General features: G+C 71.9%; 53 protein-coding genes (2 of these 53 only partly in view). 26 read left to right on the forward strand and 27 right to left on the reverse strand.

Features of this window, described 5'->3' with window-relative positions; translation table 11 throughout:
* Window positions 1-65: the start of a helix-turn-helix domain-containing protein gene (locus tag ACWIHT_RS12295; protein ID WP_456167170.1), read on the reverse strand. 736 nt of this gene lie to the left of the window's left edge; 65 of the gene's 801 nt are visible here — the first part of the coding sequence; its start codon is at window positions 63-65; its stop codon lies beyond the left edge, outside the window.
* Between the two features lie 96 nt (window positions 66-161).
* Here ACWIHT_RS12295 and ACWIHT_RS12300 point away from each other — a divergent pair, with 96 nt between their 5' ends.
* A complete protein-coding gene (locus ACWIHT_RS12300; protein ID WP_456167172.1) occupies window positions 162-1,028 on the forward strand; it encodes an SDR family oxidoreductase in 867 nt (288 codons plus the stop codon).
* 20 nt (window positions 1,029-1,048) lie between these two features.
* Here ACWIHT_RS12300 and ACWIHT_RS12305 read toward each other — a convergent pair whose 3' ends face one another.
* Window positions 1,049-2,503, reverse strand: a complete 1,455-nt coding sequence (locus ACWIHT_RS12305) for an MFS transporter (RefSeq protein ID WP_456167174.1) — start codon at window positions 2,501-2,503, stop codon at window positions 1,049-1,051.
* A gap of 101 nt (window positions 2,504-2,604) precedes the next feature.
* Here ACWIHT_RS12305 and ACWIHT_RS12310 point away from each other — a divergent pair, with 101 nt between their 5' ends.
* Entirely contained in the window at window positions 2,605-3,006 is a 402-nt protein-coding gene (locus tag ACWIHT_RS12310) for a winged helix-turn-helix transcriptional regulator (protein WP_456167176.1), read from the forward strand.
* 32 nt (window positions 3,007-3,038) lie between these two features.
* On the opposite strand, the gene ACWIHT_RS12315 is transcribed toward ACWIHT_RS12310, so the two are convergent.
* The 4 genes from ACWIHT_RS12315 to ACWIHT_RS12330 are packed head-to-tail and all read right to left on the reverse strand — an operon-like array spanning window position 3,039 to window position 6,688.
* A complete protein-coding gene (locus tag ACWIHT_RS12315; protein WP_456167178.1) occupies window positions 3,039-4,283 on the reverse strand; it encodes an ABC transporter permease in 1,245 nt (414 codons plus the stop codon).
* Window positions 4,280-4,972, reverse strand: a complete 693-nt coding sequence (locus ACWIHT_RS12320) for an ABC transporter ATP-binding protein (protein WP_456167180.1) — start codon at window positions 4,970-4,972, stop codon at window positions 4,280-4,282. The genes ACWIHT_RS12315 and ACWIHT_RS12320 overlap by 4 nt, the downstream gene beginning before the upstream one ends.
* On the reverse strand, window positions 4,969-6,162 hold the full coding sequence (locus tag ACWIHT_RS12325) for an efflux RND transporter periplasmic adaptor subunit (protein ID WP_456167182.1): 1,194 nt from the start codon (window positions 6,160-6,162) through the stop codon (window positions 4,969-4,971). The genes ACWIHT_RS12320 and ACWIHT_RS12325 overlap by 4 nt, the downstream gene beginning before the upstream one ends.
* Entirely contained in the window at window positions 6,155-6,688 is a 534-nt protein-coding gene (locus ACWIHT_RS12330) for a hypothetical protein (RefSeq protein ID WP_456167184.1), read from the reverse strand. Before ACWIHT_RS12330 ends, ACWIHT_RS12325 begins: the two co-directional genes overlap by 8 nt.
* 191 nt (window positions 6,689-6,879) lie before the next feature.
* Between ACWIHT_RS12330 and ACWIHT_RS12335 the strand changes: the two genes are divergently transcribed.
* Window positions 6,880-7,536, forward strand: coding sequence for a response regulator transcription factor (locus tag ACWIHT_RS12335; protein WP_456167186.1), 657 nt, complete (start codon window positions 6,880-6,882; stop codon window positions 7,534-7,536).
* A 215-nt stretch (window positions 7,537-7,751) separates the two neighbouring features.
* Window positions 7,752-8,960 carry a sensor histidine kinase gene (locus tag ACWIHT_RS12340; protein WP_456167188.1) on the forward strand — a complete coding sequence of 403 codons (1,209 nt, stop codon included), beginning with the start codon at window positions 7,752-7,754 and terminating at the stop codon, window positions 8,958-8,960.
* 7 nt (window positions 8,961-8,967) lie between these two features.
* Here the strand turns inward: ACWIHT_RS12340 and ACWIHT_RS12345 are convergent, their stop codons facing one another.
* From ACWIHT_RS12345 to ACWIHT_RS12365, 5 genes are all read right to left on the reverse strand, one after another.
* A complete protein-coding gene (locus ACWIHT_RS12345) occupies window positions 8,968-9,390 on the reverse strand; it encodes an acyl-CoA thioesterase (protein ID WP_456167190.1) in 423 nt (140 codons plus the stop codon).
* Between the two features lie 70 nt (window positions 9,391-9,460).
* Window positions 9,461-10,090 carry a hypothetical protein gene (locus ACWIHT_RS12350; RefSeq protein WP_456167192.1) on the reverse strand — a complete coding sequence of 210 codons (630 nt, stop codon included), beginning with the start codon at window positions 10,088-10,090 and terminating at the stop codon, window positions 9,461-9,463.
* Between the two features lie 50 nt (window positions 10,091-10,140).
* Window positions 10,141-10,740 carry a histidine phosphatase family protein gene (locus ACWIHT_RS12355; RefSeq protein WP_456167194.1) on the reverse strand — a complete coding sequence of 200 codons (600 nt, stop codon included), beginning with the start codon at window positions 10,738-10,740 and terminating at the stop codon, window positions 10,141-10,143.
* A 3-nt stretch (window positions 10,741-10,743) separates the two neighbouring features.
* Window positions 10,744-11,277, reverse strand: coding sequence for an HAD domain-containing protein (locus ACWIHT_RS12360; RefSeq protein WP_456167196.1), 534 nt, complete (start codon window positions 11,275-11,277; stop codon window positions 10,744-10,746).
* 39 nt (window positions 11,278-11,316) lie between these two features.
* The gene (locus ACWIHT_RS12365; protein WP_456167198.1) at window positions 11,317-12,525 is read right to left on the reverse strand and encodes a pyridoxal phosphate-dependent aminotransferase; all 1,209 of its coding nucleotides are present in this window, start codon (window positions 12,523-12,525) and stop codon (window positions 11,317-11,319) included.
* An 88-nt stretch (window positions 12,526-12,613) separates the two neighbouring features.
* Here ACWIHT_RS12365 and ACWIHT_RS12370 point away from each other — a divergent pair, with 88 nt between their 5' ends.
* A complete protein-coding gene (locus ACWIHT_RS12370) occupies window positions 12,614-13,243 on the forward strand; it encodes a winged helix-turn-helix transcriptional regulator (protein ID WP_456167200.1) in 630 nt (209 codons plus the stop codon).
* A gap of 42 nt (window positions 13,244-13,285) precedes the next feature.
* Here ACWIHT_RS12370 and ACWIHT_RS12375 read toward each other — a convergent pair whose 3' ends face one another.
* Genes ACWIHT_RS12375 through ACWIHT_RS12385 form a run of 3 tightly spaced genes read right to left on the reverse strand, consistent with a single transcriptional unit; the run spans window position 13,286 to window position 16,944 of the window.
* Window positions 13,286-14,101, reverse strand: coding sequence for a hypothetical protein (locus ACWIHT_RS12375; RefSeq protein WP_456167202.1), 816 nt, complete (start codon window positions 14,099-14,101; stop codon window positions 13,286-13,288).
* Window positions 14,101-15,366, reverse strand: coding sequence for a VWA domain-containing protein (locus ACWIHT_RS12380; protein WP_456167203.1), 1,266 nt, complete (start codon window positions 15,364-15,366; stop codon window positions 14,101-14,103). The genes ACWIHT_RS12375 and ACWIHT_RS12380 overlap by 1 nt, the downstream gene beginning before the upstream one ends.
* A gap of 9 nt (window positions 15,367-15,375) precedes the next feature.
* Complete coding sequence (locus ACWIHT_RS12385) at window positions 15,376-16,944, reverse strand: IucA/IucC family protein (protein WP_456167205.1); 1,569 nt, start codon at window positions 16,942-16,944, stop codon at window positions 15,376-15,378.
* 37 nt (window positions 16,945-16,981) lie between these two features.
* Between ACWIHT_RS12385 and ACWIHT_RS12390 the strand changes: the two genes are divergently transcribed.
* From ACWIHT_RS12390 to ACWIHT_RS12405, 4 genes are all read left to right on the forward strand, one after another.
* Window positions 16,982-18,496, forward strand: coding sequence for an IucA/IucC family protein (locus ACWIHT_RS12390; RefSeq protein WP_456167207.1), 1,515 nt, complete (start codon window positions 16,982-16,984; stop codon window positions 18,494-18,496).
* 138 nt (window positions 18,497-18,634) lie between these two features.
* Window positions 18,635-21,109, forward strand: coding sequence for a protein kinase domain-containing protein (locus ACWIHT_RS12395; RefSeq protein ID WP_456167209.1), 2,475 nt, complete (start codon window positions 18,635-18,637; stop codon window positions 21,107-21,109).
* Between the two features lie 44 nt (window positions 21,110-21,153).
* Window positions 21,154-22,065, forward strand: coding sequence for a HipA family kinase (locus tag ACWIHT_RS12400; RefSeq protein ID WP_456167211.1), 912 nt, complete (start codon window positions 21,154-21,156; stop codon window positions 22,063-22,065).
* Between the two features lie 17 nt (window positions 22,066-22,082).
* On the forward strand, window positions 22,083-22,364 hold the full coding sequence (locus tag ACWIHT_RS12405; protein WP_456167213.1) for a SelT/SelW/SelH family protein: 282 nt from the start codon (window positions 22,083-22,085) through the stop codon (window positions 22,362-22,364).
* A gap of 4 nt (window positions 22,365-22,368) precedes the next feature.
* Here ACWIHT_RS12405 and aceB read toward each other — a convergent pair whose 3' ends face one another.
* Both aceB and ACWIHT_RS12415 read right to left on the reverse strand, forming a co-directional pair.
* Window positions 22,369-23,991 (reverse strand): malate synthase A, encoded by a 1,623-nt coding sequence (aceB, locus tag ACWIHT_RS12410; RefSeq protein ID WP_456167215.1) that lies wholly within the window; start codon window positions 23,989-23,991, stop codon window positions 22,369-22,371.
* A gap of 187 nt (window positions 23,992-24,178) precedes the next feature.
* On the reverse strand, window positions 24,179-24,778 hold the full coding sequence (locus ACWIHT_RS12415) for a nucleotidyltransferase family protein (protein ID WP_456167217.1): 600 nt from the start codon (window positions 24,776-24,778) through the stop codon (window positions 24,179-24,181).
* A gap of 188 nt (window positions 24,779-24,966) precedes the next feature.
* Between ACWIHT_RS12415 and ACWIHT_RS12420 the strand changes: the two genes are divergently transcribed.
* Window positions 24,967-25,287 (forward strand): DUF5955 family protein, encoded by a 321-nt coding sequence (locus ACWIHT_RS12420; RefSeq protein ID WP_456167219.1) that lies wholly within the window; start codon window positions 24,967-24,969, stop codon window positions 25,285-25,287.
* A gap of 7 nt (window positions 25,288-25,294) precedes the next feature.
* Here ACWIHT_RS12420 and ACWIHT_RS12425 read toward each other — a convergent pair whose 3' ends face one another.
* Together ACWIHT_RS12425 and ACWIHT_RS12430 are read right to left on the reverse strand one after the other, a co-directional pair.
* On the reverse strand, window positions 25,295-25,981 hold the full coding sequence (locus ACWIHT_RS12425; RefSeq protein WP_456167221.1) for a DUF6304 family protein: 687 nt from the start codon (window positions 25,979-25,981) through the stop codon (window positions 25,295-25,297).
* Complete coding sequence (locus ACWIHT_RS12430) at window positions 25,978-26,772, reverse strand: IclR family transcriptional regulator (protein WP_456167223.1); 795 nt, start codon at window positions 26,770-26,772, stop codon at window positions 25,978-25,980. Before ACWIHT_RS12430 ends, ACWIHT_RS12425 begins: the two co-directional genes overlap by 4 nt.
* A gap of 281 nt (window positions 26,773-27,053) precedes the next feature.
* On the opposite strand from ACWIHT_RS12430, the gene allB reads away from it, so the two are divergent.
* Both allB and alc read left to right on the forward strand, forming a co-directional pair.
* Window positions 27,054-28,391, forward strand: a complete 1,338-nt coding sequence (allB, locus tag ACWIHT_RS12435; RefSeq protein ID WP_456167225.1) for an allantoinase AllB — start codon at window positions 27,054-27,056, stop codon at window positions 28,389-28,391.
* A 44-nt stretch (window positions 28,392-28,435) separates the two neighbouring features.
* Window positions 28,436-29,551 (forward strand): allantoicase, encoded by a 1,116-nt coding sequence (gene alc / locus ACWIHT_RS12440; protein WP_456167227.1) that lies wholly within the window; start codon window positions 28,436-28,438, stop codon window positions 29,549-29,551.
* 191 nt (window positions 29,552-29,742) lie between these two features.
* On the opposite strand, the gene ACWIHT_RS12445 is transcribed toward alc, so the two are convergent.
* Window positions 29,743-30,495, reverse strand: a complete 753-nt coding sequence (locus ACWIHT_RS12445) for an SDR family oxidoreductase (RefSeq protein ID WP_456167229.1) — start codon at window positions 30,493-30,495, stop codon at window positions 29,743-29,745.
* Between the two features lie 100 nt (window positions 30,496-30,595).
* Here ACWIHT_RS12445 and ACWIHT_RS12450 point away from each other — a divergent pair, with 100 nt between their 5' ends.
* From ACWIHT_RS12450 to ACWIHT_RS12465, 4 genes are all read left to right on the forward strand, one after another.
* A complete protein-coding gene (locus ACWIHT_RS12450) occupies window positions 30,596-31,411 on the forward strand; it encodes an AIM24 family protein (protein ID WP_456167231.1) in 816 nt (271 codons plus the stop codon).
* A gap of 89 nt (window positions 31,412-31,500) precedes the next feature.
* A complete protein-coding gene (locus ACWIHT_RS12455) occupies window positions 31,501-32,127 on the forward strand; it encodes a dihydrofolate reductase family protein (protein WP_456167233.1) in 627 nt (208 codons plus the stop codon).
* 91 nt (window positions 32,128-32,218) lie between these two features.
* Window positions 32,219-33,124, forward strand: coding sequence for a DMT family transporter (locus ACWIHT_RS12460; RefSeq protein ID WP_456167235.1), 906 nt, complete (start codon window positions 32,219-32,221; stop codon window positions 33,122-33,124).
* Window positions 33,125-33,338: 214 nt separating this feature from the next.
* Window positions 33,339-35,702, forward strand: a complete 2,364-nt coding sequence (locus tag ACWIHT_RS12465) for a glycosyl hydrolase family 95 catalytic domain-containing protein (RefSeq protein ID WP_456167237.1) — start codon at window positions 33,339-33,341, stop codon at window positions 35,700-35,702.
* Between the two features lie 99 nt (window positions 35,703-35,801).
* On the opposite strand, the gene ACWIHT_RS12470 is transcribed toward ACWIHT_RS12465, so the two are convergent.
* The 6 genes from ACWIHT_RS12470 to ACWIHT_RS12495 all read right to left on the reverse strand — a co-directional run bounded on the left by ACWIHT_RS12470 (window position 35,802) and on the right by ACWIHT_RS12495 (window position 42,112).
* A complete protein-coding gene (locus ACWIHT_RS12470) occupies window positions 35,802-36,803 on the reverse strand; it encodes a CHRD domain-containing protein (protein ID WP_456167239.1) in 1,002 nt (333 codons plus the stop codon).
* 174 nt (window positions 36,804-36,977) lie between these two features.
* Window positions 36,978-37,823 (reverse strand): STM4011 family radical SAM protein, encoded by an 846-nt coding sequence (locus ACWIHT_RS12475; protein WP_456167241.1) that lies wholly within the window; start codon window positions 37,821-37,823, stop codon window positions 36,978-36,980.
* Window positions 37,824-37,832: 9 nt separating this feature from the next.
* Window positions 37,833-39,170: an STM4012 family radical SAM protein gene (locus ACWIHT_RS12480; RefSeq protein WP_456167243.1), complete on the reverse strand. Its 1,338-nt coding sequence runs from the start codon at window positions 39,168-39,170 to the stop codon at window positions 37,833-37,835.
* Window positions 39,167-39,982: an STM4013/SEN3800 family hydrolase gene (locus tag ACWIHT_RS12485; protein ID WP_456168003.1), complete on the reverse strand. Its 816-nt coding sequence runs from the start codon at window positions 39,980-39,982 to the stop codon at window positions 39,167-39,169. The genes ACWIHT_RS12480 and ACWIHT_RS12485 overlap by 4 nt, the downstream gene beginning before the upstream one ends.
* A 7-nt stretch (window positions 39,983-39,989) precedes the next feature.
* The gene (locus ACWIHT_RS12490) at window positions 39,990-41,156 is read right to left on the reverse strand and encodes an STM4014 family protein (protein WP_456167245.1); all 1,167 of its coding nucleotides are present in this window, start codon (window positions 41,154-41,156) and stop codon (window positions 39,990-39,992) included.
* Window positions 41,153-42,112 (reverse strand): STM4015 family protein, encoded by a 960-nt coding sequence (locus ACWIHT_RS12495; RefSeq protein ID WP_456167247.1) that lies wholly within the window; start codon window positions 42,110-42,112, stop codon window positions 41,153-41,155. The genes ACWIHT_RS12490 and ACWIHT_RS12495 overlap by 4 nt, the downstream gene beginning before the upstream one ends.
* A gap of 166 nt (window positions 42,113-42,278) precedes the next feature.
* Between ACWIHT_RS12495 and ACWIHT_RS12500 the strand changes: the two genes are divergently transcribed.
* Together ACWIHT_RS12500 and ACWIHT_RS12505 are read left to right on the forward strand one after the other, a co-directional pair.
* Window positions 42,279-42,605 (forward strand): hypothetical protein, encoded by a 327-nt coding sequence (locus tag ACWIHT_RS12500; RefSeq protein WP_456167249.1) that lies wholly within the window; start codon window positions 42,279-42,281, stop codon window positions 42,603-42,605.
* A gap of 46 nt (window positions 42,606-42,651) precedes the next feature.
* On the forward strand, window positions 42,652-43,794 hold the full coding sequence (locus ACWIHT_RS12505; protein WP_456167251.1) for a DUF6745 domain-containing protein: 1,143 nt from the start codon (window positions 42,652-42,654) through the stop codon (window positions 43,792-43,794).
* A 144-nt stretch (window positions 43,795-43,938) separates the two neighbouring features.
* Here ACWIHT_RS12505 and ACWIHT_RS12510 read toward each other — a convergent pair whose 3' ends face one another.
* On the reverse strand, window positions 43,939-44,328 hold the full coding sequence (locus ACWIHT_RS12510) for a ribonuclease (protein WP_456167253.1): 390 nt from the start codon (window positions 44,326-44,328) through the stop codon (window positions 43,939-43,941).
* Window positions 44,329-44,572: 244 nt separating this feature from the next.
* Here ACWIHT_RS12510 and ACWIHT_RS12515 point away from each other — a divergent pair, with 244 nt between their 5' ends.
* The 3 genes from ACWIHT_RS12515 (at window position 44,573) to ACWIHT_RS12525 (ending at window position 47,169) form a co-directional block, all read left to right on the forward strand.
* Window positions 44,573-45,829 carry a sensor histidine kinase gene (locus ACWIHT_RS12515; protein ID WP_456167255.1) on the forward strand — a complete coding sequence of 419 codons (1,257 nt, stop codon included), beginning with the start codon at window positions 44,573-44,575 and terminating at the stop codon, window positions 45,827-45,829.
* Between the two features lie 38 nt (window positions 45,830-45,867).
* The gene (locus ACWIHT_RS12520; protein WP_456167257.1) at window positions 45,868-46,554 is read left to right on the forward strand and encodes a response regulator; all 687 of its coding nucleotides are present in this window, start codon (window positions 45,868-45,870) and stop codon (window positions 46,552-46,554) included.
* 216 nt (window positions 46,555-46,770) lie between these two features.
* Window positions 46,771-47,169, forward strand: a complete 399-nt coding sequence (locus ACWIHT_RS12525; RefSeq protein WP_456168005.1) for a PaaI family thioesterase — start codon at window positions 46,771-46,773, stop codon at window positions 47,167-47,169.
* Between the two features lie 141 nt (window positions 47,170-47,310).
* On the opposite strand, the gene ACWIHT_RS12530 is transcribed toward ACWIHT_RS12525, so the two are convergent.
* A complete protein-coding gene (locus ACWIHT_RS12530) occupies window positions 47,311-48,327 on the reverse strand; it encodes a Gfo/Idh/MocA family protein (protein ID WP_456167259.1) in 1,017 nt (338 codons plus the stop codon).
* A gap of 129 nt (window positions 48,328-48,456) precedes the next feature.
* On the opposite strand from ACWIHT_RS12530, the gene ACWIHT_RS12535 reads away from it, so the two are divergent.
* The 5 genes from ACWIHT_RS12535 to ACWIHT_RS12555 all read left to right on the forward strand — a co-directional run.
* Complete coding sequence (locus tag ACWIHT_RS12535) at window positions 48,457-49,194, forward strand: GntR family transcriptional regulator (protein WP_456168007.1); 738 nt, start codon at window positions 48,457-48,459, stop codon at window positions 49,192-49,194.
* Window positions 49,195-49,416: 222 nt separating this feature from the next.
* Window positions 49,417-50,565: an ROK family glucokinase gene (locus ACWIHT_RS12540; protein WP_026178929.1), complete on the forward strand. Its 1,149-nt coding sequence runs from the start codon at window positions 49,417-49,419 to the stop codon at window positions 50,563-50,565.
* Window positions 50,562-51,143, forward strand: a complete 582-nt coding sequence (locus ACWIHT_RS12545; RefSeq protein ID WP_456167261.1) for a sugar kinase — start codon at window positions 50,562-50,564, stop codon at window positions 51,141-51,143. The genes ACWIHT_RS12540 and ACWIHT_RS12545 overlap by 4 nt, the downstream gene beginning before the upstream one ends.
* Window positions 51,144-51,241: 98 nt before the next feature.
* Complete coding sequence (locus tag ACWIHT_RS12550; protein ID WP_456167263.1) at window positions 51,242-54,076, forward strand: SNF2-related protein; 2,835 nt, start codon at window positions 51,242-51,244, stop codon at window positions 54,074-54,076.
* A gap of 428 nt (window positions 54,077-54,504) precedes the next feature.
* Window positions 54,505-56,047, forward strand: partial view of an SWIM zinc finger family protein gene (locus ACWIHT_RS12555; RefSeq protein ID WP_456167265.1) — the 5' portion only. 407 nt of this gene lie beyond the right edge of the window; the window shows 1,543 of its 1,950 coding nt (coding positions 1-1,543); its start codon is at window positions 54,505-54,507; its stop codon lies beyond the right edge, outside the window.

Here is a 56,047-nt window from a genome sequence, read left to right on the forward strand (position 1 = left end):
GAGACCCAGGGGCGCAGCTCGTCCGGCAGGGGCAACTCCCGTTCGGACACGTCGGCGTTCGTCACCCCTCCACGGTAAGCGCGCCACCGGCCCGCACCGGGCCCCCGAACGTGCCGGAATCTCCTAGAACCGAAGACCCCTCTCCGCCCACCGTGGTGGCCATGATCCTAGTGACGGGTGCCACGGGCACCATCGGCAGCGAGGTCCTACGACAGCTCGTGGCGCGCGGCGAGAAGGTGCGCGCCCTCACCCGGGACCCCGAGAAGGCCCGGATTCCCTCGGGAGTCGAGACGGTACGGGGTCTGCCCGCCGACCGGGCCTCCGTGGACGCCGCGCTGACCGGCGCTGAAGTCGCCTTCCTGGTGGGCGTGTTCGGACCGGACGACGCGGAGCACGACCGGGGACTGGTCGAGGCCGCGCGGGCGGCGGGCGTGCGCCGGATCGTGAAGCTCTCCGGCATCGGCACCGGCGACCCCGCCGTCGGACCGGTCGGCGGCTGGCACGTGGCTGGTGAACAGGCCGTGCGGGACAGCGGGTTGGAGTGGACGATCCTGCGCCCCTCCGCCTTCGCCTCGAACACACTCGGCTGGGCGGCCTCCGTGCGGGCGGGCACCCCGCTGCCGAACACGAGCGGCACCGGCGGCCAGGGCGTGGTCGACCCGCGTGACGTGGCCGAGGTGGCGGTGGCCGCGCTGCTCGACGTGGGCCACTCGGGGCGGACGTACACACTGACCGGACCCGAGGTGCTGAGCGTGCCGGACCAGGCCGCCGTACTGGCCGAGGTCCTCGGGCGCCCCGTGGAGGTGCGCGACCTGTCCTCGGCCGAGGCGCGCGAGTATCTGCGCGGTCTCGGCTACAGCGACACCTTCGTCGACGCCTCCGAGATCAGCAGGGAGTTCGTCCGCAACGGCGGCAACGAGGTCGTCACCGGGGAGGTGCGGGAGGTTCTGGGCCGACCGCCGCGCACCTATCGGGAATGGGCCCAGGACCACAGGGAGGCGTTCGGGGCGGGGCTCGGCGAGGGGTGACCCGAGCCGCTGCGGGGGCGTCAGTCGCGCCGCCCCCGCAGCACCCCCGCCGCCAGCACCAGCGCCGCCGCCGCGATCAACGCCGCGACCCGGAACGCCAGTTGGTACCCCGACGCGGTCGCCGGGATCAACTCCGCGCCCCGGGAGACCAGTTCGTCGGTCCGGCCCGCCGCAAGTGTCGACAGCACCGCGAGCCCCAGTGAACCGCCCACCACCTGCGTGGTGTTGAAGAGCCCAGAGGCCAGCCCCGCGTCCTCCTCCCGCGCCCCCGACATGGCGAGCCCGGTCAGCGCGGGCATCGCGGCGGCGAACCCGGTGGCGAGCAGGAGGAGCGGCGGCAGGACGTCGGCGACGTACGAACCGTCGGCGGGGGCGCGGCTCAGCAGGCCCATGCCCGCGACGATCAGGACCAGCCCGGCCAGCAGCACCCGGTACGCGCCGAACCGGCCGATGGTCCGTGCGGAGAGGCCGAGCATCAGCGCACCGATCGCGATCGGCGTCGGAAGGAACGCCGTGCCGGTGAGCAACTCGCTGAAGCCCAGGACCCGTTGGACGTACAACGCGCCGATGAACTGGAAGCCGAACATCGTGCCGATCATCAGGATCTGCACGGCGTTCGCCCCGGTCAGCAACCGGGAGCGGAACAGCCGCAGCCGCAGCAGCGGGCGGGCGGCCCTGGCCTGACGGACGGTGAACGCCACGAAGAGCGCCAGGGCGAGGGCGGCCAGCAGCAGCGTGGCGGTGAGGGAGCGGGCACCGGTGCCGACGATGACATACACCGTGAGCATCAGCGCGCCGGTGACCAGCGCGGCGCCCGGGTAGTCGGCGCCCCTGCCGAGTCCGACGCCCTGCTCCGGGGCCAGGACGCGGACGGCGGCGAACCAGGCCACGATCCCGATCGGCAGGTTGATCAGGAAGATCCAGTGCCAGTTCAGGGCCTGGGTCAGCGCCCCGCCCAGGAAGGTACCGAGGGCTCCGCCGCCCGCGCCGACCGCGCTGAACACCGCGATCGCGCGGGCCAGTTCACGCGGTTCGGGGCTGTGTTGGATATGCGGCTGCCGCCGCGCGGGCGCGACGAGCATCCCGAGGACGACCGCCGAGGCCATCGCCCCGCCGACGCCCTGCACGGCTCGGGCCGCGATCAGCATCCCCTGACTGTTCGCGAGCCCGCACAGCACGGAGGCCGCGGTGAACACGGCGAGCCCCGCCGTGTACATCCGCTTGCGGCCCACCAGATCGCCCAGCCGGCCGACGAGGAGCAGCAGTCCGCCGAACGGGATCATGTAGGCGTTCACGACCCAGGCGAGCCCCGGCCCCGTGAAACCGAGGTCGCGCTGGATCGCCGGCATGGCGACCGTGACGATGTTGCCGTCCAGGATCGTCATCAGCGTCCCCGCGCACAGGACGACGAGGGACGCCCAGCGGGAGTACGTTCGTTCCAGCGTGCGTGGCTGTGACTCGGACAGGGTCGACATGGCTCGTGGCCTCCATGGTTCTCCGTTGCACCCATAGGTGCACGACTTGTAACGGGGAACATCGTGAGGAACCATGGAGGTCGGCAAAAGGAGGCACTTCGATGTCCCAGGGGAACACCGGTGTTACCGCCCAGGTCGTGAACGCGCACGCCTGTCCGGTGCGCGAGGTTCTTGACAGGGTGGCCGGCAAATGGAGCGTGCAGATCCTGGTCGCGGCGGCCCACGGCCCCATCCGCTTCACCGAGTTGGAGCGCGGCATCGAGGGCATCAGCCGGCGCATGCTGACCCTGACGCTGCGCAACCTGGAGCGCGACGGACTCGTCACCCGCACCGTGCACCCGACCGTGCCACCCAAGGTCGAGTACCGACTCACCCCGGTGGCCCAGGAGTTGCACGAGACATTGCTACGGCTCACGGACTGGGCGGAACGCAACCGCGTCCACATCGCGGAGGCGCGCGCGACCTACGACGCCGAGCACCAGCCGGAGTTGCTCGACGTGTAGGCCGCCGCGGGATTGTCGGGACGTGGTCCCCGTCACGGCGTGGCGAGCGCCTCCGTGGGTGAGAGGCGTGCCGCCCGGATCGCCGGATACAGACCGGCGAGGCCGCCGATCAGCAACGTGGCCGCGATGCCGCCCGCCAGTGCCCAGGGCGGGACCACCGCGGGCCAGCCCTGGTAGACAGCGTATCCGGCCGTGACGGCCAGGCCCAGCAGGGCTCCGCCCGCCCCGCCGAGCGCCGACAGCAGCAGGGACTCCGTGAGGAACTGCGAGCGGATCTGCCCGCGCGTCGCGCCCAGCGAGCGGCGCAGTCCGATCTCGGCCCGGCGCTCCAGCACCGAGATCACCATCGTGTTCGCCACCCCCACCCCGCCGACCAGCAGCGCCACCGCGCCGAGACCGAGCAGCAGCCCGGTGAACGCCTCGCCCGCCGCGCGCTGCGCGGCCAGCGCGTCCGAGGGCCGGGACACCTGGACCTCGCTCGGCGCCTCGGGGTCGGCGGTGGGGCCCAGCCGATCACGCACCGCCTCCACCTTCGCCTCCTGCGACCGCGTGTACACCGTGGTCGGGTACCCGTCGAAGCCGAGCCGGTCCTCGGCGACCGGCCAGCCGATCAGTGCCGCGGTGTCCAACTCCGGTGCCAGGGCCGCCGGTTCGAGGATGCCCACCACGGTGAACCAGGTGCCGCCGACGAGCACCTGCGCGTCGCGGTCCGCGTGACCGACGCCGAGCCGGTCGGCCGCGGTCGCGCCGAGCACCACGGCCGGATACCGGGCCGTCGCCGCGTTCAGCCAGACACCGCTCGCCAGCCGGGCCCCGATCGCGGAGCGCAGCGAGGCGCGGACCGCGTAGGCCGCGAGCCCGTTCGTCTCCACTGCCGGGATCCGGTCGGAGCGGTACACCTTCGCGTCCGGCACCCTGCCGACCGCCGACACCGACTCCACCCCGTCGATCCGCGCCACCATCCCCTCCGCTGTGGAGGGGAGTCGGGCCTGGCCGCCGGTGAGCGTGCTGCCCGGCGACACCGTCAGGAGATTGGTGCCGAGTGCCGCGAGCGCCCGGTCCAGATCGGCCTGCGAGGACGACGAGATCCCGACGACCGCCACCATCGCGGCGATACCGATCGCGATGCCCAACGCCGACAGGAACGCCCGAAGAGGCCGGGTGCGCAGCCCCACCGCGCCGACCCTGACCACGTCGGCAGGGCGGAGCCGGGCCGGGCGCAGCACCTCCGGAGGCGGTGCCGGCGCTCCCCGAACTGCCGCCGCCTGTACGGTCATCGGGCCACCCCCGTGGTGAGCGGGCGCGCCGCCGAGTCCTCGACGACCCGTCCGTCCCGCATCCGCACCTGCCGGGGCAGGGACTCCGCGATCTCCTGGTCGTGGGTGATGATCACGACGGTGGTACCGACGGCGTTCAGCTCCCGCAGCAGGGTCATCACACCAGCCCCGGACGCCGAGTCCAGCGCGCCCGTCGGCTCGTCGGCGAGCAGCAGCGCGGGCTCCCCGGCCACCGCGCGGGCCACCGCGACCCGTTGCCGCTCGCCACCGGACAGTTCGTGCGGCTTGTGGTGCAGCCGGTGCCCGAGACCCACCCGGCGCAGCGCTTCGGCGGCCCGTGCGCGCCGCCGCGCCGGACGCAGTCCGGAGTACAGCAGCCCGTCCGCCACATTGGTCAACGCCGAGGTCCCGGAGGCCAGATGGAACTGCTGGAACACAAAGCCGATCCGCCCTGCCCGCAACGCCGAGAGCCGCGCGTCCGACAGCACGCCCGCGTCGTAGCCGTCGATCCGTACCCGGCCCTCGGTGGGCCGGTCGAGGGTGCCGAGCATGTGCAGCATCGTCGACTTGCCGGAGCCCGACGGGCCGACGACGGCGACGAGTTCGCCGCGCGCCACGGTCAGCGAGACCCCGGCCAGGGCGGTGACCCCGCCGGGGTAGACCTTGGTGACATCGGTGAGCGCGATCACGCGGGCATCCCCACCCTCGTGCCCGCGGTGATCCCGGCGCCGCTGATCTCCACCCGTCCGTCCGCGAACAGGCCGGTCTCGACCGGGACATAGGAACTTCCCGCCCTCTTGACCACCTGCACCCCGAAACCGCCCTGCGGCAGCGCCACCAGCGCGGCGACCGGCACGGTCAGCACGTCCTTGCGCTCGCCGGCCGTGAACGACACGTGCACCGACGCCAACACATAGGGTGCGGCGGCCCGTTGCGCCTTCGTCCCGTCGAGGGCGACGATCACCTTCACCTTGGTCGTGGGGTCCTGGTCCGCGCCGTTGCCGGGGATGATCTCGGTGGTGACGTCGGAGACCCGGCCGTCGACCACGGTCCCGTCCGGGAGTTCCACGGTCACCTTCGAACCCTCGCGTGCCAACCGCTGGTCGGCGGTGTCGAGTTCGACGGTGACCGCCTGCGCGGTGGCGGTGTACGACAGCACCTTCTGGCCGGGGCCGATGGCCGCGCCCTCCTCCGCGGCCAGGGCGTCCACGCGCACGGCGGACGGCGCGAACACCACGCGGCCCAGCTCCACGGCACCGGTCTCGTCCAGCCCCTGGTCCTCCTGCCACTCCTTCACCGCGTCGGCCGTGGCGTCCGTGTAGGTGTCGTCGACGGTGAAGCCGCCGTAGCCGAGTGCCTTGAGGTTGCGCTCCAACTCCCTTACGTCCGTGCCCTCGTCGCCCGTCCGCAGGGTCCGGTACGCGGGGACCGCGCCGTACATCAGCACCACCGGCCGGTCGTCCACGCGGTACAGCGCCGCACCGCGGGTGACCTGCCGACCGGACTCCGGGAGGTGAGTGACCGTACCGGGGACGCGGCCGACGACCGAGGCCGAGGTGCCGTAACCAAGTGAACCGTCCTCCGTCTGGCTGTCCTTGAGTGTTTGCCGGGTCACCGTCGCGGTGGCCGGGGGGAGTTGACTCGTCGCGCTCTCCTTCGAGCCGCGGTCGCCGAGCCCGAGCCCGGCGGCCGCGGCGCCGCCGACCGCGGCCAACACGGCGAGGGCGACGAGGAGTTGGCGGGTACGGCGGGGGCGGCGGGCGGGACGGTCGGCGGCGGTCGTGTCATCGTGGCCGGTGCCACCGCGTTCACTGTGTCCCGTGCCGACGGGATCCGCTCCGGCGGTCTCCCGCTCGTGCGCGAGCGCCGGCTCAGCCATTGCCGTCGGTGTTGTCGGACTTCTGGCCGCCGGACGGCGCGTACTTCTGGCACTTCTTGTCGGCCTTGGCGAAGTCCGGGTCGTTCGCCACGCTGCCGTCGATCTGGATGCCCTTGCCCGGCTCGGGGTCGGGGAAGTTCTCGACGCCGTTGTCCCGCATGCACTGCGACAGCTTGCGCATCTTCGCCTCGACCTCCGGGTCCGCGCTCGCCCCGCCCGACTGCCTCGGGTCGTACTTGCCGCATGCCTTCATCGCCGCGTCCACCGTGGATTTGGGGACGTTCCCGGTGATCCTGATCTGGAGTCCCTGGCCGGGCTCCGGGTCTTCCACGTCCACGCCGTGCTCGCGCAGGCACTGGGCGAACTTCACCCCTTGGTCGTCCTGCGCGCTCCTGCTCGCCGCCGCGCCCGTCACCGTGGTGGCGTCGTCGCCGGAGCCGCAGCCGCCCACCGTCAGGGCCAGCGTCGTCAGCAGCGCGGCGGGCAGCGCCGCCCGGGCACCGCCGTTGCGCATCCGTAGTCTCATGGTGTCGTCTCCTGGGTCTCGGGTACCGTCCGGCAACGAAGCGAAACCGACGGGCCGTTTCCCGGGCGTTTCCATGGCCCCACGGCACTCACTGACGGCGAGGAAACACCGGCCCGGGCACGCTGTCCCTCGCGCGGTGCTCAGTGCTCCGCCCTCGCCGGTCGCCCGGCGCCCACAGGAAGGTGTCCGGGATGCGGGTCCTGGTCGTCGAGGACGAACCGATGTTGGCCGACGCGATCGCCGAGTGGCTGCGCGGCCAGGCCCACGCCGTCGATCTCGCCCACGACGGCGCGGCGGCGCTGGAACGGGTGGACGTCGTCGACTACGACGTGATCGTCCTCGACCGAGACCTGCCGCGGGTGCACGGAGACGACGTGTGCCGCGAGATCGTCGCCGCGGAGACTTCTGTACGCGTCCTCATGCTGACGGCGGCGGCCGAGATCACCGACCGGGTCGAAGGGCTCGGTCTCGGCGCCGACGACTACCTCGTCAAGCCGTTCGCGTTCCCCGAACTCGCCGCCCGCGTCCTGGCGTTGGGCCGTCGCTCACGGCCGGCCGCACCGCCGGTGCTGTGCCGCGCGGGTCTCACCCTGGACCCGGCACGCGGCGAGGTCTTCCGGGGCAGCCGCTATGTGCCGCTGTCGAAGAAGGAGTTCGCGGTCCTCGCCGAACTGCTGCGCGCCGAGGGCGCGGCGGTCTCCGCCGAACAGCTCCTGGAGAAGGCGTGGGACGAGAACGCCGACCCCTTCACCGGCGCCGTCCGCCTGGCCGTCCTCAAACTCCGCCGCAAACTGGGCGAACCACCACTGGTGGAGACCATCACGGGAGTGGGGTACCGCATCCCGTGAAACGCCCCCACCCGACAGACCACCCGACCCGCCCGTCGGACGGCACCGCTCATGAGCCGGACCGTCCCGCCCACCCGACGGACCGCCCCGCCCGTCCCACGCCGCGCCCGGCTCCCACGACTGAACGCCCCCGTGGACTCCGTCTGTTGCCGCGCCGGATGACTCTCCGGGCTCGTCTCACCCTCACCTACGGCGGTCTCTTTCTGGTTGGTGGCATGTTGTTGCTCGCGGTTACCTATGCTCTGCTCGACCAGCAGTTGGGCCGTACCGGTGCCCAGGTGCTTTCGCGGACGGAGGCGTCCGCGCAGCCCTCGTCCGGTGGTGGGGCGACGTCGGGCAAGGGGGCCGGCGGGCCGACGCCGTCCGGCACGCCGAGCGGTTCCGCTCAGGACACCCGGACCGTCATCGGCGGGTTCACGGCGACCCCGCCGCCCGGTGCCGACCTGGAGAAGTGGATGGACGCCCAGCGCGACGGCTGGCGCCGTGAGGCCACCACCTCGCTGCTCACCCAGGGCGGTATCGCCCTGGGTGTCGTCGGCGCCGCCGCGGCCGGGTTCGGCTGGCTGGTCGCGGGCCGGGTACTGGCCCCGCTGCACCGGGTCACCGACACCGCCCGCCGGATCGCCGGTGCCCCGGCCGCCGACCGGGGCCTGCACGAACGCATCGCGCTGCGCGGGCCCGACGACGAGGTCAAGGATCTCGCCGACACCTTCGACACGATGGTCGAACGACTCGACCGCTCCTTCGACGGCCAGCGCCGCTTCGTCGCCAACGCCTCGCACGAACTGCGCACCCCGCTCACCCTGGGCCGGGCCCTGGTCGAGATCGCCATGCACCGCACGTCCGCCTCCGAGGACGTGAAGCAGCTCGGCGAGAATCTGCTGGAGATCAACGCCCGGCACGAGCGGCTGATCACCGGGCTTCTGCTGCTGGCCCGTTCGGAGAACGAGGTCGCCGAACGGCTTCCGGTGGACCTGGCCGACGTCGTGGCCCATGTGGCGGACCAGACGGCACCGGAGGCGGACCGGGCCGGCGTCACCGTCCAGGACAAGTCCGCCGAGGCCATGACGCTCGGCGACGCGCTCCTCCTGGAGCGGCTCGTCCACAACCTCGTCGAGAACGGCGTCCGCCACAACACCGGCGAGGGCGGCTGGGTCCGGGTGACCAGCGCGGTCCATGACGCGGACCGGGTGGAACTGGAGGTCACCAACACCGGCCCGCCGGTCGCGTCGTACGAACTCCCGTCCCTCTTCGAGCCGTTCCGCAGACTGGGCGCCGACCGGGTGGTCACCGGCAGGGGCGCGGGCCTCGGGCTGTCGATCGTGCGGGCGATCGCACGCGCCCACGGCGGGGAGGTCACCGCGCTGCCCCGGCCGGACGGCGGCCTGAAGGTGACGGTGACGCTGCCGCGGGCACCGGAGTAGCCCCGGCTCAGAGTCCGAACAGGCCCGGGTCCGTGGTCAACCGCTTGAAGTGCTCCCGGGGTTGGGCTGCCAGTCGGCGTTCCTTCAGGTCCAGTAGTCCGCCGACCGACGCGACCTCCGCGGAGATCGTGCCGTCGGTCTTCGTGATCGTCTGGGTGACCCGGAACGTCTTGCCCTCACCCCACTCGAAGACACAGCTCACCTCGACGTCCTCGCCCGCGCGCAGCTCCCGCAGATAGCGGATGGTCGTCTCCAGCACGACGGGTGCGATCCCCTCGGCGAGCAGCTCGGTCTGACCCACCCCTGCGGCCTGCAACAGTTCCCAGCGGGCATGCTCCGCGTATTGTAGATAGACGCTCTGATTGAGGTGCCCCAGGCTGTCGGTCTCGTATCCGCGGACGGTCACCGGGACGGAAAACGGCTCGCTCACTGCGTTCCCTTCTCATGCTGACGGAACTCGTACTGACGGACGATCTGCCGCACCGATCTTGGCATGCCCCTCAGTTTCTTCGCGGTGAGGCCAGCAGGTAACTCGCCCCCGTACGCGGCTCGTTGTGCTCGCTCACCTGCCAGCCCGCCCGCTCCAGCGTCTCCGCACAGGCGCGCAGCGCCGCCCCGTCCGGGTCGCGCACGGCGACGGCCTCGGGCTGCGGGGTCGCCCGCACCCGGTAGCCCTCCGTGTCGTCCCGCCCGGAGGGCCGGTGCCCGGCCGCCTCCAGGGCGAGCGCCGCGGCCTGCACCAGATGCGAACGCTCCCAGCCGCACGGCCGGTCCACGGAGCCGTCCCGGTTGGTCATCCGCCGCAGCTCCACCAGCCCCTGCCACGCGCTGTGGACCTCACGGATACGGGCCGGACCGGTGTCCGCCGCTTCCTCGCCGCCGATCCGCGCGGCGAACACCCCGGTGGTCGTGGGCGCCTCCACGACGGGCTCGGCGACCTCCGGGACGGACTCCCGTATGCGATGCCCCGCCGGGGTCAGGAAGTGGTCGTGCGGCGGACGCGGGTGCCGGAACGCGAGCCCCCGCCTCACCAGCGCGGCGAGCTGCGCCTCCGTACCCCGCAGCCGCCCGCTGACGGGATCGGCGGCGTCGATGACACGCCGCTGCGCGGCGGTCGGCGGTCGTGTCACGGCGTGCTCCTCCCCACCGCGTCGACGAGTGTCCGCGGCTCATTCGAAGGCTACGACGGCGGTCTGACATTCCAGGCGGCGATCACCGGCCGCCCGTGCTCCGTGCCCAGCCGGCACAGCGTCCCGGTCGCCAGCTGGAACAGCGCCCCGTCCGACGGCGGCAGCCCGAGCCGCCGCGCGGTGAGGACCCGTAGGAAGTGGCCGTGTGCCACCAGCACCACCACGCCCTCGGTGTTCGCGAGCGCCGCGTCGACCTTGGCCAGTACCCGGTCGGCGCGCTGCCCCACCTGTTCCGGGCTCTCCCCGGGATGATCCGGCGGCCCGGGCGCGACCCCGTCGGTGAACAGGAACCAGTCCGGCCGGATGCGCTGGATCTCGACGGTCGTGATCCCCTCGTAGCCGCCGTAGTCCCACTCCCGCAGATCCGGGTCGATCCGTACGTCCGTCAGACCGATCAGCTCGGCGGTCTCCCGGGCCCGCTGCAAGGGGCTGACGAACGCGGCGCCGACCCGGTGCGAGCGGATCAGCGGCACCAGGCCGCGCGCCTCCGCCCGCCCCTTCTCGGTCAGCGGGACATCGGTCCAGCCGGTGTGCCGCCCCGACCGGGACCATTCGGTCTCTCCATGCCGTACGAGGAAAAGATCGCCCATACCTCACAGGCTATGGGCCCACTGCTCCAACGTCGCGAAATCGCCCTCCCGCAGACCCTGGCGCGGGTCCACCTTGAGGAGGAGCGCCGGGCCGTCATGGTGTGCCTCGACATGCCGTACGTCCAGGTCGGTGACCAGGTCGTCGACCCAGACGAAGGGCCGTCCCGCCGCCCAGGCCACGACCTGCCGGGTCTTCCAGTAGAGGCCGTCCGGGTCCTTCGCGAACAGATTGGTGAACTCGATCACCGGCAGGTCGCCGGGGAGCCCGATCACCGGCGCGATCATCTCGTTGGCGTGGTGCATCCAGGTGGTGGCCCAGGCCGGCTCGTACGGGAGCGCCAGTATTCGCTCGCCGTGCCCCGGGTGCAGGCGCACCCGCAGTCCGCGCCGCAGCCGCCGGGAGCCCGGCGGCTGGCGGGCCGACCAGTTCGGCGGCCACATCCGACGGGTGACATAGCCGCGGTGACGCAGGAACCGGGCGCCGTACGGGTTGAGCGGGCCGTCGACGTCGAGGAGCAGCAGCGGGCGGTCTGTCATGCGGAGGAGCTACCCAGGGCGGGGCGAAGGTAACTGCCGCTACTGGCGGTACCCGCCGAGGAACCGCCCGATCCGGCCGATCGCCGCCTCCAGGTCGTCCGCGTACGGCAGCGTGAGGATGCGGAAGTGGTCCGGGGTGGGCCAGTTGAAGCCGGTGCCCTGGACCACCTGGATCTTCTCCCTCAGCAGCAGGTCCAGGACGAACTTCTCGTCGTCGTGGATCTTGTGCACCTTGGGATCGAGCCGGGGGAACGCGTACAGCGCGCCCTTCGGCTTCACGCACGACACCCCGGGGATCTCGTTGAGCTTCTCCCACACCACGTCGCGCTGTTCGTACAGCCGTCCGCCGGGGACGGTCAGGTCGCGGATGGACTGACGGCCGCCCAGCGCGGCCTGGATGGCGTACTGCGCGGGCGCGTTGGGGCACAGCCGCATGGAGGCCAGCATGGTCAGGCCCTCCAGGTAGTTCTTCGCGTGCTGCTTCGGGCCCGTCACCACCAGCCAGCCCGAGCGGAAGCCCGCCACCCGGTACGTCTTCGACAGCCCGCAGAAGGTGAGGACGACCAGGTCGGGGGCGAGCGCGGCGGCCGAGTGGTGCACAGCGTCGTCGTAGAGGATCTGGTCGTAGATCTCGTCGGCGAAGACCATCAGGCCGTGCCGGCGGGCGAGGTCGAGGATGCCCTCGACGATCTCCTTCGGGTAGACGGCTCCGGTGGGGTTGTTCGGGTTGATGATGACGACGGCCTTGGTGCGGTCGGTGATCTTCGCCGCCATGTCGTCCAAGTCCGGGTACCAGTCGGCCTGTTCGTCGCAGAGGTAGTGCACCGCCTTGCCGCCGGAGAGGGTCGTCACCGCCGTCCAGAGCGGGAAGTCCGGGGCGGGGATGAGGATTTCGTCCCCGTCCTCCAGGAGTGCCTGTACGGCCATGGAGACCAGCTCGGAGACGCCGTTGCCCAGGAACACGTCGTCCACGTCGACTTCGAGACCCAGGGTCTGGTAGCGCTGGGCGACCGCGCGGCGGGCGGAGAGGATGCCCCGCGAGTCGGTGTAGCCGTGCGCCTGGGGGAGCATCCGGATCATGTCCTGGATGATCTCCTCGGGCGCCTCGAAGCCGAAGAGCGCGGGGTTGCCGGTGTTCAGCCGCAGGACGCTGTGGCCCGCCTCCTCCAGTGCGTTGGCGTGCTCGATCACCGGACCGCGGATCTCGTAACAGACCTCGCTGAGCTTGCTCGACTGCCGGAACTCCATTGCGCCCTCGCCCCATCGGCTTCGTGTGTTGCTTGGTTTTACCAAGTGTGAGCTTGGAAAGTCCAACAACATGTCTAGACTGCGTCGCATGTCACCTCGCCGAAGCTACGACCAGTACTGTTCCGCGGCCCGGGCCCTCGACCTCGTCGGTGACCGCTGGACCCTGCTGATCGTCCGCGAACTCCTCGCAGGCCCGCGCCGCTACACGGACCTGCACGCCGATCTGCCGGGTGTCAGCACGGACGTACTCGCCTCACGGCTCAAGGACATGGAACGGGACGGGCTGACGACCCGGCGGCGACTGCCACCGCCCGGCGCGGCCTACGTCTACGAACTCACCGGACGGGGACGGGAGTTGCTGCCCGTCCTCCAGGCCCTCGGTGCCTGGGGCGCGCCCGAGCTGGGGGAGCGGCGGCCCACCGACGCGGTGCGCGCCCACTGGTTCGCGCTGCCGCTGCTGCGGGCGCTGGAAGGTGAGGGGCTCGTCGAAGTCCGGCTGGAGGAAGGGGAGTTCCACGTGTGGGTGGGAGTGGCGGGGGAGGACGCGGTCTACGGCGAAGGGCCCGCGCCCCGCGAGCCCGACGCCCGGCTCGTGCTCGGCGTCGACACCTGTACGGCCGTCGCGCAGGGGGAGTTGAGCCTCGCCGACGCGGTGCGCGCCGGGCGCGTCGACGTGAGCGGCGAGGGCACGCTCGCCAAGGCGCTGAGGGAAACCTGAGATGACAGAAGGCCCGCCAGGGGCGGGCCTTCTGATGAGACGTCACATGGCCGGTGGTACCCGGCGCGGTCGTCCCGACCCGCGCGTCAGCGCGTAGCCGCCGATGCCCGCGAGCGCGGCCAGTACACCGCCGATGCCCGTCCACACCCAGCGGTCGGACCACCAGCCCGACGACCAGCCGCCGTCGGGCTCGATGCTCGACAGCGCCGCCGACGTGGTCGACGAACTGTCCTCGTCCGACGACGACTTGACCGCGATCCCCGGCGTCAGCGGCTGAGCCAGCGAGCCGTCCACCGCCGCCGAACCGCCGATGTCCTTGGAGTCCACCCGCAGTTCGGTGCTCACCGGCTTGCCCAGGTCCGAGGACTGGAGGTCCACGACCGTCAGCCGGACGTAGTACGTGCCGGGCAGCGGGTCGTTGGCCCACTGCTCCGACCAGGCGCGGACCGTGCGCAGCGTGCACGCCAGGTCCAGGGAGGCGGTGCCCTGCGCGGCGGTGCGCGTCGCGGCCCCGTACTGGCAGGCCTGGCGGCGCCGCAGCCCGTCGTAGACATCGAGCTGCCAGGTCTCGCCCGCGTGCGTGTCCGGGAGCTTCACCGTCGCCTTGACGGTGGGCCGTTGACCGGCGTCCGCGGCGAACGACCAGTACAGGTAGTCACCCGTGGAACCGCTCGCGGTGGCCTGCTGACCCTGGTCGAGTTCCGTCGCCGTACGGAAGGAAGTGCCGGCCTGGGTCGGGGCCGAGCTGTCCTCGGAGGAGGCAGAGGCGCTCGCGGACGGTGAGGAGTCCGCCACCGCGGGGCCCGCCGCCAGCCCCGCCATCAGCAGGGCCGTGCTCAACACACGTGTGATCCGCATCAGTTGGTCCTCCAGACCGCGAGACGCCAGCGTGACAGCCAGCCCCAGAGCAGACCCGCGACGAAGCCGGTCAGCACGAGGGCGCCGAGCAGCCACCAGCCGCGGCCGAGGCCGAAGGAGGCCACGTCGCTCGCCTTGCCGGGTCCGTCCACGACGTCCACGGTGAGTTCGAGGGGCAGACCGGGCGTGGTCTTCACCCCGGAGGCCGCCGAGAAGGAGTTGGTGACCTGGAGGCACACGGTCTCCGCCGGGGCGTTGTCGTCGTCGCTCTCGGCCTTCGGGTAGCGCAGCCCGGTGGAGATGACGTCCGTACGGCCGTCGCCCGTGCCCTCGCCGCGCACGATCTCACGGCCGTGCACGGTGACCGCCCGCAGCAACACCCCATAATCCGGGTTCACTTCGCGGTCGGCGCCCACGCTGACCGAAGCGCGCAGCTCCTGGCCCGGGTCGACGTCCACGCGGTAGAAGCGCTGCTTGCCGAACTCCTCGCGGTCCGTGTACAGACCGGACTTGAGGGTCGGGGCGCTGGAACACTGGGTGGCGCCCTCGGTGGCGACCGGGGTCACCACCGGGTCGGCGGCGCGGTCCACCAACTGGCCCACGCGGTCGGAGAGTTCCTCCTTGTGCTGCACGGACGTGTAGGTGCCGCCGGTCGCGTCCGCGATGCAGCTCAGCTGGTCGCGGGTCTTGGCGTCCGGCACCAGACCCAGCGTGTCGATGGTCAGGCCGATGCCCTTGGCCGCGATCTCGCGGGCCACCTCGCACGGGTCCAACGGCTGGCAGGTGTCCTCGCCGTCGCTGATCAGGACGATACGGCGGGTGCCGTCACCGCCGTTCAGGTCGTCCGCCGCCTTCAGCAGCGCGGGCCCGATCGGCGTCCAGCCGGTGGGCTGGAGCGTCGCCACCGCGGTCTTGGCCTCGGTGCGGTCCAGGGTGCCCACCGGGTAGAGCTGCGCGGTGTCCTTGCAGCCCGTCTTGCGGTCGTTGCCGTGGTAGTTGGCGCCCAACGTGCGGATGCCGAGCTGCACTCCCTCGGGTGTCGCGTCGAGCACCTCGTTGAACGCCTGCTTCGCCGCTGCCATCCGCGAGCCGCCGTCCATGTCCTTGGCGCTCATGGAACCGCTGACGTCCAGCACGAGTTCGACCTTGGGGGAGGCCGCGGAGTCCGTCTCGTCGGCGACCGCTCCGGCCGGGAAGGCGACCCCGGCCGTGAGGGTGGCGAGCAGGGCACAGATCCCCGCCGCCAGCCGTTGTCTTGTGATCATCGCCGGATCCTATTGATCAGAGGGACCGGGCTCCAAAACGAGCGGGTTGGGCAGCCCCGTCCACTGGTCCCCTGGCAGCTCCGGCGACAGCCGCATCAGCGTCAACGCCTTGGTGGGCAGCGGCTGTTGGAGCAGCGCGAGGAGGTCGGGCGTCCGCTCCAGCTTCGGTACGACACTCGCCAGCGCCGCCCTGAGCGCCGTACCGGAACCGGCCGTGCCCGCGAGCGCGCCCGCCACCAGCGAGCCGAACAGCTTGCGGCGCAGGGTCGTTTCGTCGTCGGTGACGATCCGTCCGCTCAGCTCCGGGACCGGAATCCCGTGCCGGGCAAGGCGGTTGGGGCTGACCCGGATGTCGGCGAGATCGCGGTAGACCAGGCGGATCGGGGCACCCGTCCGTGACAGCACCACCAGCAGATTCTGACCGTGCGCCTCAAGGGCCACACCGGACTCCAGCAGGCGCAGACCGACGACGAGGGCGAGACGCGTGAACTCGGCCAGCCAGGCGGGCGATCGGGGCAGGTCGGTGGTCGCGAGGGCGGCCACCGGCAACACCCGCTCGCCCGCTTCCGTGTCCGCGTACGTCTGCGGCGACTCCCGCAACACGGCCGCCAGGTCGGGGGAGTTGGCGGTGGCCGCGCCCAGCGTGCGGGTGACGTGCAACAGGCCGTCCGAGCGCGCCGCCAGGGTCTCCCCGAACGCCGACAGGGTCGCCGACAACCCGATCGAGTAGACGGAGATGTCCCGCACCGAGGACGTCAGCCGGGCGCTCAGCGCGGTCTTGACGTGCGTACCGCCCGCCAGGGCCAGCGTGCGCAGCGACATCAGCGGATGCGCGTCCACGGGATCGTCCCCGGCGCGCTTCAGCACATGGGCCGCCTGCCACGGGTGCACCGGGATCAACAGCCGCCCCGCGTCCCGCAGTTCGTCCGGCCACGCGCCGGTCAGCAGACACTCCTCCGCCCGCACCGGCACCGACCCCAGCGCCACCACCGGCCGGTGCTCGGGCCCGTATGCGAGCTGCTCGGCCACCGAGAACCCGGGCCGGGAACGGCAGTTGGGGTGGAACGGATGCCCGTCGACGATCCGCTGCTCCCACTCCCAGTCGTGCTCCGGCCACTCCTTGGTGTGCGCGGGCTGGTTGGCCCGGGACAGCGCCAACGAGGCGACGCTGTGCCCGAGTTCGACGGCGAACGCCGTCCCGTGCGGCACCGCGAGGTCGGTCATCAGGCGCGCCGGATCGTCGTAGGCCACGCCGTCGAGATGGACGACGGTGACGTACGCGGCCGTCGCGTACGGATCGGCGGGCGGGCCGTGCAGCGTCCGGCCGCCGGAGAGCCGTAGGACCAGGCCCGGGGACCGGCCGGTGATCCACGGCAGCGGCTCGTGGGCGAGTGCCCGCCACAGCCGGGTGAGCACCGCGGCGCGGGCTCCGGGCAGCTCGGCCGCGTACCGTTGCGGGAGGTCGGGCCGTACGGCGGCGAGTTCCTCGGCGACCTCGGCCTCGGGATGCGGGGGACGGTCCACGGTCGACTCCTCGGGTGCGGACGGGGCGTCAGGGTCGGTGACGACGAGAGACATACTGATCGCGATCGCAGGACACGGACTTAGGGAACGAATGGATCGCGTCGACTTCACACCTCCGGACGCCGACACGGCGGAGCGTGCCGACGTGTACGCGGCGGCGCCCCTGCTCAACTGTCTGCTCCGGGAGGTGGCCCGGCCACTCCCGGATCCCGGGGAGCGACGGGTGTACCGGCTGCCGGCGAGCGGCCGGCTGCTGCGGGTGCGCGGCGAGCGGCGGCCCGCCGAGCCCGAGGTGTACGCGGACGGCGACTGGCACCGACTCGGCCACACCGAACTCGTCGGACTCGTCGCCGAAGAGCTGCGCCTGCACACCGGAGTGGCCAACCACGAACTGCCCGCCGAGATGACCGACAGCCGTGACGTGGTCGCCGCGCTGCTCGACGCGCGCGCAGGGGCGACGGCGCCCGACGACCCGTATCTCCGCTCCGAACAGTCCTTGATCACCGGCCATCCCTACCATCCCGCGCCCAAGGCCCGCGGCGGCGGCCCCGTCGCGGGCTGGCTGCCCTACGCCCCCGAGGCGTACGCCCGCTTCCCGCTGGTGCTGCTCGGGCTGCGCGAGGACGCGGTCGTGGAGGAGGGCGACGTATCGGCGCTGGACGCGCTCGGTGAGGCCCCGCCCGGCTACCGGCTGCTGCCCGCCCACCCCTGGCAGCTCGATCTCGTCGGCGACGCGCTGGCGGACGCCTTCGCCGACGGCCGGCTGATCCGGCTCGGCACGACCGCGACCGAGGCCTGGCCGACGGCCGCGATCCGCACGGTGTACCTGCCCGGACAGATCGCGGGCGACGACCTGTTCCTCAAGTTCAGCCTGGACGTGCGGATCACCAACGACGTGCGTCGGCTCTGGCGCCACGACCTGCTGAAACTCCGGCGCACCGACACGGCCGTCCGGGACGCCTTCGCGGCGATGGGCGGCCCGGCCGGCTGGCTGAGCGACCGCGGCTACCGCACCGCCGACTTCGCCTTCGAGGAACTCGCCGTCATGGTCCGCGACGGCCTGCGCGACCACCTCCTGCCCGGCACCACCCCACTGCTCGCCGCCGCGCTGGTGGAGGGCTTCGACGGCGACCCGCTCGACGGTACGGCGGACCCGGCGGCCTGGTGGGAGGCGTATCTGCGGCAGGTCGTACCGCCCGCGCTGGGCGCCTTCGCGGACCACGGCGTCGTACTCGAAGCGCACCTCCAGAACACGGTGGTCGCCGTCGACGCCGACGGAACGCCCGTGCAGGCGCTGTACCGGGACGCGGAGGGCGTGAAGCTGCTGTCGGACGTGGACCGGGCCGCCGGGTGGGAGCGGCTGGTGTACTGCCTGGTCGTCAACCACCTCGTGGAGGTGGCCGGGGTCCTCGCCGAGCGCCACCCGAAGCTGGACCCCTGGCCCGCCGTCCGCGCCGAACTGGCCCGCCGCCACGACCTTCCCGAGGTCGCCGGACTCCTCGCCTCGCCCACCCTGCCCGGCAAGACCAATCTGCTGCTGCGCTGGACCGGCGCGGACGGCGCCGACGCGCGCTACCTCCCCCTTCCGAACCCGCTCGCGGGGTGAAGGGAAGGGGTGAAGGGAGGCGTGAAGGGAACCGTCCCGGACCCCCTGACGTCATGAGCGGAGCACCTAGACTGATGGCTGGGATTGGGGAGCCCCGCGGCTGATTACCGTTGCTCGACGGGGCGAGATGGGGGAGTCATGAAACCGCTCGAAGCGGGTGATCCCGCCTCTGTCGGGGAGGGCAGATACCGGCTGGTCGGACGGCTCGGCCGAGGCGGAATGGGGGTCGTCTACTTCGGCCGGTCGCGGTCGGGCCGGGCGGTGGCCGTCAAGGTCGTACGGCCCGAACTGAGCACGGAACCGGGCTTCCGGCGCAGGTTCGCCGACGAGGTGGACGCGGCCCGTCGCGTCGGCGGCTTCCACACCGCGCCGGTCGTGGACGCCGACCCGCAGGGCGAGCCGGCCTGGCTGGTGACGGCCTACGTACCCGGCCCCACGCTGGAGGTCCTGCTCGACCGGGTGGGCCCGCTGCCCGCGGACACCCTCACCGTGCTGGCCGCGGGCCTCGCCGAGGCGCTGACGGCCATCCACCAGGCCGGGGTCATCCACCGCGACCTGAAGCCCGCCAACATCATCGTCGCGGAGGACGGCCCCCGGGTCATCGACTTCGGCATCGCGCGGGCCCTCGACGGTACGGGCCTGACCCAGACCGGGTTCCAGATCGGCACCCTCGGCTTCCTCTCGCCGGAGCAGCTCACCGGCGGCACGCTCACACCCGCGGTCGACATGTTCGCCCTGGGCGTGGTGCTCTGCCAGGCCGCGGGCCGCGCTCCCTTCGGGGACGGAGTGTCGGCCGCCTGGCCCTACCGCGTCGTCCACGAACAGCCCGATCTCACGGACGTGCCCGGCCAGTTGAGGCCGCTGGTCGCGGCCTGTCTGGCCAAGGACCCGCGGGACCGCCCCGCCCCGTCGGAGTTCCTCAACCGGCTCACCGTCCAGCATCCGTCGGACCTCTGGCTGCCCGCCGAGGCGACCGCGATCGTACGGAGCCAGGACCCGGCGGCTTCCGCCGCGCCGGCGGACCGCCCGCCGTCCACGTCGACCGATCCGCGCACGGCGCTGTCCGGGGCGCCGGTGGCCGGGGAGGGTCTGGTGGTGGCTGGTGAGCCGGTGGCCGGGGAGCGGTCGGTTGTCCCGGCCGACGCAAGGGCCGTGACGCCCGGCGTGCCGGGGGTCGGTGAGCGGTCGGACGTGGGTGCCGACTCCGGGCTGGTGACGCCCGGCGCGCCGGTGCTCGGTGAGCGGCCGGTCGCGGGTGCCGACCCAGGTCCCGTCGTGCCCGGCCTGCCGGTGTTCGGGGAGTGGTCGGTCGAGGGTGTCGATCCGGGGGCGGTGGTGGCTGGTGAGCCGGTGGCCGGGGAGCGCTCGAATGTTGCCGCCGACCCTCGGCCCGTGGTGACCGACGCGCCGACGGCTGACGGGTGGCCGTCGGCCGTGGGCGCACCGGCGGCGTCTGCCGGTGGGCACGGTGTGGCCTCGCATCCGCCGACCGTCCAGTCGTCGTCCGGCCCGGGCTTCGGGCCCGCGCCGGTGTTCGTACCCGCTCCTGTCCCGCGCGGCGGCGCGAGGCCGGTGGGCGGTGCCGGACCGGTGGGTGGTGCCGGACCCGTGGGTGGTGAGCGGGCGCGGCGCGGGCGCGGCAGGACGGTCGCCGTGGCGGCGTTGTTGGTCGCGGCGGTCACCGCTGGGCTGCTGGTGTGGCATCCCTGGTCCGGTTCCCGTTCCGGTTCCGGTCAGGACGACGCCGGTGCCGGCGCCAGTGCGTCCTCGTCGTCCCGGAAAACGACCCCCGCCGCGTTCCCCGACGCCCCGCTGCTGGTCCGGATGGACACGGACCCCGGGTCGTCGACGTGCCATAGCGTGATCGGCCGCCGCGACTCCACCACGGACGACCCGAAACAGCTGATCGACGGGACCTGCGACGCCCTCCCGCAGTGGTCCCCCGACCACAAGTCGTTCGCGTTCACCCGCAAGACGGCGGAGGGGTCGGCCGTCTGGACGGCGAACGCGGACGGTACCGGCCTCCGCCGGATCGCCGCCGTCGCGGGCGGCCGGGTGGCCTGGTCCCGGGACGGAAAGCGACTGGCCGTCCTGCGCCGCGCGGACGGTGTGCAGCAACTGTTCGTCGTGAACGTCTCGGACGGCTCCGCGCAGCAACTGACCACCGGCTCCGGGGCGGTGGAGGACCCCGCGTGGTCCCCCGACGGCAAGCACATCGCCGTCTGCCTTCAGAAGACGTCGGGTTGGCAGATCCATGTCGTCGATCCGTCGCGGCCGGGCGCGGAACCCCGCCAGGTGACCCACCAGTCCCGGCGCGCGCTCGACCCCGTCTGGTCCCCGGACGGCCGCTACTTCGCCTACACCGCCGGAGCACCCGGCGTGGGGACCGGGGGAGACATCCACATCGTCAAGACGGACGGCACCGACGACAGGACCCTCGTGCGGACGGACGCCCAGGAGATGGACCCGGTCTGGTCACCGGACGGCAAGTGGGTGGCGTTCGTCCGGGGCCCGTTCGACCGGCCGGTGATCTGGGCCGTCCGCGCGGACGGCACGGGCCCGCGCAGGCTCACCACCGGCAGCACACCCGAGGGCCACCCCTCCTGGCGCTGACCCGCGCCGCCGCGCCCGTCACGGCCGGTCATTATGCTCAGGTCATGAGAGAGGTCACGGCAACCCACTACGTGGAGCCCCTGCGCTCCGGCGGCTCCGTCCCCGGAGTCGTGGAGGCCGACGACCTCGGTACCTACGTCGTGAAGTTCACCGGCTCCGCGCAGGGCCGCAAGGCGCTGGTCGCCGAAGTGATCGTCGGGGAGCTGGCCCGCGCGCTCGGACTGCGCTTTCCCGAGCTGGTGCTCGTGCACTTCGATCCGGAGATCGCCGACGAGGAACCGCACCAGGAGGTCCGGGACCTGCACCGGGCGAGCGCGGGCCTGAACCTCGGCATGGACTATCTGCCGGGCGCGCGGGACTTCACCCCGGAGGTCGCCGCGCGCTGCACGGTCGACCCGCTGGAGGCCGGGAGGATCGTCTGGCTCGACGCGCTGACCGTCAACGTCGACCGCACGGTGCACAGTTCGAACCTGATGATCTGGCCCACCCTCGGCATCGCACCCCCGCGCCTGTGGCTCATCGACCACGGCGCCGCCCTCGTCTTCCACCACCGCTGGGACGGCGCCGACCCCGCGAAGGCCTACGACTTCCGCCACCACGCCCTCGGCCACTACGCCCCCGACACCCGTGCCGCCGACGCCGAGCTGGCCCCCAGGATGACCGGGGAACTGCTGCGCCGCATCGTGGCCGAGGTGCCGGACGCCTGGCTGGCCGACGAACTGGGACCCGCGACCCCCGGCGCCGTCCGGGAGGCGTACGTCGCCTACCTCCACGCGCGCGTGAAGGCATCCGCGGCCTGGCTCCCCACCGACTTCCCCAGCGGGGAGGAACGCGCCGCGGAGGAGGCTCTCCGCGCGGCGAAGACACAGCAGGGCCGCCCGAGTTGGCTCAAGCGGGTCCCCGACCTGCACGGCAAGCCGGCGGCGGAACAGGATTGGTCGGTACACCTGGGATGACGGGGAAGACGACGGGCATGACGCAGCGAGTCGAGATCGAGTACTGCACCCAGTGCCGTTGGCTGCCGCGCGCGGCCTGGCTGGCGCAGGAGCTGTTGACCACCTTCGAGACCGAGTTGACGGAACTGGCACTGAAGCCCGGCACCGGCGGAGTCTTCGTCGTCCGTGTCAACGACGAGGTCGTGTGGGACCGCCGCGAGCAGGGCTTCCCGGAGCCCACGGCCGTGAAGCAGCTCGTACGCGACCGAGTGGCCCCGGGAAGATCCCTGGGCCACTCGGACAGGCCCGCCGCCTCCTGAGGGCTCAGCCCTTGAGCTGCTCGTACGCCGGCAGGGTCAGGAAGTCCGCGTAGTCGGCGTCGAGCGCGACCTCAAGGAGCAGGTCGTGGGCCTGCTGCCAGTGGCCCGCGGCGAAGGCGTCCGCGCCGATCTCGGCACGGATGTTCGCCAGCTCCTCGGCGGCGATCCTGCGCGCCAGCTCGGGAGTCGCCTTCTCGCCGTTCTCGAACTCGACGTCCGCGTTGATCCACTGCCAGATCTGCGAACGCGAGATCTCGGCGGTGGCCGCGTCCTCCATCAGGTTGAAGATGGCGACCGCGCCGAGCCCGCGCAGCCACGCCTCGATGTAACGGATGCCCACCTGAACGGCGTTGACGAGTCCCGGGTACGTCGGCTTCGCGTGCAGCGAGTCGACGGCGATCAGGTCGGCGGCCTTGACGTCGACGTCCTCGCGCAACCGGTCCTTCTGGTTCGGCCTCTTGCCGAGCACCGCGTCGAAGGAGGCCAGGGCGATCGGCACCAGGTCCGGGTGGGCCACCCAGGACCCGTCGAAACCGTCGCCCGCCTCACGGTCCTTGTCCGCCTTGACCTTCTCGAACGCGACCTTGTTGACCGCCTCGTCACGGCGGGACGGGATGAACGCCGCCATGCCGCCGATCGCGTGCGCCCCGCGCTTGTGGCAGGTACGCACGAGGAGTTCGGTGTACGCCCGCATGAACGGGGCTGTCATCGTCACGGCGTTGCGGTCCGGGAGCACGAACTTGGGCCCGCCGTCACGGAAGTTCTTCACGATGGAGAACAGGTAGTCCCAGCGGCCCGCGTTCAACCCCGAGGCGTGGTCGCGGAGTTCGTAGAGGATCTCCTCCATCTCGTACGCCGCCGTGATCGTCTCGATCAGCACGGTCGCGCGGACGGTGCCCTGCGGGACGCCGACGTAGTCCTGTGCGAAGACGAACACGTCGTTCCACAGGCGTGCTTCGAGATGTGACTCGGTCTTCGGGAGGTAGAAGTACGGTCCCTTGCCCAGGTCCAGCAGCCTTTGCGCGTTGTGGAAGAAGTACAGCCCGAAGTCCACGAAGGCGCCCGGGACTTGCTCACCGTCCACCAGCAGGTGCCGCTCGTTGAGGTGCCAGCCGCGAGGCCGCATGACGACGGTCGCCAGCTCGGCATCGGCCTTCAAGGCGTACGACTTACCGGAGTTGGGGTCGGTGAAGTCGATCGCGCGGGTGTAGGCGTCAATCAGGTTGAGCTGGCCCGTGACGACGTTCTCCCACGTCGGCGCCGAGGCGTCCTCGAAGTCCGCGAGCCAGATCCTCGCGCCCGAGTTGAGGGCGTTGATCGTCATCTTGCGGTCGGTGGGGCCGGTGATCTCCACCCGCCGGTCGTTCAGCGCGGCGGGGGAGGGGGCCACCTTCCAGGAGTCGTCCGCGCGGATCGCGGCGGTCTCAGGGAGGAAGTCGAGCGTGGAGGTACGGGCGATCTCCGCGCGGCGCTCGGCCCGGCGGGCGAGGAGTCCGGCCCGCCGGGGCGTGAACCGGCGATGCAGCTCGGCCACGAAGGCGAGGGCCTCGGCGGTGAGGACCTCCTCCTGCCGGGGCAGCGGTTCGGCGTCGACGACGACCGGCGAGGACGGCGCTGGTGCGGACATGAACTGTCACTTCCTTCAGCGAGCGTGGCACCGGGTGCCAGATGACCCGGGTAGGACGGAGAGCACCCGAGGGGCCGCCGGGCGCTTCTGAACAGTGGATACTAGTTTCCTCATCGTGGAAGTTCAATGGTTTGTTGACGTCGAGATTCTCCGTATCGAGCCAAAGTGGCGCTCAGTGTCACCCCGTTCACTCAAGGTGGACGAGATCCGCCTCAGTGTCGATGTCGTACGGCTCGGCCGCATCCCCGCACTCGACGAGTGAGACCGCGTCCGCGTGCGCCTTGAGGTAGGCACGCGCCCCCCGGTCCCCGGTCGCGCTCTCGGCGATCCCGGCCCAGTGCGCGGCCCCGAACAGCACCGGATGCCCGCGTACCCCGTCGTAGGCGGCCGAGACGAGCGAGTCCTCGGAGCGATAGGCCGCCAGCACCCGCGCCACCGCCTCCGCACCGATCCCGGGCTGGTCCACGAGCGACACGAGCACCGCCCGCGCCCCCGTACCGGCCAGCGAATCGAGCCCGGCCCGCAGCGAGGACCCCATCCCCCGCTCCCACTCCGGGTTCTCCACGACCACACACCCGGCCAGCTCCGCCCGCTCCCGTACGGCGTCGGCGCGCGCCCCCAGGACCACGTGGACGCGGCTGAGCCCGGCCGTGCGCAGCACCCCGACCGCGTGTTCCACGAGGGGCCGCCCCCGGTGTTCCAGCAGCGCCTTGGGCCGCCCGCCGAGCCGTCGGCCGCCCCCGGCGGCGAGCAGCAGCCCGGCCACCTGGTCTTCGTTTCGCGTCATACCTCCTGCATACCTGACCGGGCGGCGACGGCACGGAATCCTCCGACTTAATTTCGGTCCGTGGAGTGGCGCAGCCCGTACCGGGTGGCGTTTACTGACCCGCGTCCCTCGGTGCCCGACCAGTGTCGCGGGGTGCGCGGCGGGATCACGAAGTTCTTGCGCACGAAGGCGTGCGAGGGGGGAGAGCTGTGTTGCGGAGCTTGGGGCAGAGGTCAGTGACCGGCAGCGACGAGGATCCGAGGGTGGCGGAACTGCGGACCGCGGTGTCCCGGTTGCGCCGCGAACTGGCCGCGCATCCGGCCGAGTTCCCCGACCGTGTCATCGCCGAGGACGAACTCGCGGCGCTGGCCGCGATGACCATCGACGGCATCCCCGAAATCCCGCGCCTGCGCCGCTCGTTGCTCCTCATCGCCGGCGCGATCGGCTCGGTGAGCGCGCTCGCGCGGGGGCTGACGGACGTACGCGACGCCGTGGATCTGTTCGGTCAACCCCGGGGCGGACAGCGCTAGTTCAACATCAAGGGCTCGACGGGAACGATCCCCGGTAGCCCGCGTCGGCGGGCCGCTGCTCGAACTCCCCGCACAGCCAGGTCTCCTGTACGAACTCGGTGAGCTTCTCCCAGGCGTCGCCGATGTTGTTCGGGCCGTACTTGCCCTCGACCAGCCGGTAGATGTCCTTGGCGCCTCGGAAGCAGGCCAGTCCGCCCATCAGCCCGTGCCCCACCGGGTGGTAGTCGGACCACGCGCACGCGACGCAGGCCCGCAGCCGCGTCCCGTCCGGCAGTCGCCGCTGGAGTTCGTTCAGAGCCTCCTCGAAGTAGCCGTCGCCGTCGTTGCGGTACTCGCGGCCGTCGAGGCGCAGGGTGGTGGTCAGCGTCTCCTCGTCGAGGCCGCCCCTGGGACCGGCCGAGCCGAGGCGCAACGCGCAGTGCAGCACCGCCGTAAGTACGCCCTGTCCCTCGATCTCGACGGGCAGCGGAACCTCCCACTCCAGGAGGCACTCGCACAGTCCCCCGTGGGAGAAGGAGAACATCTTCTCCGGCGGCTCACCGCCGAGCGCGCCCAGATCGTCCATGTCGTCGCCCTCGAAGGGGACGCCACGGATGGTGGTGCGGATCGGCCCCGCGCCGTCGTGCACGAACACGACCGCCTCGCTGCCGTGCCGGTCGGTGTACCGCCCGGGCCAGCGCTGCACGGCGCTCACGCGGGGTTCTGGCTGGCGAGCGCCTCCGACAGTTCGACGGCCACCTGCTGGAGGATCGGCACGATCTTCTCGGTCGCCGACTCGGTGACCCGGCCCGCCGGACCCGAGATCGAAATCGCGGCGGCGGTGGGGGAGTTGGGCACGGAGACCGCGAGGCAGCGGACGCCGATCTCCTGCTCGTTGTCGTCGATCGCGTAGCCGAGACGGCGCACGTCCTCCAGGGCCGCGAGGAAGCCCTCCGGCGTGGTGATCGTCTTCTCGGTCGCCGCAGGCATGCCGGTACGGGAGAGCAGCGCGCGCACCTCGTGGTTCGGGGTGTTGGCGAGCAGCGCCTTGCCGACGCCCGTGGAGTGCGGCAGCACGCGCCGGCCGACCTCGGTGAACATCCGCATCGAGTGCTTGGACGGCACCTGCGCGACGTACACGATCTCGTCGCCGTCGAGCAGTGCCATGTTCGCCGTCTCGCCGGTCTCCTCGACGAGCCGGGCGAGGTAGGGGCGGGCCCAGGTGCCGAGCAGCCGGGACGCGGACTCGCCGAGCCGGATCAGGCGCGGGCCGAGGGCGTACCGCCGGTTGGCCTGCTGGCGGACGTAACCGCAGACCACCAGCGTGCGCATCAGCCGGTGGATGGTGGGCAGCGGCAGTCCGCTGCTCGCGGAGAGCTCGCTCAGGCCGACCTCACCGCCCGCGTCGGCCATCCGCTCCAGCAGGTCGAAGGCGCGCTCAAGGGACTGGACACCACCCGTGGCGGACTTGGTGGAGTCGGTGCTGCTGGCGCTGGACGGCGGCACGGCGCGTTCCTTTCGGCACGGGCGGGAAGGGCTGAAGCCTACCCGGGGGCCGGTTGACTCCCCGCCGGTGCGTAGCTACGTTCTGCTTGCCGGAAGTCTACTTCCGCTTTGTGGAAACATCCAGAGTGTGCGCGTGCGGCACATCGCGAAGAGGTGTGCCCTTGACGGTACGGGAGCCGGAGTGAAGACTCCTTCAACAGAACGTTGAATTCCGTTACGTGGACGTAAATCCCGTTTCCCGCAAGTAACGGAGGCGACGACGGTGGCAGAGAGGGGTCCGGGTGTCCGACGCTGAACTGGTGGTGCGCTCCAGGCGAGTCATCACTCCCGAGGGAACACGCGCCGCGGCGGTCGCGGTAACCGGCGGAAAGATCACGGCAGTTCTCCCCTACGACGCCCAAGTCCCGCCCGGCGCGCGGTTCGAGGACTTCGGCGACGACGTCCTGCTGCCCGGTCTGGTCGACACCCATGTGCATGTGAACGACCCGGGCCGCACCCACTGGGAGGGCTTCTGGACCGCCACGCGCGCGGCGGCGGCCGGCGGCATCACCACCCTGATCGACATGCCGCTCAACTCCCTCCCGCCGACGACGACGGTGGACAACCTCCGCACCAAGCAGGAGGTCGCCGCGACCAAGGCCCACATCGACGTCGGCTTCTGGGGCGGCGCCCTGCCCGACAACGTCAAGGACCTGCGCCCGCTGCACGACGCCGGAGTCTTCGGCTTCAAGGCGTTCCTGTCCCCGTCCGGCGTGGACGAGTTCCCGCACCTCGACCAGGATCAACTGGCCCGCTCCCTCGCGGAGATCGCCGGTTTCGGCGGCCTGCTCATCGTGCACGCGGAGGACCCGCACCACCTGGAGGCGGCCCCGCAGCAGGGCGGCCCCAAGTACGCCGACTTCCTCGCCAGCCGCCCCCGCGACGCCGAGGACACGGCCATCGCGGGACTGATCGCCGCCGCCAAGCGCCTCGACGCGCGCGTGCACGTCCTGCACCTCTCCTCCTCCGACGCGCTGCCGCTGATCGCCGCCGCCAAGGCCGAGGGCGTCCGCATCACGGTGGAGACGTGCCCCCACTACCTGACCCTCACGGCGGAGGAAGTCCCGGACGGCGCAAGCGAGTTCAAGTGCTGCCCGCCCATCCGCGAGTCCGCCAACCAGGACCTGCTGTGGCAGGCGCTGGCCGACGGCACGATCGACTGCGTGGTCACGGACCACTCACCCTCCACGGCCGACCTCAAGACCGCCGACTTCGCCACCGCGTGGGGCGGCATCTCCGGCCTCCAACTGAGCCTCGCGGCGGTGTGGACGGAGGCGCGCAAGCGGGGCCACGGCCTTGAGGACGTGGTCCGCTGGATGTCGTCAAGGACGGCCGGGCTGGCGGGACTTGACCAGAAGGGCGCGATCGAGGCGGGCCGCGACGCCGACTTCGCGGTCCTCGCGCCCGACGAGACGTTCACTGTGGACCCGGCCGCCCTCCACCACCGCAACCGCGTGACGGCGTACGCCGGGAAGACCCTCAGCGGCGTCGTGAAGTCGACCTGGCTGCGCGGCGAACGCATCGTGCTGGACGGCGAGTTCACCGACCCGAAGGGCCAACTCCTCACTCCTACCCCCTGATTCCCCCCGCACCCGCAGCGGCCGACTCCCGAAAGGCACATTCAGTGACGGCGATTCCCCATTTCACCGGCGACGCGAACCCCTACGGAGGCGGCGACCCGTACGCGGACTACCGCACGGCCGACTTCCTCTTCACCCAGTACGCCAACCTCGCCGACCGGCAGCTCGGCGCCGGAGTCATCGCCGCCAACGACGAGTTCTTCGCCCAGCGCGAGAACCTCCTCGTGCCCGGGCCCGCCGAGTTCGACCCCGAGCACTTCGGCCACAAGGGCAAGATCATGGACGGCTGGGAGACCCGCCGCCGCCGCGGCGCCTCGGCCGAGCACCCCTGGCCGACGGCCGAGGACCACGACTGGGCACTGGTCAGGCTCGGCGCGCCCGGCGTCATCCGGGGCATCGTGGTCGACACGGCGCACTTCCGCGGCAACTACCCGCAGGCGGTATCGGTCGAGGGCACGTCGCTGCCGGGCTCCCCGTCCCCCGAGGACCTGCTCTCCGACGACGTGAAGTGGACGACCCTGATCCCGCGCACGCCGGTCGGCGGCCACGCGGCGAACGGCTTCGCCATCTCGGTCGAACAGCGCTTCACCCACCTCCGCGTCAACCAGCACCCCGACGGCGGCATCGCGCGCCTGCGGGTCCACGGCGAGGTCGTACCGGATCCCAACTGGCTGGCGGCGCTGGGCACGTTCGACGTGGTCGCCCTGGAGAACGGCGGCCGGGCCGAGGACGCCTCCAACCTCTTCTACTCACCCGCCACCAACACCATCCAGCCCGGCCGCTCCCGCAAGATGGACGACGGCTGGGAGACCCGCCGCCGCCGCGACCGGGGCAACGACTGGATCCGCTACGCCCTGGCCGCCCAGTCCCAGATCCGCGCCGTCGAGATCGACACGGCGTACCTGAAGGGCAACAGCGCGGGCTGGGCGTCGGTGTCGGTACGCGACGGCGAGTCCGGCGACTGGCACGAGATCCTCCCGCGCACCCGCCTCCAGCCCGACACGAACCACCGCTTCGTCCTCCCGACCCCGGCGATCGGGACGCACGCGCGCGTGGACATCTATCCCGACGGCGGGATATCGCGGCTGCGGTTGTTCGGTTCGCTGACGGACCAGGGGGCGGCGACGCTGGCTGCGCGGCATCAGGAGCTGGGCGGCTGAGTCAGGAGCGCCGGGCGGAGCGCCGGGCGGGGATTCTCAGCCCGCCCGGCGCTTGAGGACGAGGCCCCTTCAGGGCCGACGCGGGGTCTGGGGGCGCAGCGGGGTCCGGGGGCGCGGCGGGGTCCGGGGGCGCGGCCCCCGGGGACGCGCGCCCCAATGCACCCGCACATACCCGGCCAACCGCCGGAGGCTCACGCCGCGTGCCCGCCGTCCACCGCGAACTCCGCCCCCGTGACGTAGTCCGCATCCGCGCCCGCCAGATACGCGACCATCGACGCCACCTCGTCCGCCGTCCCGAACCGCCCCAACGCCGTCGTGGCCGCCTGGTGGGCCGCGTACGGCCCGTCCGCCGGGTTCATGTCGGTGTCCGTGGGTCCCGGGTGGACGATGTTCGCGGTGATCCCGCGTCCGCCCAGCTCACGGGCGAGTGCCTTGGTCAGGCCGATCAGCGCCGACTTGCTGGTCGCGTAGAGCGTCCCACCGGGCCCCGGCACCCGCTGCGTCATGCACGTGCCGATCGTGATGATCCGTCCCCCGGACGACATCCGCGCGGCAGCCGCCTGCGAGGTCAGGAACACCCCGCGGACGTTCACCGCGAGGACCCGGTCCACATCGGCGAGGGACAGCCCGTCCAACGGACCGAGCACACCCACCCCCACGTTGTTCACCAGCACATCGAGCCCACCCAGGGCCTCCGCCGTACGCCCCACCGCGCCCGCCGCCTCGACGGCGTCCGCGGAGTCCGCGCGCAACGCGATCGCCCGCCGTCCCAGGGCTGCGATCCGCCCTACGACGTCCTCGGCCGCCTCCTTGCCCTCCACATACGTGACGGCCACGTCCGCGCCGTCCCGTGCCAGCCGTAGCGCCGTCGCCGCGCCGATGCCGCGGCTGCCGCCGGTGACCAGGGCGACCTGGCCGTTCAAGGTTCCGTAAGTCGTTGTCATGAGCCCATCTCAGCGGTCGGCGCCCCCGCGTGCTGGCGGCGAACGGACGCCGACCTCGTGCGGCCGGAACTGATTCCGCCGCCTCCGGCGTTCTCCTCTCGTGACCCTTCAGCAAGAGATCGTCGGCAACGCCATGCAGATGGCGGTCGTCAACCTGAACCCCGGCCAGACCGTGTACTGCGAGGCCGGGAAGTTCCTCTTCAAGACGACGAACGTGACCATGGAGACCCGGCTGAGCGGTCCGCCCGGCGCCGGACAGCAGCAGGGCGGCGCCGGTTCCGGCGGTATGGGCGGCATCCTCCGGCAGGCCATGGGGACGGCCATGCAGGTCGGCCAGCGCGCGCTCGCGGGCGAGTCGCTGGCGTTCCAGTACTTCACCTCCCAGGGCGGCGAGGGCACCGTCGGCTTCGCGGGCGTACTCCCCGGAGAGATGCGCGCCCTGGAACTGGACGGCACGCGCGCGTGGTTCGCGGAGAAGGACGCCTTCGTGGCGGCCGAGTCCACCGTCCAGTTCGGCATCGCCTTCCAGGGCGGCCGCACCGGCATGAGCGGCGGCGAGGGCTTCGTCCTGGAGAAGTTCACCGGGCACGGCACGGTGATCATCGCCGGCGCGGGCAACTTCATCGACCTGAACCCGGCCGACTTCGGCGGCCGCATCGAGGTCGACACCGGCTGCCTCGTCGCCTTCGAGGAGGGCATCCAGTACGGCGTCCAGCGCATCGGCGGCCTCAACCGCCAGGGCCTGATGAACGCGGTGTTCGGCGGCGAGGGCCTCTCCCTGGCCACCCTGGAGGGCAACGGCCGCGTCATCCTCCAGTCCCTCACCATCGAGAGCCTCGCCAACGCCCTGAAGAAGGCCCAGGGCGGCGACAAGCAGGGCCCGACCGGCGGCATGTTCTCGACCCACGCCGGGTGAGACGTCGTAGCGGCGACCGATGAGTTGCGGGGGCGGGCCGGGTCTGAGCTGATGACACCAACCCCCGCAGCAGGAAGCAGGCACCCGACATGGGCAAGCTCGTCTCCACCATCTTCGTCACCCTCGACGGCGTCTACCAGGCCCCCGGCGGCCCCGAAGAGGACACCCGCGACGGCTTCGAGCACGGCGGCTGGAGCTTCGTGTACGGCGACGACGACTTCGGCAGCTTCGTGGTCGACGTCTTCGACCGCTCCGGCGCCTATCTGCTCGGCCGCCGGACCTACGACATCTTCGCCTCGTACTGGCCGAACATGACCGACCCCGCCGACCCGATCGCGTCCAAGCTGAACGCCCTCCCGAAATACGTCGCCTCGGCCACCCTCACCGATCCCTCCTGGGCCGGCACCACCGTCCTCGGCGGCGACCTCGCCAAGGAGGTCACCGCCCTCAAGGAGCGCACCGAGGGCGAGCTCCAGGTGCACGGCAGCGGCGCCCTCGTCCGGTCCCTCCTCGAACTCGACCTCCTCGACACCGTCCACCTGGTGACCTTCCCGGTCGTACTCGGCACCGGCCTTCGCCTGTTCCCCGAGGGCACCACCCCCAAGGCCTTCAAGCGCACAGGTGGGACCGTCACCAGCACCGGGGTCTCCATCCAGTCGTACGACCTGGCGGGGCGCCCCGCGTACGGCTCGTACGCCGACCCGGAAAACGCCTAGTCAGCCGGGGTCCGCGCGGGTACGGTGATCGTTCCGTGTGGCAGCCGCCGATGTCTCCACCCCTACGCCGGAGACCGGGAGAGCCGCCCCCATGTCCTCGATCGCCGTACCGCGCGCCGTCGCGCCCCGCCGCACCTGGTCGACCGACCTGCCCGTCCTGCTGGTCGCCGTGGTCTGGGGCGCCAGCTATCTCGCCGCCAAGGACATCACCACCGCCCGTACGGTCCTCGCCGTCCTGGTCCTGCGCTTCGCCCTCGTCCTGCCGGTCCTGGTGGTCGTCGGCCACCGCTCGCTGCGCGCCCTGACGGCCGCCCAGTGGCGCGGCGCCGGGCTGCTCGGGCTGATCCTCGCCGGGATCTTCCTCCTGGAGACCTACGGCGTCGTCCACACCTCGGCGACCAACGCGGGTCTCATCATCAGCCTCACCATGATCTTCACCCCGCTCGCGGAGGCCGCGGTGACCCGCACCCGGCCCTCTCGCGCCTTCCTCGGGGCCGCCGCCCTCTCCGTGCTCGGCGTACTGCTGCTGACCCAGGGCGCGGGCTTCAGCCGTCCCTCCCTCGGCGACCTCCTCATGCTCCTCGCGGCCCTCGCCCGCACCCTGCACGTCCTGGCCATGTCCCGCGTGAAGTCCGTGCGGGGCGCCGACGCGCTGCCCCTGACGACCGTCCAACTCGGCGCCGCCGTAGGGGTGTTCGCGCTGCTGTCGGCCGGTGCCGACACCACACCGTGGGCGACGGCGGCGGACTTCGGGCCGCGCGAGTGGGCCGGGCTGCTGTTCCTGTCCGTGTTCTGCACCTTGTTCGCCTTCTTCGTCCAGATGTGGGCCGTACGCCGGACCTCGCCCTCCCGGGTCAGCCTGCTGCTCGGCACCGAGCCCCTGTGGGCCGCCGCGGCCGGCATCGCGCTCGGCGGGGAACGGCTCGGCGCGTTCGGGCTGGCGGGCGGTGTACTCGTCCTGGTGGGGACGGCGTGGGGACGCGGCGCCGCACGCTGACTCGGGAAAACGCACCGGACAACTCAACGGCATCGGTTATTCATCCGATAAATAGTCCCGGTACGTTCGACAATCACCTCTTTGGTGCCGAGTGGGCGCCCTAGAGGTCGGATCTTTTGGCTGCACGACCATTGCTTGTTCCTCGGCGTCTCACTAATTTACGTCTCACTAATTTACGAATTAATCCCGACCGTCTCGCCCGAGGAGATCCGCCGTGCCCTCTTCCTCCCGTCGTGACTTCCTTCGTCTGACCGGTGTCGCCGGTGGTGGTCTCGCCGCCTTCGGTGGCCTGCCCCCGTTCGTGGCGCATGCCGCCCCCGAGCGTCCCGCGCACGCGGACATCGTTCCCGAGGCCGAGGCCACCATCCTCTGGTACCGGCAGCCGGCGGACGAGTCGCGCGTCATCCAGGAGGCGCTTCCCGTGGGCAACGGCAGGCTGGGCGCCCTGGTCGGCTGTGACCCCGCGGACGACTTCGTGTACCTCACGGACGGTTCGTTCTGGACGGGCGGACGCAACGACACCCCCACCAGCGACGGTCAACTTCCGTACGGAGCAGATGACTTCGGCAGTTTCGGACTGCTGGCCAAACTCCGCGTCACGTTGCCGGGCCACACCGCGCAGGAGATCAGCGGCTACCGGCGCGGCCTCGACCTGAGCAACGGTGTCGTGTCCGCGACCTATCAGCACCGCGGCGCCCGTTTCCGCCGGGAGATCTACGCCAGCCACCCGGACGACGTGGTCGTGGTCCGGCTCACCGGGGGCGGCGGCCACACCGGTGCGATCTCGCTGGAGGGCACGCATGGCGAGACCACGTCGGCGGACGGGAAGCAGCTCTCGTTCGCCGCGACCCTGAAGAACGGCCTGCGGTACGCGGCCTCCGTGGCCGCCGTGAGCGGCACCGGAACGATCAGGGCCGAGGACGGCAAGCTGTCCTTCTCCGGCTGCCGCGAACTGCTGATCGTGGTCTGCGCGGGTACCGACTACGCACCCGACGCCGACAAGGACTTCCGCGACCCGTCCCTGGTCCCGCTCACGGTGGCCCGCGCCAAGACCGCCGCCGCGGCGAAGGTCTCCGGTGCCGCGCTGCTCGCCACCCATGTGGCCGACTACCGGCGCCTCTACGACCGCTTCTCGATCGATCTCGGCAGATCCTCGACGGTGCAGCGGTCGCTGGACTCGTGGTCGCGCATCGCCGTCAGACACACCGACGCGTCCACCCCGGACCCGGAGTTGGAGGCCGCCTACGTCCAGTACGGCCGCTACCTGACCATCACCGGGTCCAGGGACTGGCTGCCCATGAACCTCCAGGGGCTGTGGATCCACAACAACACCCCTGACTGGTACGCCGATTACCACACCGACATCAACGTGCAGATGAACTACTGGCTGGCCGACCCCGCCGGACTGGGCGACAACGCGGAGGCGCTCGCCCGCTACTGCCGGTCCCAGCTGCCGGTCTGGACCGATGTCACGAGACGGCTCTTCAACAGCCCCGACAACCGTTTCCGCAACAGCTCGGGAAACGTGGCCGGTTGGGCCATCGCCTTCTCCACCAACATCTACGGCGGCAGCGGCTGGGCCTGGCACCCCTCGGGCAACGCCTGGCTCTGCGCCACCCTGTGGCGCCACTACGAGTACTCCCAGGACCGCGCGTACCTGGAGACGATCTACCCGGTCCTCAAGGGGGCCGCCGAGTTCTGGAAGGCACGGCTGATCACCACCCAAGTCACCGACGCGGACGGTTCGTCCCGCGAGGTCCTGGTGGACGACACCTCCTGGTCGCCCGAACACGGACCGGACGGCAAGGGAAACACCTACGGGCAGGAGCTTGCGTGGGAACTCTTCCGGGAGTTCGCCGTCGCGGCCCGCACGCTGCGCCTCGACGCCGACCTCGCCACCGAACTGGATGCGATGCGGGCCCGGCTCCACCTCCCGCGCGTCAGCCCGAAGACCGGCTGGCTTGAGGAGTGGATGAGCCCCGACAACCTCGGCGAGACGACACACCGTCATCTGTCACCGCTCATCGGATTCTTCCCCGGCGACCGGATCTCCGTCGACACCAGTCCGCGCGAACTCGTGGACGGCGTACGCGCGTTGCTCACCGCCAGGGGAATGGACAGCTTCGGCTGGGCCTGCGCCTGGCGATCACTGTGCTGGTCGCGGCTCAAGGACGCCGAGAAGGCCTACCAGCTCTATCTCACCGTGCTGCGCCCCTCGATGAACAATGGCAACGGCACCTCGGCGAACTGGTTCGACATGTACAGCCAGGGCAGCTACACGATCTTCCAGATCGACGCCAACCTCGGCGGCCCCGCAGCCGCGCTGGAGATGATCCTGTACTCAAGGCCGGGAGTCCTCGAACTGCTCCCGGCACTGCCGAAGGCCTGGTCGGCGAAGGGTTCCGTCACCGGGATCGGCGCCCGCGGCGGATTCACGCTCGACTTCTCCTGGCGCGACGGCAGGGCGACCACGGTCACGGTCCGAAGCGTCGGCGGAACGGAGACGGAACTCCGCGCCGGGAAGGTCCGCAGGAAGATCTCCCTCAAGCCGGGGGCGTCGGTGAAGATCGACCTTTAGTGGGGCGTGAAGCGTCTGTTGTCGGAACCACGCGGCGATGCGAGTCCGCGCGGGACTCGCATCGCCTGGTGGTGTTCGGGCCGGACGGCCAGGTAGGGATTACTTCGTGGCGAGGAACAAGTAGTCGGCCGTGTAGGGGACGCGGGCCGTGGGCTGCTTGGTCGGGTTGCAGGTGCCGGACGGGGCCACGCCGCCGACGGTGTTGAGCCGCAGGACCGAGGTGGTCTTGGACAGGAGGCCCTTGCTCTTGCCGGTCTGCTGGGCGCGGAGCAGGAGTTGGGGGATGTTGCCCTTGCCGTTGTCGAACTTGTTGACGACGGTCCCGGTCACCGAGGAGCCGTCCGGGGCGATCCACTGCGGCGGGCCGGCCGGGCCGTGCTTGGCGAAGCTGTGCTGGATGCCGCCCTGGAGAGTGGCGTCGACGTTGTCCTGCGTGAAGGCGTAGGAACCGTCCTCCTGCTTGGTGCAGGCGTAGATCTGCGCCCCCTTGACCACGCCGGCCAGCGACGAGTGGCGGATGGCGTCGGGCAGCGAGACCGCGCCCGGCAGTGCGACGGCCTGTCCGCGGACCGCGCCGCCGGGGAACTCGGCGGTGTGCAGGTTGAAGTAGAACCGGTCGGGATGCGCCTCGACGCTCCGCAGCAGGTCGGCGTCCTTGACCTTCACCGTGCCGAACACGAACGGCGTGCCGCCCTTGAGCTTCTCCATGAAGAACGGGATCTTCACGTCGCCGTTGGTGCCCCGCGCACCCTGGTGGAGGTGGGCCATGGTCGGGGTGCCGATGCCCGTCCACGCGAACGCGAAGGACACCTCGTCGCCCTGGATCCGCATGAGGGCCACCGCGCTGCCGTCCTTGTCGCCCACCGCCGGCTTGCCCTTGACGGGCACCTCGTTGTCACCGGTGAGGATCGTGGTGAAGTACCGCGCCCCCGGCGCGTTCTGGGAGTAGCGGCCGATGGCACCCGCCGCCTGCGTCGCCCCCGCCGCCGCCGGATGGGACACGGTGGCGTCGGCCGCACCGTCCACGCCGTTGCAGGCGGTCAGGAGCAGGGTGCCGGTGATCGCGGTCGCGGCGATGGTCCCGAATCGCTTGAACATCATGTGTCTCGTTCTCCCCGTGATTGCCGATCCGCGGTTGCCCCGCGGTCGTTCTCCCTCCATCACGGGGCCCCCGGGATGATCCCTCAGCCGATGACAGTCCTGAGACACGCCTGAGAAGGGACGGCATCACTGAGGACACGATCTTGACATTACGACGCACATCGACCCGTCGGCTCAGGGGAGGGCGGACGGCACCCGCTCCAGGACGCCGCCCGCGAAGACGTCGTACAACGGCAGGGATTCCAGGTGGACATAGCCGATGTGACAGTCGCAGACGGCCAGTGGACACGCGCGCGGGCGCAGCGCCGCCCGGTACGAGCCGTCGTACAGATTCCCCAGCTCGTCGCGGACGAAGTGGCAGCGGCGGACCGTGCCGGTGCCGTCGACCGAGATCACGGACTCGCCGGTACGGCACGGGAGTCCGGCACTGCGGTGCGGGTGCCTGCTGTACGGGAAGAGGGGGTCGAGCGCGGTCCAGTCGGCGGCCTCGGTGTCGCCGTAGGTGTGTCCCTCGGCCGCGTTGATCCAGAGGTAGACGTGCGGAGGCAGGTCGGCGCGGAGCCGGCGGGCCGCCGCCAGATGGCCGGGCAGGCCGACCACGCCGACGCTGAACCGCGCCCCGCGGTCGGCCAGTTCACGGCACTTGGCGAGGAAACGGTCGTACGGGGTCTGGCCCGGGTGGTACGTGCACCACAGCGCGAGCGTGTCCAGGTCGGCCTCGGCGAGCCAGCCGGTGCGGCAGCTCAGGTTGGTCTGGATGGCGACCCGGCGCACGTGCGGCAGTCGGGACAGTTCGGTGAGGGTGCGCCGGTACCAGGAGCGGACCAGCCCCTCGCCCCACGGGGTGAACAGGAGCGACAACTCGTCCTCGTTGTCCGCCGCCCAGCGTGCGAAGCGCTCCAACGCGTCGCGGTCCGCGCGGAGTTGGGCGGTCGAGTCGCGCCGCTTGGCGAACGGGCAGTAGGGACAGTCGTAGTCGCAGGACGCGAGCGGGCCCCGGTAGAGGACGGTGAGATCCATGACGGTCCGTCACTTCCGTTCGTAGGCGGCCATGGTGGACCGCACCTCGGGGGAGAACAGCTCAGGACCCACGGCGTCGGAGTGCGCCAGGCCCTCCGGGGTGAGGACGAGCAGGCCGTCCGCCGTACCGGTCAGCCAGCCGCGTCCGGCCAGCCGGTCGAGCTCCGTGCCGAAGTCGTCGTCGGGTGAACTCCCGAAGCGGGCGCGGTAGTCGGCGACGGACAGCCCCTCGGCCTGGAGGAGGGACTGGAGGAGATGGCGGCGGCGCGCCTCGTGTCCGTCGACGCGGTAGCCGACCTCCGCCCGCGTGAAGTCGGCCGTCGTGACGTAGTCGTCGATGATGCCGCGGATCTCGTGCATGCCGACCGCGTAGTCGAAGGAGTAGTGCAGCGCCGACGTGTACGAGCGGGCCCCGCAGCCGAGCCCGATCATGCCGTCCGTCTGGCAGGCGTAGTCGTCAGCGCCCTGGGGCGGGGCGTCGGCCCGGCGGAACATCCGCATCGACTGCTGGACATAGCCGCGTGCGAGGAGGTGGTCGCGTCCGGCCCGGTACAGGCGCAGCCGCTGCTCGTCCCATGCCGGGTCGGCTCCGGCGTCCCGCTGGTGGCGGCCGAGACCGGTCAACGGCCGTACGTAGAGCGGGTACAGGTACAGCTCCTCGGGCCGCCACGCCAGGGCCGCGTCCAGCGAGGCGCGCCAGGTCCGCTCGGTCTGGCCGTCGATGCCGTAGATCAGGTCGATGTTGAGGACGGGGACGCCGGCGTCCCGGATCCGGCCGAGCGCGGCCTCCACGTCGGCGCGCCGCTGCGGGCGTACGGCGGCCCTGGCCTCGGAGTCGACGAAGCTCTGGACGCCCAGGCTGAGGCGGGTCGCGCCGCGGTCCGCGAGGACGGTGAGCCGGTCCGCGGTGGCCGTGGCGGGCGAGGCCTCCACGGAGAGCGGGACCGCGCGCAGGTCGGCGCCCATGCGCCGCTCGGCGATGTCGCACAGGCGCTCCAGCTCGGCCGCGGTGAGGAAGGTCGGGGTGCCGCCGCCGAACGCCGCCGTGGCGAAACGCGGTGGTTCCGCGTCGCCCAGCGCCGCCCGGACGGCGTCCGCCTGCCGCTCCAGGGCGTCCAGATAGGCGCCGGTCAGACCGTCCGGGGCGCCGATGCGGGTGAAGAGGTTGCAGAACCCGCACCGGACCTCGCAGAACGGTATGTGCATGTAGAGCGAGAGCGCGCCGCGGTCCTCCGCCGCCCACAACTCCCGCAGCGCGGGCCGGTCTTGGAGGCGGCGGTACGCCGTCTTGTGCGGATAGGCGTACACGTAGTGCTGGTAGGGGCTGGTCTGCTGCGCGGTGGTCATCGGACGGCCTCCGCGCGGTCGAGGAAGAAGTGGGCGTACGGCACGGTCCACACGGACTCGTGGCCCAGGCGGTGGCCGGTGTAGCCGTCGTCGCCGTAGGCGGTGCCGTGGTCGGAGCAGACGATGACGAAGCACGGGCGCCGGGAACTCGCGGCGGCGAACAGCCGCCCGATGTGCCGGTCGACGTACTCCAGCGCGGCGGCGTGCGTCTCCCGGGTGTCACCCGCCTCGCGGGTCGCGCCGGGCAGGTGGAACCAGTTGGGCTGGTGCAGTGCCGACACGTTCACGAAGAGGAACAGGCGCTGTTCGGCGGGCAGTTGGCCCACCACCTGTTCCACGCGGGCGACCTGGTTCTCGAAGGAGTGCGGCGAGGTGACGCCGAACTCCTCATCCCAGTGCGCCTCTTGGAACAGGCCGGGCAGTACGGAGCCCAGCGGACCGCGCCGGTTGAAGAAGCCCACGCCCCCGACGCAGACGGTGCGGTAGCCGGCCGCCGCCAGTCCGGACACCAGGTCGGGGGTGTCGTAGACGAAGGTGCCCTCGGCGGTCGTCTCGCTGCCCGCGAAGCTCGCCGCGAACAGCCTTGGATGCGGGCCTGGTTGGGCCGGAGTGGGCAGGAACCCGGCGAAGATCGCCTGGTGCGAGGCGTACGTGAAACTGCCCGGAGCGTGTCGCATCTCCCAGTGTCCGCCGGGGAGTTGGCGGGCCAGGTGCGGGATGCGCCCCTCGGCCGCCAACTCGGCGGCCACGTCGTACCGCAGGGTGTCGAGGGTGACCAGCAGGATGTCGTGGTCCCCGACGACCGCGTTCATGTCGGGCTCAGGCATGGGCTGTTCCTGTTCTGTACGGGTGACGCGGGCCGCTCGTGGCCGGTGCGCGCAGGACGGCCGCCACCTGCGCGCCGTAGGTGTCCAGACCCTCCGCGCCGCTGCCGGGAAGTCCGGTGAGCCGGGGCAGCAGGTCGCCGAAGGCGTTGACCTCGCCGACGAAGGAGCGCCGCCAGTCCACCGCCGGCAGCAGGTCGACCCCCACGCACAGCGTGCGCGGGAAGCAGGACGCGGCGCGCTCGCACACGTCCAGCACGTCGGACCAGCGGGCGCCCGCGGCGGTGACGGCCCGCCGGACGCCGTCCAAGTCGCCGCGGCGGCCGCCCAGATGAAGGTTCGTCAGCGGCCCGCGACTGGTGCGCACCACCGCGTGGGTGGCCCGGCCGGCCACGACGACCACCCGGAGATCCGCGGCCCGGCCCGCCTGGGAGGCCTTCGGCACCCAGCGTTCGAGATGCAGCCCGTCCGGCGCCAGCGCGTCCACGACGCGGGCGACGTCCCGCTCGTCGTGATACCTGCGCACCCGCAGGGAGTTGTGCAGCGCGCCGTCCGGACCGGTCTCCACGGACGTGGTCGCCCTGATCCGACCCCCGCCCGCCGTCTCCACCGCGAGGACACCCGACGCCGACGACCCGTGCGCGGGCTTGACGAACAACCGGGGCATCCGGTGCTCGCGCATCAGCGCCCGTACGTCGTCCCAGCCCTGCACGCGCGCGCCGAGCGGACCCGACGTCGGGGAGTACGGGACGGGCACACCGGCCGCGTCCAGCACGGCGTGACACGTCCGCTTGTCGAACAGCACCGCCAGGTCGTCCGGGTCGGCGAGGGGGATACCGCCGCGCAGCGTGCGCAGCGCGGCGGTGAACCGCGCGTACCAGCGGGCCGAACCCTCCACCCGGGTCGGCTCCGTGGCGCCCCGCAGCAGCCGGTCGACCTCGGGGTTCTCACCGGGGGAGTCGACCCGGACGAACTCGTCGGCGGCGAAATCAGCGCCCCGCGCGCGCAGGACGTCGGCCCAGGCGACGACACGGGGTGCGGGCAGCCCGGCCGCGCGCACGGCGTCCTCGAAGAGGGACACCCTGCGGTTCTCGGGATTGCCGACCACCGCGAAACGGGGGCTGATGTCGGCGGCCGGTCCGGCCGCGGTGGACGCGGTCACTCCCCGACGGCGACGTAGCGCCAGACCGTGCCGTCGTCCTCCGTGTCCTCGTCGGCGTCGTCACGGTCCAGGTCGACCTCCACCCCCGCGGCCACCAGCGTCTGCCGAATCCGCTCCGCGACGTCCTCGCTGAGGTAGTTGTGGTGCAGGTCCAGCTTCTTGAGATGCGTCAGCGGCTGCCCGCTCAGCAGCGCGACCGCGCCCTCGTCGGTCAGCACGCCCATCGACAGGTCCAGTACCTCCAGGCGCTCCACCACCGGGGCGGCGGCGACCGCGGCGGCCACCGCGTCCTGCATCTCGCTGTTCCGCAGGGCCAGATGACGCAGGCGCGGCAGCCGGGCACCGGACAGGATCGGCTCCAGATCGGCGGCCTCGCTGTCGCCGCCGTAGTCCGGCGTACCGAGCCACAGGTCCAGGTGCTCCAGCGCGGGCAGGTCACTCGCGCCGATGCCGCGCACCACCTCGACGGGCAGGCCGCCCGTCTCGACCACCAGTCGGCGCAGCGCACCGTGCCGCAGCGCGGTGAACTCCAGGCCGCTGCCGCCGCGCACCCCGAACTCCTCAAGCGCCGGATAGGCGTTGAGCAGTGGGGTGACGTCGGTCTGGTGGATCCAGGAGATCTCGCACTCCTCCATCACCAGGTCGCCGAGGAACAGCGCGCGCAGTGCGGGGAAGGCGTCCCGGGCCGCCACGAGCGCCTCGACGATCGGCGTGGGCGCGCTGTCGTAGGCGTCCTCCCAGCCACCGATGATCAGGGCCCGGACCCGGGCCGTGTCGACGTCGGCACGGAAGCGGGCGAACGTGTCGGTCCACGCCTCGTCGGTGTCGTACACGTTGGCGCCGATGCGCCAGGCCACCGCCTCCGGCTCGGGCAGGCGGTCGGCCGGGGCGTCCGGCCCGGGAAAGGTGAACGACGGCAGTTGGTACAGCGCGTCGAGGTGCTCACCGATGGTCATGCGGCCGCTCCTGGGAAGAAGAGTGCGTGGTGTGTGATGCGCATTTCTACCAACCGGCACTGACAGTGCCCATCGGCGGGGCGTGGCCCGGGCGTTGTCAGTGGTGGCGCCTAACGTCGTGGTCATGAGGCCGGTGCGCGAAGCACCCGGCGGTGAGGGGACAGCCATGTACCGACAGGGAGACGTGCTGATCGTGCCCGTCGCGCAGGAAGCGGTGCCCGCCCACGCGGAACACGCCCCGCGCGAGCGGCGCGACGGACGCGGGCGGCTCGTGCTGGCGCTGGGGGAGGTGACCGGCCACGCCCACGCGGTCGTCGGGCCGGGGGAGTTGGTGCGCGAGCCGGGTCCCTACGGTCCGTTGCTGCTGCATCTGCCCCAGGGCGGGCGGGTGGTGCACGAGGAGCACGCGGCGATCGCGCTGCCCAAGGGGTGGTTCCGGGTCGTCAGACAGCGGGAGTACGTGCCCGGGTCGGTACGGATCGTGGCCGACTGAGGGACGGACCGGGGAAAGCGCCGGGCAGGGAGTGAAGGAGGGGCACATGGGCGGGACGGACGTGGGAGTGGACGGGACGATGGACCGGAAGTCGGGCGGGGCGGCGGGGAGTGCGACGGCGGTCGAGGAGCCAGGTGCCGACAGGCCCCAACTCGGCGATGGGGGAAGGCCGTTCGGGCCATCTCCCGACCTCGCGCAGTGGCGGTCGTGGGCGTCGGCGACCGGCCCCGCTGACCGGGCGGGCGCCGAGGAGGGCGTCCGGCGGGCCTACCGGCTGGCGGGACTCGCGGAACCGGAGCGTGTGGTCTGGGCGGGTTCACCGCGCGCGGCGGTCGCGCTCGTCCGGGAGCTGACGGACCGGGGCCCGAGCGTACGGGACGCGGTGCGCAGCGCGCCGTGGGCGGCCGCGAGGCGGCTGCTGCACACCGAGTTGGGGCCCGCCGGATGGTCGGCGCACTGGGCGGCGACCGGCGGACGGCTGTGGCCGTCGACCCAGGCCCTGGTGGACCGGATCCGTACCGGCGTGATCGAGGACCTGGCCGGGAGCGACACCGGCAAGGAGGCCGCGGAGATCCGGCTGCTCCTCCTGGACGCCGTCCTCGGGCAACACGACGCGCCGTGGCTCGCGGCGTTCCCCGCCGACGACGGCCCGATCGACGCGCTGTCCGCGGTGTGCCGCGGCGCCGGCTGGTGGTGGCCGTTCGCCCGGGTCGCGGTGGTGTCGGAGCGCCCCTCGGCCCTCCACCGCGACGAGGCCGGACGACTCGACCACGGGGACGGCCCGGCGCTCGCGTACCCGGACGGCTTCGCCCTGCACGCCTGGCGCGGCATGCCGGTCCCGGCCGCCTTCCTGGCCGAACTGCCCGCGCTGACCCCCGAACGCGTCCGCGCCGAGGAGAACGCCGAGCTGCGCCGCGTGATGCTGGAGTACTACGGCTACGACCGGTACCTCGCTGATTCGGGCGCCCGCCCCCTGCACCGGGACGAGACGGGCACACTGTGGCGGATCGACCTGGCCGACGACGAGCCCGTGGTCATGGTGGAGGTCCTCAACTCCACACCGGAGCCCGACGGCACCCACCGCACGTACTGGCTACGGGTCCCCCCGTCGACGCGCACGGCCAGAGAGGGAGTGGCCTGGACCTTCGGCCTGGACGCGACGGCGTACGCACCCGAGCGGGAGACCTGACAGTCCCGTACGCCCGGCGGCAGGACGTGCCTCGCCCCGCGGCCCGTGAACGTGGGGGGGAGCCGCGGGGCGAGGGGTGAGCGATGGTGCAGCCGGTGGGAGCCGGACGCCCGGGTGACTACGGAACGGACCTGACCGACCGGCTCAGCAGCCGAAGTTGATCAGGTTGAACGTGACGTAGTGGTCCGAGGTGTAGTAGTCCTCCTGGGTCTTCTTCCCGGTGACGATCCGGCGCGCTCCGCGCGTGGACGAGCCGGGAGTCTTGACCGTGTACTCGTGGTAGTAGCCGGAGGCCTGGCTGGGGAGGACGCCTTCCTGGTTGCGGAAGACGACGCCGTCCTGCGAGTACGGGAAGGGCCCGTTCGTCGCGATCAGGTCGAGCGTGTCGTACGCCTGCGAAGGCAGTTTGCTGTAGCAGATGCTGCCGACCGCGGCGGCTGCCGGGGTGGCGGTGGCGACGGTGCCGCCGATGAGGAGAGTGGACAGGACGGCGGCCGCTGCGCCGATGCCGGTGATCCGTGGGGGGAATCTCATGGCTTCATGATGACGCGCGTAGATAGTGGCATGTCAATGACAACCGCAGAGATTTTCCCGTCAAGTCCGATGAGTTTTCGGGAAGTTAACTTGGCGCGCGCCATCTCCACGCGGTCCCCGCACAGGCCGGGAACACCTCCGTGGGCCGCGGGGGCGAGGCATGTCCGCCGAAAGTCTGTGATGCCGCGACTTTGGTCGCCGATCCCCGTCGGGGTGGGGTGACCCGGCCCGGCCCTGCGTAGATTTGTCGACCGTGACCGATGACAGGACCGCGCAGGTACCGTCGGCGTTCGCGGGGCGCCGCTGGCTGCTGCCGTCCGCCGTGGCGGACGAACTCGACCCCGACGTCGAACGGCCCGGACGGCCCCGCCGTACCGCACGCGACTGGGTCGTCGACACCTCCTGCTTCCTGCTGGCCGTGATCATCGCGCTGATCGCCGCGCAGAGCCTCAGGGACGACACCGGGACCTCGCACGCCCTGGCCGTCGTGGACCAGCTGATCGGAGTCCTCGCCTGCTTCACCGTGTGGCTGCGCCGCCGCTGGCCGGTCGGGCTGGCGATCGCCATGATCCCCGTCGGCATCGTCTCCACCACGGCGGGCGGCGCCGGTCTGGTCGCCCTCTTCACCCTCGCCGTGCACCGCCCCTTCCGGTACGTGGCCTGGATCGGCGGCGTCCAACTCGCCCTCACCCCCGTCTTCTTCTGGCTGCGCCCCGACCCCGACCTGCCGTACGCCGGAGCGGTCGCGTTCACCGAACTGTTGACCCTCACCGTCATCGGCTGGGGCATGTTCGTCCGCTCCAAGCGGCAGCTCATGCTCAGCCTGCGCGACCGCGCCCGGCGCGCCGAGACCGAGGCGGAACTCCGCGCCGAGCAGGCCCAGCGGCTCGCCCGGGAGGCCATCGCCCGCGAGATGCACGACGTGCTCGCCCACCGGCTGACCCTGCTCAGCGTGCACGCCGGGGCGCTGGAGTTCCGGCCGGACGCGCCCCGCGAGGAGGTCGCACGGGCGGCCGGCGTCATCCGGGAGAGCGCCCACGAGGCGCTCCAGGACCTGCGCGAGATCATCGGCGTCCTGCGCGCGGGCGAACCCGACGACACCGGCCGCCCGCAGCCCACGCTCGGCGCCCTGGACGCACTGGTCGCCGAGTCCCGCGAGGCCGGCATGAAGGTCACCCTCGACAACCGGGTCACCGACCCCGCCGCGGTCCCCGCCTCGATCGGCCGCACCGCCTACCGCATCGCCCAGGAGGCCCTCACCAACGCCCGCAAACACGCCCCCGGCACCGAGGTCGCGGTGACGGTCCTCGGCCGGACCGGTCACGGCCTGGAGATCGTCGTGACCAACCCGCCCCCGGAGGGAGAGGTCCCGCACGTCCCCGGCTCCGGGCAGGGCCTGATCGGCCTGACCGAGCGGGCGACGCTGGCGGGCGGACGGCTGGAGCACGGCCCGCTGGAGGGCGGGGGCTTCCGGGTGGACGCCTGGCTGCCCTGGGGGTGACCCGGCGCTCGCTCGCGGGGCCGTGGTTACGTAGCCCCATGACCGCGATCAGAGTGCTCCTCGTCGACGACGATCCGCTGGTGCGGGCCGGACTGTCCCTCATGCTGGGCGGCGCCGCCGACATCGAGATCGTCGGCGAGGCCGCCGACGGCGGCGAGGTCCAGGAACTCGTCGACCGCGTCCACCCCGACGTCGTCCTCATGGACATCCGCATGCCCTCGGTCGACGGACTGACCGCCACGGAACGGCTGCGCTCCCGCGGCGACGCGCCGCAGATCGTCGTCCTCACCACCTTCCACGCCGACGAACAGGTGTTGCGGGCCCTGCGCGCGGGAGCCGCCGGTTTCGTCCTCAAGGACACCCCGCCCGCCGAGATCCTCGATGCGGTGCGCCGGGTCGCGGCCGGCGATCCCGTCCTGTCGCCCGCGGTCACCCGCCAGCTGATGGCACACGCGGCCGGTACGGCCACCGGTACCGACACCCGTCGTGCACGCGCGCGTGCCCGACTCGCGGTCCTGGGAGACCGCGAACGCGAGGTCGCCGTCTCCGTCGGGCAGGGCCTCGCCAACGCCGAGATCGCCACCGGCCTCTACATGAGCGTCGCCACCGTCAAGACCCACGTCTCCCGCATCCTGGCCAAGCTCGACCTCAACAACCGTGTGCAGATCGCCCTGTTGGCGTACGACGCGGGCCTCCTCGAAGAGGACGGCGACGCCGGGCACTAGCCTCTGCCGCCGCGCGTTCCCACGGCATTGGGAGATCTCCGGGGATCGTCCGGGTAGAACGGCCGCACCGGAACGTCGTAGCAGCCGTAGCAGCCGTAGCAGCCGTAGCAGCGGTCGAAGGCGCGATGAATCGCGATGAAAGCCGTAGATGAGAGCCGTAGTGGAAGCCCCAGGAGGCCCGTTCTCGTGACCGCACTCGTGGAGTTCGACCTGGCCATGGCCAGGAAGGCGCTGGAGAGCCAGCCCTTCAGCAGGCTGATCGGCGCGCGGCTGAGTGCCTTCGGGGACGGCGGTGCCACGTTGGAGATCGACATCAGGGAGGACCTCCACCAGCAGAACGGCTTCGTGCACGGCGGAGTCCTCGCCTACGCCGCCGACAACGCGCTCACCTTCGCCGGCGGCACCGTACTCGGCCCCGCGATCCTCACCGGCGGCCTCACCATCCAGTACGTCCGCCCGGCCACCGGCACCACCCTGCGCGCCCGGGCCGAGGTCGTGCAGGCCGGCCGCCGCCAGGCCGTGGTCCGCTGCGACGTCCTCACGGTCGCCGACGACGGCACGGAGTCCCTCTGCGCGGTCGCCCAGGGCACGGTGCTCGCGGTCCGCACGGCCTGAGGGGGGCGTCCTACTGCCCCGAGGAGAAGGAGGCGGCCACGTACAGTGTCCGGACCGACCAGTGACGGCCGCGCGAACTGCGTTGCCCCCACTACGACTTCGGGGCCGCCACGGACGCGGCGACCCCTGCGATACGGCTGCTCAACTGAGGGCGTAGCCGCCCGCGATCTCACCGAGCCTGACCGGTCTTCGCTCGCGCCGGGACACCTCGCACGCCTCGGCGATCCGCAGCGCCTGGAGGGCCTCGCGGCCGTCGCACGGATTGGTCCGCTGGCCGACCACGACCTCGACGAAGGCGATCAGCTCGGCCTCGTAGGCGGGCCCGAAGCGCTCCAGGAAGCCGGTCCACGGCTTGGTCGCGGCCGGTGGCCCGGACGGTTCGGTGGACGCGATCGGGGTGCGGTCGTCCAGGCCGACCACGATCTGGTCCAGTTCCCCGGCCAGCTCCATGCGGACGTCGTAGCCCGCCCCGTTCAGCCGGGTGGCCGTCACCGTGGCCAGGGTGCCGTCGTCCAGCGTGAGGACGGCGGCGGCCGTGTCGATGTCACCGGCCTCGCGGAACATCGCGGGCCCGGCGTCCGACCCGGCCGCGAACACGTCGACCACCTCGCGTCCGGTCACCCAGCGCAGCATGTCGAAGTCGTGGATGAGGGTGTCCCGGTACAGCCCGCCGGAGATCGGCAGATAGGCGGCCGGGGGCGGGGCCTGGTCGGAGGTCATCGCCCGCACGGTGTGCAGCCGTCCCAGCCGCCCCGAGCGCACCGCCTCCCGGGCACCCGTGTAGCCCTTGTCGAACCGGCGCTGGAACCCCATCTGAAGGATCGTTCCCGCCGTCTCGACCTCGGCGATCGCCGCCAACGAACCGGGCAGATCAAGGGCTATGGGCTTCTCGCAGAACACCGGGAGCCCGGAGCGTGCCGCCCTGCCGATTAATTCGGCGTGCGCCGATGTCGCCGTAGTGATCACCACGGCGTCCACGCCCCACTTGAAGATCTCCTCCGTACTCGGTGCCGCCGTTTCCCCCAGCCGGTTCGCCAGCTCCTGGGCCCGTACCGGGTCCACGTCGGTGAGGATCAGCGAACCGACCTCACGATGACGGCTGAGCGTCCTGGCATGGATGGTCCCGATGCGGCCCGTACCGATGACTCCGATGCGCATGGGAACAAACTGAGGGCCGACCAGGCACGCTGTCAATGCGTATGTCCGGACAATCGAACTACATCACTTCCCGTCAACCATTCACAGAGCTACGCTCGGCCCGTGCCGAAACCAGATGTGGACCCGACAGTGCCGCTCGAACTCAGCGTGGACCGGAGCAGCCCGGTGCCGCTGTACTTCCAGCTGTCCCAACAGCTGGAGGCCGCGATCGAGCACGGCTCGCTGACCCCGGGCAGCCTGCTGGGCAACGAGATCGAACTCGCCGCCCGGCTAGGCCTGTCCCGGCCCACGGTCCGCCAGGCCATCCAGTCCCTGGTCGACAAGGGCCTCCTGGTCCGCCGCCGGGGCGTCGGCACCCAGGTCGTACACAGCCAGGTCAAGCGGCCGCTCGAACTGAGCAGCCTCTTCGACGACCTGGAGGCGGCCGGACAGCGCCCCGCCACGAAGGTCCTCGTGAACACCGTCGTCCCGGCGTCCGCCGAGGTGGCGGCGGCACTCGGCGTGGCCGAGGACAGCGACGTACACCGCATCGACCGGTTGCGCCTCGCGCACGGCGAGCCGATGGCGTACCTCTCCAACCACCTCCCGCTCGGCCTGCTCGCCCTGGACACCGCACAGCTGGAGGCCACCGGCCTGTACCGGATGATGCGCACCGCCGGAATCACCCTGCACAGCGCCCGCCAGTCCATCGGTGCCCGCGGCGCGACGGCCGAGGAGGCCGAGCGCCTGGCCGAGACCGAGGGCGCCCCGCTCCTCACGATGCAGCGCACGACGTTCGACGACACGGGCAGAGCGGTCGAATTCGGCAGCCATACGTATCGGCCGACGCGTTATTCGTTCGAGTTCCAGCTGCTGGTACGTCCCTGAGTGCACCCGTTTCGCCCGCGATATTCGTCATAATGTCCGGACAATGCGAATTGGCTGAAGCTCGCTGCGACGCCCCTTCTTCAGGGGCGCGGGGCTGTGTCCATTTGCGGCTCCGCCGCGGGGCGCGACCAGCCACGACGCAGCCGCACTCCGCAACGATCCGCACCCCCTTCCCGCCCCCGCACAGCACCTAGTGTCACGGTGAGGCAGAATCGGGCCTTGATGAGCACCTACGGCAATTTCAGCGCCCCCATAGGCTCCCGCCGCGCCCCGGCGCTCCGAACTGTCGGCACGCGCGAGCGCAGGTCGCACCTGACGGCCCCCCGCGTGCCCACTGTCGGCATCGACATCGGCGGCACCAAGGTCATGGCGGGCGTCGTGGACGCCGACGGCAACATCCTGGAGAAGCTCCGCACGGAGACCCCGGACAAGTCCAAGAGCCCCAAGGTCGTCGAGGACACCATCGTCGAACTGGTCCTGGACCTGTCCGACCGGCACGACGTGCACGCGGTCGGCATCGGCGCGGCCGGCTGGGTCGACGCCGAGCGCAACCGGGTCCTGTTCGCGCCCCACCTGTCCTGGCGGAACGAGCCCCTCAGGGACCGCATCACGAGCAGGCTCTCCGTCCCCGTGCTGGTGGACAACGACGCCAACACCGCCGCCTGGGCCGAGTGGCGCTTCGGCGCCGGCCGCGGCGAGGACCACCTCGTCATGATCACGCTCGGCACCGGAATCGGCGGCGCGATCCTGGAGGACGGCCAGGTCAAGCGCGGCAAGTGGGGCGTCGCCGGCGAGTTCGGCCATATGCAGGTCGTGCCCGGCGGCCACCGCTGCGCGTGCGGCAACCGCGGCTGCTGGGAGCAGTACAGCTCCGGCAACGCGCTGGTCAGGGAGGCGCGGGAGCTGGCCGCGGCGGACTCCCCGGTGGCCTACGGGATCATCGAGCACGTCAAGGGGAACATCGGCGAGATCACCGGGCCGATGATCACGGAACTCGCCCGCGAGGGCGACGCGATGTGCATCGAACTGCTCCAGGACATCGGCCAGTGGCTCGGTGTCGGCATCGCCAACCTCGCCGCCGCCCTCGACCCCTCCTGCTTCGTGATCGGCGGCGGTGTCTCGGCCGCCGACGACCTGCTGATCGGCCCCGCGCGGGACGCGTTCAAGCGGCAGCTCACCGGCCGCGGTTACCGCCCCGAGGCCCGCATAGTGCGCGCCCAGCTCGGCCCCGAGGCCGGCATGGTCGGCGCCGCCGACCTCGCCCGCCTGGTCGCCCGCCGCTTCCGCCGCGCCAAGCGCCGCCGTGTCGAGCGGTACGAGCGCTACGAACGGTTCGCCGAGTCCCGGCGCGGCACCCAGGACACGGCATGATCGCATCGCTGCCCCGCCAGACGACCCCCCGGGACGAGCCGCCCCGACCACCCGAGGACCCCCGCCACAAGGCCCGCCGCCGAGCGCTCACCCTGCTCATCATCGTGCTGCTCATCGGCGTACCGGCCGTCTATCTGGCGATCTCCGCGAACCAGAGCCGCAACAGCGGCAAGGACAAGGAGGCCAAGTACTCGGCGACCGGTCTCACCGTGGGCTGGCCCTCGAAGGTCCAGCGCCGCCTCTACCAGGTGCCGATCCCGCACCCGGCGGAGGAAGTCGCCTTCTACGAGACCAACAACTGGAAGACCAGCCGCCTCTACGTCCAGTTCCAGACCTCCGAAGCCGGCCTCGACACCTTCCTCGCCGGCATAGGAGTTGACCGGGACACGCTGAAGAAGAACGACATCACCATCAGCGACCGCGACCAGAAGATCACCGGCTGGAAGTTCACCCGCCCCGGCCCCTGGTGGGGCGTCGTCAACAAGCAGAAGGACCCGGCACCCACCCAGGACATCGTGGTGAACCTGTCCGATCCGGCCCTCCCCATGGTCTACGTCGTCTCCCGCACGGTTCCCTAACGGGGCGGCCCCGGCCGGTCGCCGGGGCCGATTGTCAGACCCCGCCCGTAGAGTCGAAGACAGCTGACACGACTGACGGGCGGGAGGTGACAGGACGTATGACGGACACGGCACTCATGGAGCAGATCTCCGTACGACTGGCCGCGGTCTTCCTGCCGTCTCCCGTCGTCCCGCGCGAGGGCCGCGTCGCCTTCTGGGACCCCGACGGCGAGCGCGCCCTCCCCGAGGCCGAAGAGGGCGTGGAACAGACCGAGTTGACGGTCGTACGACGACAGGGCGCCGCGGTCCGCCGCAGGTCCGCCCCCGCGCTGACCCTGCCGATCGAAGCGGCCCTGCCCCTCCTGGTGCGCGCCCGCCGCGACCCCGCCGCCCACCCCGCCACGGCCTGCTGGGGCGCCGCCGCCCTGCACGCGCTCCGGCTCGCCGCCCGCGGCCGACTGCTCCCCGGACTCACCGCGACCGGCCACGACGCCTGGCGGGCGGGCCCCCTGGAGCCCGAGGACATCGCACACGTCCGCGCGGTCGCGGCGGCCCTTCCGTACGAGGGCCACGCCGTCCCGCTGCCCGGCCCGGGCCCGCTCCGGCTGCCCGAGCCGGAAGCCCTGATGCGGTCCTTCCTGGACGCCGTCGCGGACACCCTGCCCCGCACCCCGGCCGCGCCGTACACCTCCGGGCTGCCCTTCGCGGCCCGCAAGCCGCAGCGCCTGCGCGACGCCCAGGACTGGGCCGCCGAGGTCGCCGCCGGCATGGACGCGGGCGTACGGATCTCGCTCCGCCTGGACCTCTCGGCCTACGACCTGTTCGACGACGGCGGCCGGGTGCGCAGCGCGGGCGCGGCGATCGTCCAGGTGCACAGCCTCGCCGACCCCACCCTCGTGGTCGACGCGGCGGCCCTGTGGGCGGGCACGGCGGACAGCGCCTTCGGCCCCCGCGCGCGCGTGGACGCCGCGTTGGCCGTACGCCGGGCGGCCCGCGTCTGGCCTCCGCTGGACCGCCTCACCGAGCAGGACGTGCCCGACGTACTCGCCCTCTCCGAGGAGGAGTTGGGCGACCTGCTGGGCATGGCGGCCACCCGGCTCGCGGCGGCCGGGGTCGCCGTCCACTGGCCCCGGGACCTGGCACAGGACCTCACGGTGTCCGCAGTGGTCCGCTCGGCACCGGGCTCGGCGACCGACGGCACCGGCTTCTTCGAGAGCGAGGAACTCCTCCAGTTCCGCTGGCAGTTGGCGCTCGGCGGCGACCCGCTCACCGAGGCCGAGATGGACACCTTGGCCGAGGCCCACCGCCCGGTCGTACGACTGCGGGACCAGTGGGTGCTGGTCGACCCGGCCCTCGTCCGCAAGGCCCGCAAACGCGAGCTGGGCCTGCTCGACCCGGTCGACGCGCTGTCCGTCGCGCTCACGGGCACGGCGGAGGTCGACGGCGAACAGGTGGAAGCCGTCCCGGTCGGCGCCCTGGCCACGCTCCGCGACCGACTGACGGCGGGCATCCAGCCCGCTGAGCCCCCGCCCGCCCTTCAGGCCACCCTCCGGGACTACCAACTCCGGGGCCTGGCCTGGCTCGACCTGATGACCTCCCTCGGTCTCGGCGGCTGCCTCGCCGACGACATGGGCCTCGGCAAGACCATCACCCTCATCGCCCTCCACCTGCGCCGCGCACACCGCGACCCCACCCTCGTGATCTGCCCCGCCTCGCTCCTCGGCAACTGGCAGCGGGAGATCACCCGCTTCGCCCCCGGAGTCCCCGTCCGCCGCTTCCACGGCGCGGACCGCACCCTGGAGGACCTGACCGGCGGCTTCGTCCTCACCACGTACGGCACGATGCGCTCGGCGGCGGCGACCCTCGCCCAACAGCCCTGGGGCATGGTCGTCGCGGACGAGGCACAGCACGTCAAGAACCCGTACTCGGCGACCGCGAAGGCACTGCGCACAATCCCGTCCCCCGCGCGCGTGGCCCTCACCGGCACCCCGGTCGAGAACAACCTCTCCGAACTCTGGGCCCTGCTGGACTGGACGACCCCCGGACTCCTCGGTCCCCTGAAGTCCTTCCGCGCCCGGCACGCGCGCGCGGTGGAGAACGGCGAGGACGAGGAGGCGGTGACCCGACTCGCCCGCCTGGTCCGCCCGTTCCTCCTCCGCCGCAAGAAGTCCGACCCCGGCATCGTCCCCGAACTGCCGCCCAAGACGGAGACCGACCACCCGGTCCCGCTCACCCGCGAACAGGCCTCGCTCTACGAGGCGGTGGTGCGCGAATCGATGCTGGCGATCGAGACGACGGAGGGCATCGCACGCCGAGGCCTGGTCCTCAAGCTCCTCACCTCCCTCAAACAGATCTGCGACCACCCCGCGCTGTACCTGAAGGAGGACCACACCGCGGCCCAGGCCACCGGGGACCGCCTCGCCGCCCGCTCCGGCAAACTCGCCCTGCTGGACGAGCTGTTGGACACGCTGCTGTCCGAGGACGGCTCCGCGATCGTCTTCACCCAGTACGTCGGCATGGCCCGCCTGATCACCTCCCACCTGGCCGCCCGCGCGGTCCCGGTCGACCTCCTCCACGGCGGCACACCGGTACCGGAGCGGGAGCGCATGGTGGACCGCTTCCAGGCCGGCGCGACCCCGGTCCTGATCCTGTCCCTGAAGGCCGCGGGCACCGGCCTGAACCTCACCCGCGCGGGCCACGTCGTCCACTTCGACCGCTGGTGGAACCCGGCCGTCGAGGAACAGGCCACGGACCGCGCGTACCGCATCGGCCAGACCCAGCCGGTCCAGGTCCACCGCCTCATCACCGAGGGCACGGTCGAGGACCGCATCGCCGAAATGCTCGAATCCAAACGGGCGTTGGCCGACGCGATCCTCGGCTCCGGAGAGTCGTCCCTGACCGAGCTGACGGACCGGGAGTTGTCGGACCTGGTGCGGTTGCGGAGGGAGTCATGACGGGAGCGGAGGGGGTTGCACAGGGTGCGGGCGAAGCGGAGCACGACGTAGAACTCGCGGTGGGAGAAGGCGAGTCGGGGCGGACGCGGTCCGCGCCGGGCGAGCGCGAAGAGCCCGAGCAGTCGGCCGCGCGCCCCGCCGACCTGGCACGACAAGCGCTGCGCGCCGCGCGTGAGCGTCGGGAGCGGGCGCCGGAGAAGCCCGCAGGGCATGCGGCGGCCCCTGGGGACCCGGTGGTCAACACGCCTGTGCCGACCGGTTCTGAGGGGCCGGTGTCCCACGAGCCCCGACCGACCGGTGCGGGGAGGCCCGTGTCCCACGCGCCTGTGGCGTCTGGTTCCGAGGTGTCGGTGTCGCGTGCGCCTGTGGCGTCTGGTTCCGAGGTGTCGGTGTCCGGTGGGCCTGTGTCGGCCGGTCCCGGGGAGTCGGTGTCCGACGAGCCTGGGCCGATCGATCCCGAGGCGTTGGCGTCACCCGCTCCCGTGGTGACCGGCGCCGAGGACATGACGCTCACCGCACCTCCTGCCGCCCATCCCTCACCGCCCGCCCCGCGCCCCGGTGACGCCGCCCGTGCCGCGCTGCGCGCCGCCCTGCCGGTCCGACGCGAGGCAACCGCAGCGGCAGCCCCCGAGGGCGCCCGCACCGAACCGGAGGCTCCCGACCCCGTAGAGCGGCCAGGTGACCACTCGGCACCCCTCCCGCCCGCTCCCGCCCCCGGCGACAGCGCCTCGGACGAGCCGTCCCCCCGTCCCGCCGACCTCGCCCGCGAGGCACTGAGAGCTGCCCGGCGGGAGAGTCAGCAGGCCCGGACCGACGTGGGGAACAAGGGAGTTGAGCCCGTGCCCCGACCACCCCGCCGGACCGCCACCCCCTCCGGCACTTCACGAACCCGCTCCCACGTGCCCGGCGGTGTCGAGGCCAACCGGGCACGCGCCGTACGGGACATGCTCGCCGACGCCTTCCGGATGCCTGAGGGCGACGACCCCACCCCGGCGCCTCCCGCCGACAACACCCCTGAAAACCAATCGAGTTGGAACGAACGGACACAGGACCGCACCGAGCTCCGAGCCACGGCCGCGCCCCCCGGCCCCATCCCCGCAGCCCTCACCTCCATGGCCTCCCCCACCCGCGACGGCGACCTCCGCCGTACCTTCCCCGCGTTCCCGCCGAAGCCGTCGAAGGACACGCACTTCGCCGAGACCTGGTGGGGCAATGCCTGGGTCACCGCGTTGGAGGAAGGCGCGCTGGACGCCAAGCGGCTTGTGCGCGGGCGCGGTTACGCCGAGAAGGGCCACGTCGACGCGATCACCGTGACGCCGGGGCTGGTGCTGGCGTATGTGCAGGGCAGCCGCCCGCGCCCGTACCGCGTGCAGGTGCGCCTGCGGACGCTCGACGACGCCGACTGGGACCGGTTCCTGGACGCCGCCGCCGACCGGCCCGGACACATCGCCGCACTGCTCGACAAGGAGATGCCCAAGTCCCTTGCCGAGTGCGGAGTTCCGCTGCTGCCTGGGCCCGGCGACCTCGACCCGCATTGCAGTTGCCCAGACGTCGGGCACCCCTGCAAGCACGCCGCCGCCCTCTGCTACCAGACCGCGCGACTCCTCGACGCCGACCCCTTCGTGCTGCTTCTGCTGCGCGGCCGGGGCGAACGCCCGCTGCTCGACGCGCTGTCCCGCCGCAACGCGACCAGGGCCGCCCGCGCCGCCCAGGACCAGGAACCGGCCCCCCTCCCCGGAGTCCGGGCCACCGAAGCCCTCGCGACGGAACGCCGACTCCTGCCGCTCCCACCCCCGTTGCCCACCCCTCCGCACCCCGAGCAGCCTCCCGTGTACCCGGCGGCGCCCGGCGGCCCGGACCCTTTCGCCCTCGACCAGTTGGCGACCGACGCCGCCGCCCGCGCTCACGCGCTGCTCAGCACCGGCCGGGATCCGGTAGGGGAGTTGAGCCTGTGGCAGGACGCGGTACGGC

It is taken from the genome of Streptomyces sp. NPDC002276, assembly GCF_053891435.1.

Excerpts from the sequence above, each read along its gene's own strand:
- ACWIHT_RS12300 (WP_456167172.1), top strand. The coding sequence starts at position 162 with ATGATCCTAGTGACGGGTGCCACGGGCACCATCGGCAGCGAGGTCCTA.
- ACWIHT_RS12545 (WP_456167261.1), top strand. The coding sequence starts at position 50,562 with ATGATCGCATCGCTGCCCCGCCAGACGACCCCCCGGGACGAGCCGCCC.
- ACWIHT_RS12405 (WP_456167213.1), top strand. The coding sequence starts at position 22,083 with ATGACGCAGCGAGTCGAGATCGAGTACTGCACCCAGTGCCGTTGGCTG.
- ACWIHT_RS12505 (WP_456167251.1), top strand. The coding sequence starts at position 42,652 with ATGGGCGGGACGGACGTGGGAGTGGACGGGACGATGGACCGGAAGTCG.
- ACWIHT_RS12445 (WP_456167229.1), bottom strand. The coding sequence starts at position 30,495 with ATGACAACGACTTACGGAACCTTGAACGGCCAGGTCGCCCTGGTCACC.
- ACWIHT_RS12550 (WP_456167263.1), top strand. The coding sequence starts at position 51,242 with ATGACGGACACGGCACTCATGGAGCAGATCTCCGTACGACTGGCCGCG.
- ACWIHT_RS12540 (WP_026178929.1), top strand. The coding sequence starts at position 49,417 with ATGAGCACCTACGGCAATTTCAGCGCCCCCATAGGCTCCCGCCGCGCC.
- ACWIHT_RS12460 (WP_456167235.1), top strand. The coding sequence starts at position 32,219 with ATGTCCTCGATCGCCGTACCGCGCGCCGTCGCGCCCCGCCGCACCTGG.
- ACWIHT_RS12315 (WP_456167178.1), bottom strand. The coding sequence starts at position 4,283 with ATGACCGTACAGGCGGCGGCAGTTCGGGGAGCGCCGGCACCGCCTCCG.
- ACWIHT_RS12520 (WP_456167257.1), top strand. The coding sequence starts at position 45,868 with ATGACCGCGATCAGAGTGCTCCTCGTCGACGACGATCCGCTGGTGCGG.
- ACWIHT_RS12510 (WP_456167253.1), bottom strand. The coding sequence starts at position 44,328 with ATGAGATTCCCCCCACGGATCACCGGCATCGGCGCAGCGGCCGCCGTC.
- ACWIHT_RS12375 (WP_456167202.1), bottom strand. The coding sequence starts at position 14,101 with ATGCGGATCACACGTGTGTTGAGCACGGCCCTGCTGATGGCGGGGCTG.
- ACWIHT_RS12340 (WP_456167188.1), top strand. The coding sequence starts at position 7,752 with ATGTTGTTGCTCGCGGTTACCTATGCTCTGCTCGACCAGCAGTTGGGC.
- ACWIHT_RS12500 (WP_456167249.1), top strand. The coding sequence starts at position 42,279 with ATGTACCGACAGGGAGACGTGCTGATCGTGCCCGTCGCGCAGGAAGCG.
- ACWIHT_RS12525 (WP_456168005.1), top strand. The coding sequence starts at position 46,771 with ATGGCCAGGAAGGCGCTGGAGAGCCAGCCCTTCAGCAGGCTGATCGGC.
- ACWIHT_RS12495 (WP_456167247.1), bottom strand. The coding sequence starts at position 42,112 with ATGACCATCGGTGAGCACCTCGACGCGCTGTACCAACTGCCGTCGTTC.
- ACWIHT_RS12365 (WP_456167198.1), bottom strand. The coding sequence starts at position 12,525 with ATGGAGTTCCGGCAGTCGAGCAAGCTCAGCGAGGTCTGTTACGAGATC.
- aceB (WP_456167215.1), bottom strand. The coding sequence starts at position 23,991 with ATGTCCGCACCAGCGCCGTCCTCGCCGGTCGTCGTCGACGCCGAACCG.
- ACWIHT_RS12400 (WP_456167211.1), top strand. The coding sequence starts at position 21,154 with ATGAGAGAGGTCACGGCAACCCACTACGTGGAGCCCCTGCGCTCCGGC.
- ACWIHT_RS12330 (WP_456167184.1), bottom strand. The coding sequence starts at position 6,688 with ATGAGACTACGGATGCGCAACGGCGGTGCCCGGGCGGCGCTGCCCGCC.
- ACWIHT_RS12380 (WP_456167203.1), bottom strand. The coding sequence starts at position 15,366 with ATGATCACAAGACAACGGCTGGCGGCGGGGATCTGTGCCCTGCTCGCC.
- ACWIHT_RS12305 (WP_456167174.1), bottom strand. The coding sequence starts at position 2,503 with ATGTCGACCCTGTCCGAGTCACAGCCACGCACGCTGGAACGAACGTAC.
- ACWIHT_RS12355 (WP_456167194.1), bottom strand. The coding sequence starts at position 10,740 with ATGGGCGATCTTTTCCTCGTACGGCATGGAGAGACCGAATGGTCCCGG.
- ACWIHT_RS12360 (WP_456167196.1), bottom strand. The coding sequence starts at position 11,277 with ATGACAGACCGCCCGCTGCTGCTCCTCGACGTCGACGGCCCGCTCAAC.
- ACWIHT_RS12480 (WP_456167243.1), bottom strand. The coding sequence starts at position 39,170 with ATGACCACCGCGCAGCAGACCAGCCCCTACCAGCACTACGTGTACGCC.
- ACWIHT_RS12455 (WP_456167233.1), top strand. The coding sequence starts at position 31,501 with ATGGGCAAGCTCGTCTCCACCATCTTCGTCACCCTCGACGGCGTCTAC.
- ACWIHT_RS12325 (WP_456167182.1), bottom strand. The coding sequence starts at position 6,162 with ATGGCTGAGCCGGCGCTCGCGCACGAGCGGGAGACCGCCGGAGCGGAT.
- ACWIHT_RS12395 (WP_456167209.1), top strand. The coding sequence starts at position 18,635 with ATGAAACCGCTCGAAGCGGGTGATCCCGCCTCTGTCGGGGAGGGCAGA.
- ACWIHT_RS12485 (WP_456168003.1), bottom strand. The coding sequence starts at position 39,982 with ATGAACGCGGTCGTCGGGGACCACGACATCCTGCTGGTCACCCTCGAC.
- ACWIHT_RS12385 (WP_456167205.1), bottom strand. The coding sequence starts at position 16,944 with ATGTCTCTCGTCGTCACCGACCCTGACGCCCCGTCCGCACCCGAGGAG.
- ACWIHT_RS12530 (WP_456167259.1), bottom strand. The coding sequence starts at position 48,327 with ATGCGCATCGGAGTCATCGGTACGGGCCGCATCGGGACCATCCATGCC.
- ACWIHT_RS12335 (WP_456167186.1), top strand. The coding sequence starts at position 6,880 with ATGCGGGTCCTGGTCGTCGAGGACGAACCGATGTTGGCCGACGCGATC.
- ACWIHT_RS12370 (WP_456167200.1), top strand. The coding sequence starts at position 12,614 with ATGTCACCTCGCCGAAGCTACGACCAGTACTGTTCCGCGGCCCGGGCC.
- ACWIHT_RS12310 (WP_456167176.1), top strand. The coding sequence starts at position 2,605 with ATGTCCCAGGGGAACACCGGTGTTACCGCCCAGGTCGTGAACGCGCAC.
- ACWIHT_RS12390 (WP_456167207.1), top strand. The coding sequence starts at position 16,982 with ATGGATCGCGTCGACTTCACACCTCCGGACGCCGACACGGCGGAGCGT.
- ACWIHT_RS12470 (WP_456167239.1), bottom strand. The coding sequence starts at position 36,803 with ATGATGTTCAAGCGATTCGGGACCATCGCCGCGACCGCGATCACCGGC.
- ACWIHT_RS12475 (WP_456167241.1), bottom strand. The coding sequence starts at position 37,823 with ATGGATCTCACCGTCCTCTACCGGGGCCCGCTCGCGTCCTGCGACTAC.
- ACWIHT_RS12415 (WP_456167217.1), bottom strand. The coding sequence starts at position 24,778 with ATGACGCGAAACGAAGACCAGGTGGCCGGGCTGCTGCTCGCCGCCGGG.